The organism is Bacillus sp. 1735sda2, from assembly GCF_024159245.1.
In the GTDB taxonomy this organism is placed as follows: Bacteria; Bacillota; Bacilli; order Bacillales; family Bacillaceae; genus Bacillus; species Bacillus pumilus_O.
The window spans coordinates 2,867,993-2,925,395 of the sequence record NZ_JAMYWZ010000001.1 but is presented as its reverse complement, the minus strand read 5'-3'; the positions used below and the strand labels follow the sequence as shown (position 1 = coordinate 2,925,395).

The window sequence follows — 57,403 nt, the reverse complement described above, 5'->3', positions numbered from 1 at the left end:
CAAGACTTGTCGAGCTGCTTCCACGTGCAATGAACATGAAAAATGGAGATATCAAGATCGTCAAAAGTGCTGGTGCTCTTGTGTCTCATCCATTTGGAAGTATTATGCGAAGCATTTTAGTGGCTGTTTACGAATTAAATGCTGACGAGGTTTATGTCATTGGACATCATGATTGCGGTATGAGCAAAATAGATAGCCAAACACTTTTAAACAAAGCCATTGAGCGGGGTATCCCAGAAAAACGGATTGAAGTACTGGAATACTCAGGAATTGATTTTAAACAGTGGCTCAAAAGCTTTAGTTCGGTCGAAGAGAGTGTGAAGGACAGTGTGTCCGTTGTGAAAAACCACCCGCTCCTCCCATCAAATGTGCCTGTGCACGGTCTTGTCATTGATCCTGGAACTGGCAAGCTTGACGTAGTCGTTAACGGATATGAAAAGTAAGTTATTTTTCCTTTTTCGGCGGGACAGGATCGATGCCGCCAGGATGGAGCGGATGACATTTTAAAATCCGTTTGATGGTGAGCCAGCCGCCTTTTAAAGCGCCATGCGTTTTGATCGCTTCTAGCCCGTAGTTTGAGCATGTTGGATAAAACCGGCAGCTAGGCGGTGTAAGAGGGGAAATACATTTTTGATAAAAGCGTATGATGCCGATAAAAATTTGTTTCATAAAGGTTCCTCCTTGTCTGTCTTTCACAGTATAAGAAAAAAGGACAAGGAAGGAAAGTTTTATAAACTAAACTGGTCGGAGAAATATGTTATAATATAGGAAATTGCAATTATAGGAGTGGTGATTATGCCTTCAGTTGAAAGCTTTGAACTTGATCATAATGCTGTAAAAGCGCCATACGTTCGTCATTGTGGCGTTCATAAAGTGGGATCAGATGGAGAAGTCAATAAATTTGATATTCGTTTTTGTCAGCCAAACAAACAAGCAATGAAACCTGATACGATTCATACATTAGAGCATTTACTTGCGTTTAACATTAGAACACACTCAGAGAAATATGATCATTTTGATATCATTGATATTTCTCCAATGGGCTGTCAGACAGGCTACTATTTAGTGGTCAGTGGTGCACCAACTCCAGAAGAAATCGTTGAACTTCTTGATGCAACATTCAAGGATGCAGTTGAGGTAACAGAGATTCCTGCTGCAAACGAAGAGCAATGCGGTCAAGCGAAACTTCATGACCTTGAAGGGGCAAAACGTTTGATGCGTTTCTGGCTTTCTCAAGATCAAGAAGAGCTTCTCAAAGTATTTGGTTAATCAATCATAAACCGGACATCATGATGTCCGGTTTTTTTGTATTCGATCATGAGATGTCAAAATAGGGGATATTTGTTAAAATGGACATGTCAGTAATAGAAGGGGGAACTCTGGATGCGAAAAATGTTGGGAATGATAGTGTTGCTTTTGTTACTAAGTGCATGTGGGAACTCTGCAGCAAATAGTGGCAAAGGGGAGGTGCCTGAACTATTAGAAGTGAAGCTTACAGGACCTGAACAAGTGGAGAAAAATGAAAGCGTTATAGTAAAAGCAGCTGTCACATATGGTGATACGCCTGTTGATGACGCAGACGATGTTCAATTTGAAGTGTGGAAAGATGGCGATAAGGATAACAGCAAGATGATTCAGCCAAAGAAAGAGAACAAAGGTGTATATGAATTACATACAGCCTTTAAAAAAGATGGCCTTTATATCATACAAGTCCATGTGACAGCTAAACAGCAGCATAATATGCCAAAGACGAACATCCATGTAGGTGATGTGAAAAAAGAGAATTCATCTACTGAAGAAGAAACCTCACATCATTAAGTGTCATTTTATTTCGGGTTAGGACGTTGGTTTGGTTCAGCATCCTGTGGTGTGTCGATTTTATGCTTATATTCATAAGCCTTCGATGTTGTCCACAGCGATAAAAAGACAACGATTGAGATAATGATAAAGCTGATAATCCCAAGTAGCAGCATCTAACTCCCTCCTTATTTCCATATTAACATATATTTCATGCAGTCAAAATAGAAGAAATTCATGGCAGGTTTCAGTATAATAGGAAAAGGGTATTCTCATACTAAACGCAATTACATAAGGAGGAATAAACATGTCTGAAAAATTATTACACGTCGTCAATAAACAAGTAGCAGATTGGACTGTGCTTTACGTAAAATTACATAACTATCACTGGTACGTAAAGGGAAAAGACTTCTTTACACTCCATGAGAAATTTGAGGAACTTTATACAGAAACAGCGACATACATTGATGATTTGGCTGAGCGTATGCTTGCGTTAAATGGACAACCTGTTGCGACAATGAAAGAATGCTTAGAAATTTCTAGCATTCAAGAAGCTGAAGGAAATGAATCAGCGGAGCAAATGGTGAAAAATCTATATGATGATTTCTCCAATATTGCTGAAGAATTAAAGCAAGGAATGGAGCTGGCTGGAGAAGTTGGCGATGAAACAACCGGTGATATGCTGCTTGCAATTCATCAATCTATTGAGAAACACAACTGGATGCTTAAAGCATATTTAGGTTAATACGTATGTGGAAGGAATGTCGATCGTCAAGAGATCGACATTCCTTTTTTGTTGGAATCGGGACAGACAGCCCATTGAAATCATAGGGCTTTCAGCCGAAGAGAAAAGAGAAGGGAGGGGAGAAAATGTCTTCTATTGCAGGAATGATGAGTCAGCAAGTCGCGAGCATTCAAAAAACACTTAATATTAGTTTGTTGAATTCACAGCTTGCTACGAATACAGCACAAGCCATGGTCATGCTGGATCAAGTCCAGCAGCAGCCTCAAGCTGTTCAGCCAAAGGATTCAGACGCTCGCTTTATCGATGTGAGAGTCTAAAGATGGAAGCCGCCGCACAAGGCGGCTTTTTTTCTTTAAAAGACGACGCCTTTATTTTTTGTCGTCCAAGCTATTGCGAGGAACTGACATATACTATTGAGGTAAGGAGTTCCACTCTGAAAGGATGTTGATGCCAAGTGAGCAAGGATTTAGGCATCTTTTCGTTGTTTACAGTCAGTTTGTCAGCGATGGGCTTTCTGTTTGGTGGAGCAGGATATTTACTGATGATATTAGTAACACTCATGGCGATTGAATTAATTTGTTCAAGCCTAAGAGAATCTTTGACAGGACAGCTCACAATGAAACGTTTTTCTACGCGGCTTGTTCGAAAGATTGTGACGGTCTTTTTAATATCGATGGCTCATTTCTTTGATGTCATGCTGAAGACAAACGGGATGATTAAGGATTTAGCGATCATCTTTTATATTATTTATGAATCTTACCAAATCGTCTCGACAGCCAATGCCCTCGGAATTCCTATTCCACAGTTGTTTATTGATGTGTTGGACATGTTAAAAAATAAATTGCGCAAAAAGCCGTAATTTCTTCGTAACTGGTCATACTAAAGGAAAAAGGATGAATCAGATGACGAGACACACATATTATGTATCCGTACAAGATGGATCGATATCGCAGCATAGAGATGCGGCGGCTTGGCAATTTCAAATAGAAGCAGATGATGATCAAATTTTGCAGTTGAGGGAATATTTCGATGAACAGTATATGACCGATTGGAAAGGCTTCTTTCGAGCGCATGTTCCGTATCTTGAATATCATTATGACAGTCCGAATGATGAAATGGATCGAAAAAGAAAAGAGATATACTCTATGATTTTTAAGCTCGGAAATGAAGAGACAAAGAATTTTATTGAAACAAATGGATTAATGAATTGAAAAAGCATGTAGAGATTTTCTACATGCTTTTATTTTCGCGGTTGTAAGATGCCTCCGATGAGATCACTAAGCCCGCCTCTATTCTCTTGCTGAGATGACTGTGAATTCGTAAATTCATGAGATGAGCCCTGGCTCTGAGGCTTGTAACGGTTATCGTCTAAACCGACCCGTAAGCCGGATGTACGCTCAGATGGCTGAATAATAACAATTTGGTCTTGTTCTTGGAACTCAAATAAGTAGGATTCACCAGATGTTTGTCCGATGAGGGTCTTCCAGTTCACATCTAATTTGACCTTCGGTGCTTTACCTGTCCAAGCGACAATGGCGTCAGGATCTACACGGCAAGGAGCTTTTAAAATGAGCGGGTTTCCATTTGTTTTAATGGCGACCTGCGCCCCGTGGCCTTGGTAGGAGAGCTTTGATGTAAATAGTCCTTTTTGTGATAATATCCCAACGCCTACTGGTGTCACGCCGTAATGACATTCCTCGGTAAAAGCAAGTAAATCCTCACTTTCTACACTTACATGCTGCCAAGGACCGCTTGGCTCAAGATTAATCACTGTCACGTGCTCGCTGGAATCAGCCAAATAACAAGTGCCTTGTCCACTCACTTCCATCACTTCAAGGTTTTCACCTGTCAATTTCCTGCTGATATGGTTAAATACTTGGCTAACCATATTTCCTTTGTTCGTTCCGAGTAGTCGTTTGCGATATTGAAACGTACCTTGATCGGCAATCATTGCGCCTTTTTTCGCAAAAAAGATTCCGCTTCCTTCTGCTTGTAAAGTGAGTTCTTCTATTGTGTTGAAATGAAATCCCATTGGTGCCTGCTCCTTCCATGCGTCAAGATGTGAATCCGTAGATGCGGCATAAATCATGTAAATCTAACGTAGTTCCTTGCCCGGTTGCGATGATTTTCCATTCTTCCTTATCTCTGATGAGTTGAGCGCAAATGATGGAGGTACAATACGAATAATCTTCTGTTAATTGAAAGGTACAAATCTCTTGTTGTGAGATTTGATCAGTCAGATGCACATAGGCGTTCGTCACTTGTCCAAAATGATGCTTGCGCTCGTGGGCATCATGTATTGTGGCTGTTACAACGATTTTATGAATATCAGGAGAGACTCTGCTTAATTGCATAATGATCATTTCATTGTCTCGATACCCGCCGCCTACTTGATGATCACCAAGGTGACGAACAGCTCCGTCTAAGCTTTGCTGCTGGTGATAATAGATCAGATGGTTTGGAGACAACAGTTTGTCCTCTTCATTTAAGAGAAACACTTGCGTATCTAAATCAATTGGTTGGCCAGCCAAATCCCAGCCAAGCCCGATTTGAATTTGGTCGATATTCGGATTGTCTTTTGTTAACTCTAGCTTTTGCCCTTTGATGAGATGTTTCTTGATCATCTCATGAGAGGCGTCTACTTTTTCAATTTTACTGAACGTATGCGCTTGGTCTTTCTCTTGTTTTGACCCATTTGTTATCCTCATGCTGTTTTCCTCCTCGGCGTCATAGGACAAACACTCATTGATTTACGTCATCAAGGGATAAAAGGTTTCATGATTAAAATGTGGTGAAGTTGGGGATGATAAAAAGGTTTTAGCAACAATACCTCATTTTAAATACAGACGGAATGAAACCACTCGTTTGTTTCACTTTTGATAAAAATTCTTCAGAGAAATGTGATCTGTGGTATGATGTTTTACAAGAAGCAAGGACAGGATATGAGGGATTTTACATGCATGTATTTAAAGATTATTATCATAATACGGTCAAGCTCTCCTTTGAAGAGAAGCCTTTTTCAAGTCATCCAAAGCATGTTTGGGCCATCTGCCGTTATCAGGGGAAATGGCTGCTCACAGAACATGAGGATCGGGGCTATGAGTTTCCAGGAGGGAAAGTTGAGCCAAATGAAGAAGCAGACCAAGCCGCTATACGTGAGATTCAAGAAGAGACGGGTGCTGTTGTTCGTGAATTAACGTATATTGGCCAATATCAGGTGCTAGGTAGAGAAAAGGTCATCGTAAAAAATATTTATTTCGCTGATATTGAAAGGCTCGAGAAGCAAGACACGTATTTTGAAACGAAAGGACCTGTTCTTTTCGCAGACTTGCCAAGGTCCATCGCAAAAAATAAGAATTTCAGTTTTATTATGAAAGATGATGTGTTAAGACAAAGTCTAGCTTATTTAGAAAAGAACGGTTTGATTCGTTAAAAAAAGCGCAGGGAGATCTCCCTGTGCTTTCTTTATTTTTGGAGAAAACGGCGTTCGAGCCATTCCACAAGCTGGTACATGATGGTCGCAAACACGGCAATAATGAAAAGACTTAAGAACACGAGTGTAAAGTTGAAGACTTGAAAGCCGTAAATGATCATGTAGCCGAGCCCTTTTGAGGATACAAGAAATTCTCCTACAATGACCCCAACCCAAGAAAGACCTACATTCACTTTAATGGCAGAAATCATCGTTGGAATACTAGCTGGCAAAATGACCTCTCGAAAGACAACGCTTTTTCTCGCACCAAAGGTTTTCATCACCTTTAAATAATTCTCATCGACCTCTTGAAAAGCAGTGTAAATGACGATCGTCGTTATGATCACACTAATGATCGCACCCATGGCGACGATGCTGATCATACCAGGTCCAAGGGCAACAATTAAAATGGGGGCGAGGGCCACTTTTGGCATGGCATTTAAAATGACTAAATAAGGGTCAAGAACGTTTGCTAATCGGGTGGACCACCATAAGGCGGCGGCGAGCAAAATGCCGCAAAAGGTACCAAGTAGAAAACCGAGCACTGTTTCAAATAATGTAATACTCATATGATTCATTAAAGAACCATCTTGAATTTTTTGCACAAACAATTGGCAGACCGCTGATGGTGCACTGAAAATAAGCGGATCAATGAACCTGAAATGACTAGCAAGCTCCCAAAGTGAAAAGAAGCTGGCGAATATGATGAGCTGATAGATACGTGTGATCCGTTTTTCCATTCTGTATTTTTTGCGATAGGCTTCATGTAATAGATCACTGTGTTTCAACTGTTTTCAGCTCCTTCCAAATCGTTTGAAAGAGCTCTTGGAAATGCGGGGTCTGTCTCGCTTCAAAAGGAGAGAGAGCCCTTATGTCGTCTGGAACGGGAAAGATTCGCTGGATAGAGCCTGGGTGTTTTGAGAATAAGAAAATGCGGTCACTCATCGCAATGGCTTCGCCAATGTCATGTGTCACAAGGACTGCTGTTTTTTGATAGTTTTTTAATGTGTCAAAGACGAGATCTTCTAATGTGAGTTTGGTTTGATAGTCTAGCGCTGAAAATGGCTCATCAAGTAAAAGCAGACCGGGATCAACTGCAAGCGTTCGGGCGAGAGCCGCACGCTGCCTCATTCCGCCAGACAGCTCCTTCGGATATTTTTCCTCTACTGCATGTAGTCCAAGCTTAGGTAGTAAATCAAGGGCAGCTGAGACGGACTCATGTGAATCTTGTTTCGCAATTTTTAACCCGAGGATCACATTTTCCTTAATGGTCTTCCAAGGAAACAAATAATCTTGCTGGAGCATATAGCCGATTTGATGCTCCTGTTGATTGGGTTCTTTTCCTTCGATTAAAATTCGACCTTCAGAGGGCGGTGTGATTCCTGCGATGATAGACAGCAAGGTGGTTTTTCCGCAGCCGCTGGGACCAATAAATGAGATGAATTCACCTTGGTCTATCTCCAAATTGATGTGCTGTATAGCCGTTGTTTTTTCTTTTAAAGAGAAGTACGTATGGGTCACATGGTCAATTTGAAGGAAAGACATGTGCTACCTCCTATTCTATTTGTGATCTGTGACCTTCTTTGCAATGGAGGAATCGACAAGTTGTTTGTACGGGATAAATTCCGGCAATTCACCGCTTTTCTTCATGATTTCCTGCAATTTGTTCCATTCCTCTTCATTCAAAAGGGGATCTGTTGCAAAGGAATCTTGCTGTTTGTAGCGTTTGATCGCAGTTGATAAGACATCAAGATCTGTATCAGGAAAATGAGATTGAATGGCCTTTGCGATCTCCTCAGGCTGTTTGGCTTCTACCCATTTCTGCGCTTTGTAAATGGCGCGGGTGAAGGCTTCAGCGGTCTCTTTGTTTTCCTCTAAGTAACTCTTCTTTGCCATGAAGGTGGTATATGGCACCTTGCCAGAAGCTTCTCCAAAGGAGGCGGTAATGTACCCTTTACCTTCTTTTTCGAGTAAGGAAGCGGTCGGTTCGAATAACTGCACAAAATCGCCAGTTCCAGAGGAGAACGCACCTGAAATGTTGGCAAAATCAATATTTTGAATCATACGAAGATCCTTTTTGACATCAATGCCTTCTTTTTTCAAGACATATTCACCGACCATTTGCGGCATGCCGCCTTTCCGCTGTCCTAAGAAGTCTTTTCCTTTTAATTGATCCCAAGAGAATTGGTTTACTTTCTCCCTTGAAACAAGAAATGTGCCGTCTGTTTGGGTCAGCTGTGCAAAGTTCATGACAGAATCCTTTGTGTCTTGAGCCTCTACATAGATAGAGGATTCAGAGCCGGTCAGGGCGATATCAGCACCGCCTGATAAGAGAGCTGTCATCGTTTTATCGCCGCCCCAAGTGGTTTTCAGTTCAACCTCCAGGCCTTCTTCTTTGAAGAAACCCTCAGATAGTGCGACATAAAGCGGAGCATAAAAGACCGAATGGGTCACCTCGGCTACTTGTACGGTCTGCTCCTGTTCTTTTTTACAGGCGACAAATGGAATAAAGAGCAGGACGACGACGATGAATGCCAGTCTGACTTTGATGGAACGATTCAAGAGTAATTCGCCTCCTTTGTTCTAGATCACTATTAAAGTATGTAAAAAGGGATTTTTGGTGAGTGCCTAGATAAAAATAAGAAGCGCATTGTTTATTTATAGAACGCATCTTTTTTTCTATACTAGAGGCATGAAGGCTTTCTTGAATTTGGCAGAAATAAAGGAGCGGTTTCGTGTATAGATTGAGTTGGGTTTTTGTTGGATGGTATTTAGTAGGTCTGATCTTAATGGTCTTTTTTGAAGTGCCAGCATGGCTTCAGTTTGCAAACGGAATCTTTCTTGTGCTGTATGCTTGCTGCGTCATCGAGATCGGGCGACAGATTTATGGCTCATGGGGATTTGTCATCAAAAGGGCAGCCATTGTCGGGGTGCTTACATTTACAGTTGAGTGGATAGGGATCACAACGGGGTTCCCATTTGGGGCCTATGACTATTATCCGACGTTAGGTTTTCTAGTGGCGGGGGTGCCATTAACCATTGCGTTTGCATGGGTTGGCGTGTTTTTAAATAGCCTTTTTTTATCCAGTCAGCAGTCAAAGTGGAGACGAGCCATCGAAACGGGGATATGGATTGTGTTGCTTGACCTTATTTTAGATCCAGTAGCAGCAGAGCGGAAGTTTTGGGTGTGGTATGACGGCGGCGGGTTTTATGGTATTCCTTTTGAGAATTTTGTGAGCTGGGGTATGATTGGAGCAGGACTTTCATTTCTTTTCCCGCTTGTCTCAATTGATCAAAAGGCACTCAGCTGGACGAGTCGTATTTATCAGGCGATGGTGTTCTTTTTTGGTCTTCTGGCATTAAAGGGTGGACTCGATGTCATTTTTTATTTAGCACTCATCATTGTCATTTTGTGTGAAGGAAGGGTTCGATTTGAAAGAAAGCGACAAAAGTCGATCGTTTAGACGTCTATTTTCACTTTATCTAGAGCGATATTTACTTCATAAGCATTTCCGCTGTGTCATGATGAAAGGCTCGGTCGATCCGAAGGAAAACCTGCCTGTTCTTTATCTCGCCAATCATAGCTCATGGTGGGATGGTCTGATCATTTTTCTTTTAACAGAAAAAGCGTCTGAATTTGATCACTACATGATGATGGAAGAGAAACAGCTGAAGCAATATGCTTTTTTTCGTAAACTTGGGGCGTTTCCGGTTCATAAAGAGAACTTAAAAAGTGTGAAACACGCTTTAATGACAGCAAAAGAGAACATGGAGGACGGCGGAGCGGTCTGGCTTTTTCCACAGGGGAAAATTATGCATCAGGACGTGCGGCCGCTTGAACTGGAAGGCGGGGCTTCTTTTTTAGTGAGGCAATTTGAACAAGTTGTGGTGAAGCCTGTCACCTTGCAGTATACATTTAATCAATTTCAAAAGCCGACAGTTTCTGTTATGTTCGGCGATGATGCCATCGTATCTGGAAGCTCCCTGCGAAGCAAGGATATGACGTGTATGCTTGGCGATCTGCTTGAAACGCAGTTAAACAGACATCAAGCACAGATCATTGCAGATCCTGATTTTTCAACAAACGAAGAATTTAAACAGATCACAAGGACAAGTCAGTCAACAAGTGATGCGTTTGATTCTTTTAAAAAGTGGGTGAAAACATGGCGCTCTTCTTAACTGTGATCAGCGTGCTCCTGCTTTGCCAGTTTCTATTCACGATATGGAATATGAAGCAGTTTCCCGTGTTAAAGCCCGCTTCTTTTTCATCAGACGAACCCATTTCGTTATCGATCCTGATTCCGGCTAGAAATGAGGAGAAACGGATAGAAGCCTGTCTTCAGTCGATCGTTGATCAGCGTCTTTTTCCGAAAGAGGTGATTGTACTTGATGATCATTCGACCGATCAGACAAGAGCGGTTGTGGAGCGATTCTCACAAACATATCCATGGATTCATGTGCAGTCAGGTCAGGCATTAAAGCAAGGGTGGCTAGGAAAATCATATGCTTGTTCTCAGCTTGCTGAAGCAGCGGCTTCTGATTGGCTATTCTTTTTAGATGCGGATGTCCGGTTGAAACGGGGAGCAATAGAAGCTGTGTACGAGCAGTTATGCGCGCAAAAAACCGGCATGCTGTCAGGCTTCCCAGAGCAAAAAACCGGCACTTTCTTTGAGCATCTTGTCGTTCCCATGATGATGTTTACCATTGGTTGTCATCTGCCTGTGAAGTGGGTCAGAAAATCAAAGAATCCGGCTTTTGCCGCCGCGCATGGAGGATTTATTGCCATTGAAAAGAATTGCTATCACGACATCGGCGGACATGAAGCGATTAAGGATTCGCTAGTGGATGATATGGCATTGGCTAGACGGGTGAAGGAACAAGGGTTTCCGTTCACTCTTGCAAGCATTCATCCGTTTGTGTATATGAGAATGTATGAGAGTGGCCAAGAGGTATGGGAAGGTTACAGGAAAAACTTGTTTCCAGGTGTCAATCGAAGCATTGCTTTGTTAAGCAGTGTCTTTTGTTTATACACCCTGCTTTATTTGGCACCAATCATTTGCTTGATGGTGGCTTTGTTAAAGCTGGATGTGCTTAGTATATGCTTAGCCATTCTTTGCTACGGACTAGGTGTGTCGATCAAAGCGGCAATTGATATTGAGAACGGAAGAACTTCTGCAATGGCCTTTTTATTACCGGTCAGCATTTTGAGTCTGATCGCCATTGGCTTTGCTTCTATGAAAATCGGTCTGAAAAAAGAAGGGTATGAATGGAAAGGGAGAAGGTACGAATGAAAAAAGTGATCATCATCGGTGGCGGGCTGGGCGGATTATCAGCAGCGATCCGTTTACAATCACGCGGGGTTCAGGTCACCATATTAGAAAAAGAAGCGGCTTTAGGCGGGAAATTGCAGCGCCATCAGGAGGCTGGCTACTCTTTTGATTTAGGACCGAGTACCATTACAATGAAGTCGTACTTTGAGGAAGTATTTGCTTCCTGTCATAGACGGATGGAGGATTACGTGACATTTTATCCGATTTCTCCTCTGACCAAAAATGTTTTTTCAGATGGACATACGGTTGAATTTACGCCCAATATCGAGCAGATGGAATCACAAATTGCAGCATTCAGTCCTGAAGATGCAAAGCAATACCGTCCATTTTTACAGGAATCAAAGATGCTTTTTGAACAGGCTGAGGATCAGTTTTTAAATCGTTTGTTACTGACGTGGAAGGATAAGGCGAATGTAAAACTCGTGAAAGCCCTTCTCTCTGTCAAACCGTTTACAACCGTTCAACGCTTGCTCCGAAAATATTTCCGTCATCCTCATACACTGGCGATGTTCGGACGGTATGCGACATACATCGGCTCTTCTCCCTATGAGGCACCGGCTATTTTTAATATGATGGCGTATTTAGAAGGAGAGAAAGGGATTTATGGCATAAAGGGCGGTACATATCGTTTAGTTGAAGCATTTGAGACTTTGGCAAAGGAATTAGGTGTACAGATTCATCTGAATGAACAAGTCAACAAGATTCATGTGAAGGACCGGCGAATTACAGGAGTAGAAACGGCTCACCAGATGTATGAAGCTGATCAAGTTATTGCAGGAGCGGACGCGCTGACTGTCTACCGCCATCTGATTGATGAAAAAGACCGCCCAAGCTTTTTAAATCAAAAGCTTGCTACTATTGAACCGTCATTATCTGGCTTTGTTCTCTTATTAGGTGTACCTAAGGTCTATGAACAGCTGTCCCATCACAATGTGTTTTTCCCAGAGAATTATGAGCAAGAATTCAAGGATATTTTTCAACAAAAACAACTGCCTCAAGATCCGGCGCTCTACATATGTTATTCAGGTCATTCAGAACCAGCTTTAAGCGGAGGACCGGGAAGAAGCAACTTGTTTGTACTGGCGAATGCGCCTTATGTGACAAAAGAGCAAGATTGGGACATGCTAAAGGAGACATATCAGCAGCATATGAAAACAAAATTAAAGGAAAAGGGTCTCTTTGATATAGATCAGGTGACCGAATATGAAGCGGTTCAAACTCCGCTTGATCTGCAGCAGAAAACGGGCGCATTTCATGGAGCCATTTATGGGATGTCTTCCAACTCATTCAAGCAGGCGTTCTTCCGTATCAATAATCAGTCAAAGGACATTGAAGGACTTTGGTTTGTTGGAGGAACAAGTCATCCGGGCGGAGGCACGCCGATGGTGACAAAATCAGGTCAGCTCGTTGCAGAAGCGATCATCAAGCAATTAACGTAAGAACAGATGAAAAGGAGAGAAATCAAGTGATTGTGGAAAAAAGAAGGTTTCCGTCCCCCCATCCGCAGATTCACTTATTTACAGTGACCTATGAGGTAGATGGACTTCGGATCAAAGGGCTGCTTGCTGAACCTGCCGGAGAAGGTCATTATGACGGCTTTTTGTATTTAAGAGGCGGCATAAAAAATGTGGGAATGGTGAGACCAGGCCGAATTGTGCAATTTGCCGCGCAGGGATTTGTCGTATTTGCCCCTTTTTACCGAGGAAATCAAGGAGGCGAAGGGAACGAAGACTTTGCTGGAGAGGACCGGAAAGATGCTTTTGCTGCCTTTCAATTGTTAAAGCATCACAAAAAGGTGAAGCAGGATCGTATTCATATCTTTGGTTTTTCGCGCGGAGGCATTATGGGCATTTGGACTGCTGTCGAAATGAAACAAGAGGCGGCCTCCTTTGTGACATGGGGAGGCGTTAGTGATATGAAGCTTACCTATGAAGAGCGTGTGGATATGAGAAGGATGATGAAACGTGTGATTGGCGGTCCCCCGCATAAGGTGCCAGAGGCCTATGAGGACAGAACGCCTTTAAATGATGTGGACAAAATTGAAGCGCCTGTTCTGATCATCCACGGAGAAGAGGATCAAAATGTATCCATTGAGCATGCGTATTTATTAGAAGATGCGCTGCGCCAGCACGGGAAGTCAGTGGAGACTTGGTATTTCCATGGGCGCAACCATTATTTTCCACCCCAGCATAATCGCGAAATTGTCAGAAGGCTGACGACGTGGATGCTCAGCCGGAAAAGCGAAAATGTGGTAAAATAAGCAGTATAACGAAATTTAGAAAGTAGGGGGATTTTCAATATGGGAATGCCTGTTGAATTTAATACAATGATTGTCACGAAGGGAAAAGAGACAAGAATTGAAGAGAATGTATTTGAACTCATGAAGGAAGGATACCGCATTTATCCATTAAATATTCCGCTTGAGGTGCGTAAAACGAAAGACGGAGAAAAAACAGGGACAGCACATGTTGAAAAGCTGGAGCTTACAGACAATGTGACTAAGGTCACTTATCGTCTCGTATCATTACATTCAACAAACTAACAAAAAAGCTGAGGGAGTGATTCCTCAGCTTTTTTTATTTGATTATACGAGTGGTCCGCCTTTAGCTTCAATGTCACTTGCTGCGTGGCTGAATTTTTGGAAGTTCTTTTTAAATTCATTGGCAAGGAAGTGTGCTTTTTCTTGATAAGCCTCTTGGTCATCCCATGTTTTAGAAGGTTGAAGCACTTCATCTGGTACGCCAGGAATATGAAGCGGGATGTGTAATCCAAAGATGTCATCAGTGATCATTTCGGCGTTGTCGAGGTCACCTTCGATCGCTGCTTGCACCATTGCTCTTGTATGCGCTAGGTTCATACGTTTGCCTGTACCATAGCCTCCGCCAGTCCAGCCTGTGTTCACAAGGAATACTTTTGCGCCGTGCTCATCAATTTTCTTGCCAAGCATTTCAGCATAGACGTGAGCTGGAAGCGGCAAGAATGGAGAACCGAAGCAAGTAGAGAACGTCGTTTCTGGTGATGTAACACCGCGCTCAGTTCCTGCTAATTTACTTGTGTAACCGCTCAAGAAATGGTACATCGCCTGTTCTTTTGTTAAACGGCTGATTGGAGGTAAAACGCCAAATGCATCAGCTGTTAAGAAGACAATGGCAGATGGGTGTCCTGCGATACTTGGCTTCACGATGTTATCAATCATTTCAATTGGGTAAGCAGCACGTGTGTTTTCAGTGAAGAATGTGTCGTCATAATCCGCTTCACGTGTTTCTTCATCAAGCACGACATTTTCAAGAACTGATCCGAAGCTGATGGCTTTGTAGATTTGCGGTTCTTTTTCTTCGCTTAAGTTCACACATTTCGCATAGCATCCGCCCTCAATATTGAAGACTCCTGAGCCAGACCAGCCATGTTCATCGTCACCGATCAGCTTGCGGCTTGCGCTAGCTGAAAGCGTCGTTTTTCCAGTACCTGAAAGGCCAAAGAATAGTGCGACATCGCCTTCTTGACCGACGTTTGCTGAGCAGTGCATCGATAAAATATCTTGCTCAGGAAGCAGGTAGTTCATGACAGAGAAAATGGACTTTTTCATCTCTCCTGCATATTCTGTTCCACCAATCAGAATGGTGCGTTTTTCAAAAGAAACGATAATAAACGTTTCAGAGTTTGTGCCATCTGTTTCAGGATCTGCTTTAAAATGCGGTGCAGATAAGATGGTGAAAGGTTTTTCGTTTGAAGAAGGTGTTGATCCGTCAGGTCTGATGAATAGTTGCTTTGCAAAGAGATTGTGCCATGCGAATTCGTTCACCACTGTAATTGGCATACGGTATCTTTCATCTGCGCCGGCAAATCCTTCAAAGACGAATAATTCATCACGTTCTTTTAAGTATGACACAACCTTTGTATATAAACGGTCAAATGCTTCTTTAGAAATCGGCTGGTTGACTTGACCCCAATCAATTTTATGTTCAGAGCTTTCTTCTTTTACGATAAATTTATCTTTAGGCGAACGTCCTGTGTAGGCACCCGTTGTAGCACGGACAGCTCCTGTTGATGTTAAAACGCCTTCATCACGTGCCAAAATCTTTTCAACAAGTTTCGGAACAGATAAATTTTGGTGCGTATTTTCTAATGAGAGCAATGACTGCAAATCTTCTTTTAAATCCACTGAGTTCATAAAAAAACCCTTCCTTTACCGTTGAATTTGTTTTGTTTCGATTAGTATAACACATTCATAAGAATAGTCTATACTATTTAAATATTTTTGTGTGTGTTTTTTCATTTCTGCTCTGAAAATATGCTTTTTGGTGATGCTAATATTGAGGTGAAAAAAAGGGAAGATAATTCTGATGAAGCATTGACATGACGCAAGTGTTTAAGATAAGATAACTTATTGAACGGATACTCTTATCCCGAGTTGGTGGAGGGACAGGCCCGATGAAGCCCAGCAACCGGTTTCTTATGAAAAGGCATGAATATGCTGAGAAACCAAGGTGCTAACCTGATGCAAGGTACAAGAACACCTTGAGCGATAAGAGTGAAAGGCATGCGATCTCAGACCCTTTCCTCGCAATGAAGGAAATGGTTTTTTTATTTTTGGGATATCATATGAACAAATTGCCAATAACATCTCTAATAGAAACGTTTTCAAATATAAGAGGGAACGAGTTCCGTATCATATTGGAGACCTCATCTCGGGATGATGTGGTCTTGTACAGGAGGAAATAGCCATTATGAGTCAAAATCGTCGTTTATTTACTTCAGAATCAGTGACAGAAGGACATCCGGATAAAATCTGTGACCAAATTTCAGACAGCATTTTGGATGAAATTCTAAAGAAAGATCCAAATGCACGTGTTGCCTGTGAAACTTCTGTTACAACGGGTCTCGTATTAGTAAGCGGAGAAATTACAACGTCTACTTATGTCGATATTCCAAAGACGGTGCGTGACACGATTAAGGAAATTGGCTACACACGTGCGAAATATGGTTTTGATGCGGAAACATGTGCAGTGCTCACATCCATTGATGAACAGTCTGCTGATATTGCGCAAGGTGTAGACAAAGCGCTTGAAGCACGTGAAGGCACAATGACTGAAGAAGAACTTGATGCGATCGGTGCAGGTGACCAAGGATTAATGTTTGGTTTTGCCAACAACGAAACTGAAGAACTTATGCCGCTACCAATTTCACTAGCACATAAATTATCTCTCCGTTTAACTGAAGTACGTAAGGATCAAACACTTGCCTATCTTCGTCCAGATGGAAAAACACAAGTAACAGTAGAATATGATGATCAAAATAAACCTGTTCGTATTGATACAGTGGTTATTTCTACCCAGCATGCACCAGAAGTGACGCTTGAACAAATTCAAAGCGACTTAAAAGAGCATGTCATCAGCCCTGTCGTTCCAAGTGAACTAATTGATGAACAGACAAAATACTTTATTAACCCAACTGGTCGTTTCGTGATCGGCGGACCTCAAGGGGATGCTGGTTTAACTGGACGTAAAATCATCGTTGATACGTATGGCGGATACGCTCGTCATGGCGGTGGTGCTTTCTCTGGGAAGGACGCAACAAAGGTTGACCGTTCAGCGGCATATGCTGCTCGTTACGTAGCGAAAAACATCGTAGCTGCCGGCCTTGCTGATTCTTGTGAAGTACAACTTGCTTATGCAATTGGTGTTGCACAGCCTGTATCGATTTCAATTGATACTTTCGGAACAGGAAAAGCTTCTGAAGAAAAATTAATTGAAGTGGTTCGTGCGAACTTCGATCTTCGTCCAGCTGGCATTATTAAAATGCTTGACCTGCGTCGTCCGATCTACAAACAAACAGCTGCATACGGACATTTCGGCCGTCATGATTTAGATCTTCCGTGGGAAAAAACAGATAAAGCCGATACACTTCGTCAAGAAGCATTAGGACAATAACAACATAGAAAACCGCTTATTTTAAGCGGTTTTCCTTTTGATTAAAAAAAATTATACAAAAAGCGAAAAAATGTGAAACAAAAACGGACAAATAACTGTCTAATTATAGGTCTACTTTTAAGAAATAACATAACGTGGAGGCAATAATATGTGTGGGTTTGTTGGTGTGTTTAATCACCGTCCATTGTCCGAAACTACTGAGCAGGAAGAGTTAATTAAACAAATGAACCGTCTCATCGTTCACCGTGGTCCGGATGATGAGGGTTACTTTCATGATGAGCATGTAGGATTTGGATTTAGACGTTTAAGTATTATAGATGTTGAGCACGGAAAGCAGCCGCTTTCGTATGAAGATGAAAAGTATTGGATTATTTTTAACGGGGAAATTTATAACTATGTGGAGCTGAAGGAAGAGCTTGTGAAAAAGGGCTATACGTTCAGCACAGATTCTGATACGGAAGTACTGCTTGCCACATACCGTCATTATAAAGAAGAAGCGGCTTCTAAGCTTCGCGGCATGTTTGCCTTTTTAATTTGGGATAAAGAAGCGCAGCAATTATATGGCGCAAGAGATCCGTTTGGCATCAAACCGCTTTATTTTACACAAGTGGAAGAGCAAGTGTACTTTGCGTCTGAGCGCAAAAGCTTGATGGCTGTAAACGAGAACATCCTATTTGATGAGACTTCATTGCAGCAGTATATGTCATTCCAATTCGTTCCTGAGCCAAATACGCTTGATCAAAAGGTGCATAAAGTTGAGCCTGGTCATCAGTTTATTTTACGCCCAGGGCAAGAGATCGAATTTAAGACATACTGGAAAGTTCAATTCAAACCTGAGCAAACACAAGAACAGAAGTTAATCGAAGAAGTACGCGATGCAATCTATGATTCTGTGAATGTTCACATGAGAAGTGATGTACCTGTTGGTTCATTCCTATCAGGTGGTATTGATTCTTCCTTCATCGTGTCTGTCGCAAAGGAATTACACCCTGAGCTAAAGACATTCTCTGTTGGCTTCCAGCAGGATGGCTTTAGTGAAGTTGATGTTGCGAAAGAAACAGCTGATAAGCTAGGCTTACAAAACTTCAGCGCCGTCATTTCTCCAGAGGAATATATGAACGAGCTTCCGAAGATTGTCTGGCATTTAGACGATCCTTTAGCTGATCCGGCGGCGATTCCATTGTACTTCGTGGCAAAAGAAGCGAAAAAACAAGTGACGGTTGTTCTTTCAGGTGAAGGAGCGGACGAGCTGTTCGGTGGATATAATATTTACCGTGAGCCTCTTTCTCTTAAACCATTTGAATCTGTACCAACTATGCTGAAAAAGCTTCTTCTTCGTCTGGCTCGTTTAATGCCAGAAGGAATGAAAGGGAAGAGCTTTATCGTTCGCGGTTGTACGCCATTAGAGGAACGTTATATCGGTAATGCGAAAATTTTTGAAGAGCCAGTGAAGAAAAACCTTTTAAAGCATTATGATCCAAGCATCACGTATCGTGATGTAACGAAGACATACTTTGAGGAAAGCGCTGGCTACAGTGATATTAACAAAATGCAATATGTTGATATCCATACGTGGATGCGCGGGGACATCTTATTGAAAGCAGATAAGATGACGATGGCGAATTCTCTTGAGCTTCGTGTTCCATTCCTTGATAAGGTCGTTTTCGAAGCGGCTTCTAAAATTCCAGAAGAGCTGAAAACAAAAGATGGCACAACGAAATATTTATTGCGTAAAGCAGCAGAAGGCATTGTGCCTGACCATGTGTTAAACCGTAAAAAGCTTGGTTTCCCTGTGCCAATTCGTCATTGGCTGAAAAATGAGATGAATGCTTGGGCGAAAGACATCATCAAAAACAGTCAAACAGATGAATACATTAATAAAGAGTATGTGCTTGATTTATTAAATGAGCATTGTGCTGGTAAAGCAGATCATAGCCGCAAGATTTGGACCGTCCTTATCTTTATGATTTGGCATAGCATTTATGTGGAGCGCAGCATTGATCCAGAGCAGTTGAATCATCAACCGAAAGAAGTCATCTTTAGTTAATGAAAAAAGGTTTTCAGCGCAAAGCTGAAAACCTTTTTTGTCATGATAGAAAGCGGCGGAAAAGGGTAAAATAACAAGCGGTTCATAGTTATTGCTTAATATCCTGAAAAAAACATGATAAAGTGAAGATACGTGTATGATGTTAACGGGATATAAGGGAACGATAGTATTGTCCTTTTTCTACATATTCTCTACGGATTCTGTCCATGTCTTGGATATCTTCATCTGTTAATTGACGGACGACCTTGGCTGGACGCCCGAAAGCGAGTGATCCTTTTGGGATAACCTTTCCTTGAGGGACTAGACTACCTGCACCGATAAAGGCACCTTCGCCAATTTCTGCACCATCGAGAATGATGGACCCCATACCAATGAGGGCATTTTTTCGAATGATTGAACTATGTAATGTGACTTGGTGTCCAATGGTAGCACCATCTTCTATAAGAAGTGTTTTTCCAGGACTTTGATGCAGACAGGATAAATCTTGAATATTGACGTTTTTTCCAATTCTCACAGGAGCGACATCGCCTCTGATGACGGTTTGGAACCACACGCTTGAATATTCTCCAATCGTGACATCTCCAGTAATGGTGGCGTTATCTGCGACAAAGACCGATTCATGAATCTCAGGTGTAAACTGATGATATGGATAAATCACTTTTTCTACTTCCTTTCTTAATACAACATTTGTGAGGTGTTTACTTTGTGGAATTGGCATGCTGAAAGACCAGTTGGTACAATTGTGATAGTACATGGTGCAAGTGAATATCACGGCCGATATAAATGGCTGATCGAAATGTGGCGAAATGCCGGCTATCACGTCGTCATGGGTGACCTGCCTGGGCAAGGGACATCGACACGTGCGCGCGGCCACATTCGTTCGTTTCAAGAATACATTGATACAGTAGATGAATGGATCGAACATGCGAAATCATTCAGGCTTCCTACTTTTTTACTTGGACACAGTATGGGCGGACTCATTTCAATTGAGTGGGTCAAGCAGTATACCCATACGAAGATTGATGGCCTTATTTTATCATCACCTTGTTTAGGTCTGCAATTTAAACCGAAGAAGCTAATGGATTTTGCATCAAAAGGTTTAAATGTGCTCGCACCGTCCTTTAAAGTCGAGTCAGGGCTGTCGATTGAACTAGCCACACGAAATCAGGCTGTGATTGAAGCAGACTCCAATGACTCCCTTTACGTAACAAAGGTGTCGGTTCGCTGGTACCGAGAGCTGATCAAAAATATTGATGCGGCCATGCAGCCAACGAATGTTTTTAAAACAATTCCGCTCCTTTTAATGCAGGCAGGCGATGATAAGATTGTCGACAAGACGAGGGTGATTAAATGGTTCAATGGCATTGAATCAACCAATAAGTCATATCGTGAATGGGAAGACCTGTATCACGAAATTTTTAATGAACCGGAAAGAGAAGATGTGTTTAAGGCAGCAAGAGCCTTTACAGATCAATATATTTGATGGTGAGCTTTAAGTTAGGGGTGGATTGATTTGTCAGTACCAGAGCGTCCTTTTGCACTGATGACCAAGGTGTATAAAGATATTTTTCCGCTTGTACATCAGGAGCTGAAAAAGTGGCGGGCTCATGCAGAAATGATTGAAAATGAAGAACTGCGTACGCAGGCATTAGCGAGCATATCAAGTAAAACCTTTCACTGCGAAGGCGGAGGCATTTTATCTCTTCTAGCAGGTGAGGCGAAAGAAACGTGTATTGAATTCATTGTGGCGTATCAAACCATCAGTGATTACTTAGATAACCTATGTGACCGCAGTACGTCGCTTGATCCAAAAGATTTTCATATGCTGCATCAAGCAATGAGAGATGCGCTTGATATACATGCTGAGCTCAAGCCTTACTACCAATTCCGTGATGATCAAGAGGATCATGGGTATTTACACGCGCTTGTCCGCACATGCCAAGACGTGCTGTCGCGCCTTAATCATTATCCGATCATTCAGCCATATTTACACACGCTGTGCGATTACTACAGTGATTTGCAAGTACATAAACACGTCGTTCCTCATGAGCGTGTTCCGCGGCTAGAATCGTGGTTCCGCCAATATGAAAAGGATTTGCCTAAGATGGAATGGTATGAATTTTCAGCTTGTGCAGGATCAACGTTAGGGATTTTCTGTCTTGTGGCGTATGCGCTGCAGCCAGACTTTACAGAAAAGCAGGCGAAGCAAATTTACGAAAGTTATTTCCCTTATATTCAAGGTCTGCACATTTTACTTGATTATTTAATTGACCAAGAAGAAGATCGGCTTGGAGGAGATCTAAACTTTTGCTCCTACTATGCTTCTCATCATGAGATGATGGATAGACTTCAGCATTTTATTGAAAAAGCGGATGAGCAGCTGAAAGGCATTCCGCATGAAAACTTTCATAAATTAATTAACAGAGGATTATTGGCCGTCTATTTGTCCGATGAAAAAGTGACAGCCCAAAAAGAGATGAATAAGCTGGCAAAACGGCTGATCAGATCAAGCGGGAAAACATCGTTCTTTTTCTATATCAACGGTAGAGCTTACCGGACCTATCAGAAAATGCCGTGGATGAAATCCTCATAAAAAAGCTCAAATCCATTAGGATTTGAGCTTTTTTTCAATGGCGACCACAAAAGGCGGGTCGTTTTGAATATTCATGTATTGATATGATAAAACTTGTACCTCTTCATGAGGAAGTGATTTGCAATAGTCGAGAAGCACTTCTTTTTCTCTTTTCCCTTCGGGGTGTCCATGATAGATCACAAGGACGATCAGACCTCCGGGTTTAAGCCAGTCGAGAAGCTGCTCAATGGCTTCAATGGTTGTATGAGCTTGAGTAGTGACAGCTTTATCGCCTCCGGGCAAGTACCCAAGGTTAAACACTGCACCAGAAATATGCCCATAAACATCTTTTGGCAGGTATTGAGCTAGTTTTTCATGACCAGCGTGAATCAGATGAACATAAGGATATCCCTCGCCAAGCCTTTTGCGTGTCTGCTCTACGGCTTCTTCTTGTACGTCGAATGCGAAAACTTGTCCATCAGGACCGACAAGATCAGCTAAATAGAGTGTATCATGGCCATTTCCCATCGTTGCATCAATAACGATATCACCTTTTTGACAAGCACGTTCTAACAGCTCTTTACTAAAAGGGAGCATGCGTTTCAAGATCATTTTGCTGCTTCTTCCAATCTGACGAAACGTTTGCCTTGGTAGCTGTTACGTCTTTCAAGCTCAGCATTAATGGAATTTAATACTTCCCACTTGTTTACACTCCACATTGGACCAACCATTAATTCAATGGGGCCATCGCCTGTAATACGATGAATAATCATTTCAGGCGGCAGGATCTCCAGCTGATCACAAACAAGCTGTACATATTCTTCTTGGCTTAGAAACTCCAGTTTACCTTTTTCGTATTGCTTGACCATTGGAGTTCCTTTTAAAAGGTGAAGCAAATGAATTTTAATTCCTTGCACATCTAAATCAGCAACAGCTTTTGCTGTCTCCATCATCATGTCCCGGTTTTCAAGAGGCAAGCCGTTGATGATATGCGAGCAGACACGAATGCCGTGTTTTCGCAGTTTTTCTACACCTTCTACGTAGCATTCATAATCATGGGCACGGTTAATGAGCATCGCTGTCCGTTCATGAACTGTTTGAAGACCTAGCTCTACCCAAAGATAAGTCCGCTCATTTAATTCAGCTAAATACTCCACCACGTCATCTGGCAGGCAGTCAGGTCTTGTCGCAATGGATAAACCAACCACACCATCCAAATTCATCACGGTTTCAAATTTTTCCTTTAAAACAGGAAGCGGGGCGTGTGTGTTTGTATACGCCTGAAAATACGCCATATATTTTCCGTCTTTCCATTTTGTATGCATCCGGTCCTTGATTTCGTTAAATTGAGTGACGAGATCATCCGCCCTGTTTCCTGCAAAGTCACCAGATCCTGCGGCACTGCAAAATGTACAGCCTCCATGGGCTACAGTACCATCACGGTTTGGGCAGTCAAAGCCGCCATCTAAGGCCACTTTAAATACTTTATGACCAAAGTGCTCTCGCAAATGATAGTTCCATGTGTGATAGCGTTTTTCGCTGTTTGAATATAAAAAAGGGTTATGCTGATCCAAGTCAGTAACCTCCTTGCGTAATAATAGGCATCCTTAAAGTTTAACAAAAATCATGAAGGAGGACAATTGAATCTGTCCAACATTTTCTTTAGTGAAAAAGCTTTACGTGGGCAAAATAGGCGGGAGCAATGATGAAATGGAGGGAATGCAGGATGGCAACAAGGCAGTCAATCGATGAATTTATCCAAAAAAGTACTGAAACCCTTGAGTTTGCAAATGAGCAATTTGATTTGAACTTACGCCAAGAGCACTATAATGAGGACGAATTTTCTAAGGCACAGCTTATGCTGGAAGATGCGGTGAACGAATTAGAAAAATTAAAGGATGTCGCCAATGACCAGCAAAGAGAGCGGTTAGACAGAGCGCGTGTTCAAATTCAAAGCTTGCAAAATCAAATGATTTTAGGTATTTCTTACGACAACGAATGATGAACAGATCCTTTTTAAGGGTCTGTTTTTTATTTTTTGAAAGGTTATTGACTTTTCGATTGAGTGTCTATATTGTATTAAGTGTACTATATCAACTAATACACTAAAGACACTTAAAAAAGTGAAGAAAGGTGTTCAACCATGAAAAAAGAAAAAAAACCAATTAATTTAAAGTGGATGGTGCTGGCTGTTGTGTTAGCATGTACATTTTTTTTCGTTCTCGTTTTCATTGGTTTTGAAGTTCAAAAAGATTTGATCCTTAATTCAATCCCTTTAATGCAAGGGCATGAACAAGCAATAGGACTGCAAAAGCATGAATGAGGAAAGAGGGAGCCATCATGATTCAAATAGATCCACGAAGCGCTGCGCCAATATATGAACAAATCATTGAGCAGTTAAAAATTTTATGTCTAAAAGGTGTAATGAAACCTGGAGACAAACTGCCCTCTGTCAGAGAGCTCGCCACTATTATCATCGCCAATCCTAACACCGTCAGTAAAGCATATAAGGAGCTTGAGCGGGAAGGGATTATTGAAACACTAAGAGGCCGCGGAACGTATGTAACAGAAGAGGCTCATTTAAAGCTGAATGAAGGGAAGGTATTGGAGATGAAAGAGCAATTAAGACAACTCATTATAGAAGCTCATTATGCCGGTATTGATATTCAACAACTGAAGGAATGGATAGAAGAGATCGGCTCAAGTCTTGAGGGAGGAAAAAAAGTTGATTGAGGTTAGAAATGTATCGAAGACATTAAACGGACGTGAAGTACTCAGTAACGTTTCCTTCAAATTAGGCGAAGGTGAGATCTTTGGTTTGCTTGGTAGGAATGGCTCTGGTAAAACAACTCTTCTCCGCTTGATTCAGCAAATTCTTCTTCCAGATGAAGGAGAGATTTATTTTAAAGATGTGCTTGTAAAAGACCACCCGTTAGTGAAGCAAAATATTGTGTATATGCCAGTCGTCAATCCTTACTTTGACAGATACAATTACGGGCAGCTTGTCCAGCTGTTAAAGCATATTTACCCGAAGTTTGACGTGACATATGCCAATGAACTTGTAAATCGCTATGAAATTCCGGAAAAAGTAAAATACCGCGAACTATCGACAGGGTTAAAAAAGCAGCTCTCTTTAATTTTAAGCTTTGCGATCAAGCCAGCCGTGATTCTATTAGATGAACCGACAGATGGTATTGATGCCGTCACAAGAAATGATGTTCTTCAGCTCATGATCGACGAGGTAGCAGAACGTGAAACGTCGATTCTCATCACATCGCACCGATTAGAGGATATTGAGCGTATGTGTAACCGAATTGGGTTTTTAGAGGGAAATCAACTCACAAGTGTCATGGATCTTGATGAATTAAAGAATGATTATGTCAAAATCCAGATGGCATTTGAAGAAGATATGAACTTGAGTATAAGAAAAAATGGCGTTGCGATATTAGATCAAGCGGGCATTTTTTATACAGCGCTTGTTCTTAAAACCGATGTAGAGGCTAAAGAGTATTTGAAGTCGCTACAGCCAAAAGTATGGCATGAACTGCCTGTGAATTTAGAAGAAGTATTCATTGCAAAGTTTGGAGGGAAACGGAGATGGTAAAGCGGCAATTATTATATAAGGAATGGAAGCAATCAGAGCTGACATTTATTTTAGTGATGCTGGTTGCAGTCTTTACGACGCCATTATCCTTTTTGCTTGGATACTCATCCTTTCAAACTTGTTTAAATGATCCGACATGTATAACAGTAGATAATGGATTTTATTATAATTTCAGTTCTGATATTTTTATCGCCCTCTCATGGACTATGGGTTTGTTTTTTGCGATTATCCAGCTGGGATATGAAAGAAATAAAGGACAAATTGATTTTACTTTATCCTTGCCGTTTAGCAGAAGTACCATTTTTCATACAAAGTTTTTCTTAGGTGCCGGAATTATCACACTCGTTCATGTATTGTCATATGCCTTCACTTACTTACTCATATTAGGCATCCAACCAAAAGAGACGTTTGACTTTAATAGTAGTTACCTCATTGCACTTGTGTCTACCCTAATGATTTATAGTTTGTGTCTTGCAGCAGGTGCTTTAACAGGAAGCGCAATTAGTCAAGCCATTGTCACATTCAGTACATCGATATTGCCATATTTATTAATTTGGCTTCCGATGTTCCATTTGGATTTTATTTTCAAAACGGATAGATCATGGGTCGATGCAAGTTTTGACCATTTTATTATGCCGATATCTCCTATCACTTATATTACAGATTTTAAATATCGAGATGCAAGTGACTATCCAACATGGTTCACTGGTGAAGAATTCATCATACCCATTGTGATGATGATTGTATTTTATCTCATTGGTTTGTTTAGCTTTATGAAGCATCCTATTGAACGAAATGGCCGTTTCTTCCTTTATGCAAAAATGGATAGACCGATTCAGATTTTGGTCATTGCCTTCGGTGTTCTAGGGTTTGGATGGGTTGGATTTTCTTCTGACACCTCCATATTGGGTTATATTGTCGGCATGATCATCGGCGGTGTTGTAGGCGCACTAACAAGTTATTTCTTAATATATCGAAAAAGATAAACAGAGAGTAGGGAGTAGAGATGATTCAGATTCAATCGTTAGATCATGTATTTAAAATCGGTAAAAAGGGCAGAGAGAATGAGATTCCTGTGCTAAAAGGGATTGACCTATCTATTAAAAGAGGCGACATTGCTTGTATAGTGGGACGAAGTGGCTCGGGGAAATCTACCCTATTGAACTTAATTTCAGGATATATTACGCCGACGGGCGGACAAATTGTCATTGATGGTACCGATGTGACAGGATTTAATGAAAAAGAATGGGCGGACTTCCGCTTAGATCACTTTGGTTTTATCTTTCAAAGCTTTCAATTGATCGGGAGCTTAACAACGTATGAAAATGTTGAACTTCCGCTCACTTTAAAAGGTGTGAAGCCGTCTGAACGAAAGGCGAAAGTAAATGAAATGCTGAAACGAGTAGGTCTAGAACATCATGCAGGGCATTATCCGAATGAGTTGTCAGGCGGGCAGCAGCAGCGTGTGAGTATTGCAAGAGCCTTGATTTTAAATCCCTCTATTATTTTAGCGGATGAACCAACAGGCAGTCTAGATTCAGAAACCGAAGGAGAAATTTTAGCTTTTATCCAGCAGCTCAATCGTGAAAAAGGAATCACTTTTGTCATCATTACACATGACGATGAAGTCGCTTCAATCGCAGATACCACGTTTCAGCTCCATGATGGTGTATTAAAGAAAGGGGAACAATCCATTGAAATTTAGAGATCAGGTCAAATTCATTAGAAGAAACATGAAGAAAAATAGACTGCGTGTGTTTATGACCATTCTTGCGACGACAATGGCATGCTCTTTCTTAATCGTTTTAGCATCTGTCGGCTTTGGACTGCAAAAATCAGCGCAAGATGAAATTATGAAACAGCAAATCATTACTGAAGTGAAAGTGTTAGGCAAGGAAAAAGGTGACGTCAAAGTAGATGATTTAAAGAAATATGATCATGTGAAATCTGTCGTCTCAAGAACAGCGATCAATCCATCGGTTAACGTCGAGCTTGGTGACCGCTCAAGTGAAACGCAGGCAGCTCTAACCGATATGAAAGAAGAAAAAGAAGCAGGGCTTGAGCTAGACCGAGGAAAAGTTCCGACATCAGCGAACGAAATTGTGGTCGGGTATCATATGGCTGAACAACTGTGGACAAAAAAAGAACGCCAAGCCTATGAAAAAAAATTAAATCAGACATCAAATGGCGAAGAAATGCCAGAGGAGCCTAAGGGCTACACAAAAGATATTTTAAATAAAGTGATTCAAGTCAAAGTACCGAAACTCAACGAAGAAAATGAAGTCGTCAAAGAAAAAACATTTGATTTCCGTGTAGTAGGTGTGTTGAAAAAGCCAAACCTGGAGTGGCAAGAAGATCATAAAATTCTTATTCCAAATGCGTATGAAAAGGAATTTGGTCAAGTGCTCGATCTATCTCCTGAGGCAGGAAATGTCGAGAAAATGACCTCTGTCTATGCAGATAAATTCGACAATGTCGGTGCACTCACGAATAAGCTCACAGATGAGGGCTACCAAGTCATTTCTGTGACGAATCAGCTCGAAGGAATGGATATGTTCTTTACAGTCTTCAAAATTGGACTTATTTTTGTTGGATGTATTGCGGTCATTATTTCTGCGATCGGGATTTTCAATACGATGACAATGGCAGTAACAGAGCGGACACAAGAAATTGGGATTATGAAAGCCATTGGCGCGAATCCATCCATTATCAAGCGAATGTTCCTTATGGAAAGTGCTTATATTGGGGTGATTGGGTCGATCATTGGTATTATCATCTCATATATCATTAGTTTCGCCGTTAACTTAATCATTCCAGCCATTTTATCGTCTATGTCAGAGGGAGGGTCAAGTGAACAATTTTCGATTACCTTCTCCTACATTCCACTTAGCCTTGTGATTACAGCAACAGTGATTAGTGCAGGGGTAGCCATCCTTTCAGGGCTCAACCCAGCACGTAAAGCAACAAAAACGAATGTATTAGCAGCATTAAGAAGAGAAATCTAAAAAAAGAACCTCCTAAGACACCCGGTGGGTCTGATAGGAGGTTCTTTTTTTCATGACATATGGCTATTGCTTAGGTGCCCGGTACCCTGCACGCTCTGCTTCTTCTACGGAGCAAAACATTTTAGTTACATTTTTGGTTCTAGAGTAGTATCTGCTGCTCGGTGTGTGATAAATACCGTTGACACTTCCTTTGATGTTACAGGCTGCAGATTCTTTTTTTGTTTCCTTCTGTGATTCATGACCGCCTGTGCTTTTTCCTTCATCTTTAGGAGCGGAGCGTTGAGTTGTAGAAGACTCCGTATCGTTGCCGCTTTTCTTGTTCTCTTTTTTTAGGGTTTCGTTGCTTGAGGTAAGCTTGTCTATTTTCTCTTCAAGCGCTTGAATGGTCTTTTCTTGCTTTTTGACTGTTTCTTTTTCTGCGGTGATGGTTTCTAGCTTTTTCGTTAGTTTTTCTTTATCCTTTGTTGCGTCCTCTAAAGAAGCGGTCAGTTCTTCTTTATCAGCTTTTAAGCGCGTTATGTCAGAAGTGAGCTGTTTTTGATCCTTTAAGAGCTGTTCTGAAGATGGATCTGCTTGTGCCTTCGGTGCATCTGTGGAATAAAATGGTAATGACATAATGGAAAAGATGAGACCCAAGATCAAGAAAGGATAAAATAATTTCTTTGAAAAGATTTGCGCATTCTGGTGTTTGAGTAATAAGAAATTGACGGCATATCCAATGGCAAAACAAACACATAAAAGACCTATGATGAGTAACATCATTATCTAGTAGCCCCCCTACATCTTTTGTTACATCTATCATACCTCGTTTTTCCATTTTTAGGAGGCGTTTTAACTAAAAAAACCCTGTTTTACACAGGGTTTTCAGCTAATGGTAATCCTTTGATTGCTTCCTTAACTGTCAAATAAGTGATTGTATCATGGAAATCTGTATCTAAGTCTTTCATCTTCATGGCAAGCTGCGGTTTGATCCCTGTGATGATCAGTTCCGTTCCAGTTAAATTGAGAAGATGATGCAACTTGAAAATGCGTGCTGCAACGGAATCATCGACATCGATTAAACCAGAAAGGTCGACAATTAAGTAATCATCCTTTGAATCATCTAATATACAAGTTAACTTCGCGACAATGGCATCAAATCGTTCTTCAGATAGTTTTCCAATGAGTGGTAGAGCAGATACACCATTTTTGATTGGGACGATTGGCGTCGAAAGAGAGGTGACTTCCTGTAAGGAATCTTCTAGGAGCTGTTCATATTCTTTCTGTTTCGTAATATCCTTTTGAAAGCCAATAAAAAATGTTTTATCGTCTTGTTCAATGTATAGAGGATCTATATTGAGTTCATTCCAAAAAAAAGTACCGTCTTTTTTATAATTTTTTAGCTGTGTGGTAATAGGTGTTTTATTCTGAATTCCTTGACGTATTAAATCGAGCTGCTTTTGATCTGTGTCTTTCCCTTGAAGGAATCGACAATTACGCCCAAGAATCTCATCTGGTTTGTATCCAGTCATGTGTGTAAAGCCATGATTCACATAAATGATAGGGTTATCCTCTAAAGAAGGGTCTGTAATGACAACACCGATCCGCGCATGATCTAGCGCTTTTTTTATGAGTTCAAGCTGTTTTTGTAAGCCGAAGATGTTCGAGCTGACCATATTACCCTCCTTTGTTGCTGCTATCAGACATATCAAATGGTTGTCTTTTCAACCAAAGGTATTCCTTACTAACGTAACATAACATATGTTCTGTTTCAACGATTGCAATGGCTTTGTTAAATTTGTCATCATAGTTTGTCCTCCATTAGAATATAGTAAGTAAGGAGACTTTTCTTTAGAAAAAGAAGGAATCAATTGCTCATAATTCATAAAATGACAAAAATAGTTAATATGGATTAGGTAAAAATGATTCCAATGCATCAAGATTGTTTTGGGTCATTCACATATAATGGAAGAAACAAGCTTTTTTTCTTCGTTAGAGAGAATAGACCTTTTACATGGATTATGACGGAACAGCAGAATGGCATTACAGGGGGCTGGACAGCCTGAAGTCGCTTTACTATTCTAAGGGCTTTAGGAAGGTGATGAAAATGCTGCAACAAGTCATTATTGCTTGCGCCATTGGAGGGGTCATGGGCATTCTCGGTCACGTAAAGAAAAAAGGCAGGCTAGAGAAGCCCAGAATGACAAAAAAGTTTATTTATTTAGGGTTTATTGAAGATTGGCTCGTTGGGATGATTGCCGCTACACTGCTTGTCTTATCCTCAAATCCCGAATCTAGTCTGCACTTGGTCATCTTATCAATTATTTCAGGTTACGGAGGAGAAGCAGTTCTGCGAAGCTTTGACTTTGTAAGAGAACAGCATTCACAGAATGCAGACTCCAACCGTCATAACCGCTCTCCACACGAATAATATCCTCTATTTTACCCTGATCTAGGGTACATTCCCATTGTATACAAACCTGCTTGCACTTATGATCATAATTCTATAAAATACTACTTAGATGACGGTTACGATAAGAACAGTGAAGAGGAGTAGTAGGAAAGCAGTATTTGTCTTTAGAGAATTGACGGCTGGTGAAAGTCAATCAAATCTGCTTCTGAACTCGCCTCAGAGTTGCAGTTGCGTTAAAGCTTCTGTCGCATGTCTGCGTTAAAGATATTAAGTGAGCGTACAAACAGAAAGTTACGCTAACAAGGGTGGTACCGCGGGAACCAAAAAATCTCTCGTCCCTTTCCAGGGATGAGGGTTTTTTGTTGATTTTAGAAAAATCTGAATTCTTGCAGTGGTCATCTGAGCAGATACAGCCGTACATATTAAAGGAGGTTTTCACATTGAGTTTTCAGCATCGGGAAATTGAAAAGAAGTGGCAGGATTATTGGCTGACACATAAAACATTCGCCACATCTGACTCGGAAGATAAACCAAAGTTCTATGCACTTGATATGTTTCCATACCCATCAGGAGCAGGGCTTCATGTCGGGCACCCTGAGGGCTACACAGCAACGGATATTTTATCACGTATGAAACGTATGCAGGGATATGATGTTCTTCATCCAATGGGATGGGACGCATTTGGTCTTCCAGCAGAACAGTATGCATTAGATACAGGGAATGATCCGGCGGTCTTTACAGAAGAGAACATCAATAACTTCCGCCGCCAAATTCAATCACTCGGGTTCTCGTATGATTGGGATCGAGAAATCAACACGACTGATCCGAATTATTATAAATGGACACAATGGATTTTCTTGAAATTGTACGAAAAGGGATTGGCGTATATTGATGAAGTACCAGTAAACTGGTGCCCAGCGCTTGGCACAGTCCTTGCAAATGAAGAAGTCATTGATGGAAAAAGTGAGCGCGGAGGGCATCCAGTTGAAAGACGTCCAATGAAGCAATGGATGCTAAAAATTACGGCTTATGCGGACAGGCTGTTAGAAGATTTAGAAGACATTGATTGGCCTGAAAGCATTAAAGATATGCAGCGTAACTGGATTGGACGTTCAGAAGGTGCACACGTTCATTTCGAAATAGAAGGACATGACGAACAGTTTACTGTATTTACAACACGTCCTGATACATTGTTTGGTGCAACCTATGCGGTACTTGCACCAGAACATGCACTGGTTGAAAAAATTACAACAGCTACTCAAAAAGAGGCAGTCGAAGCATATATAAAAGAAATTCAATCTAAGAGCGACTTAGAGCGTACAGATCTTGCAAAAACAAAGACGGGTATTTTCACTGGCGCTTATGCCGTCAATCCATTAAATGGTGAAAAGATGCCGATCTGGATTGCAGATTACGTGCTGGCTACTTATGGAACAGGGGCGATTATGGCGGTACCTGCCCATGATGAGCGTGACTATGAATTTGCCAAAACATTTGATCTTCCAATCAAGGCAGTTGTCGAAGGCGGAGACATTGAAGAAGAAGCTTACACAGGTGATGGAAAACACATCAACTCTGATTTCCTTGATGGATTAGGAAAAGAAGAAGCGATTGAAAAAGTCATTGCATGGCTGGAAGAACATCAAAAAGGCGAAAAGAAAGTCACTTATCGTTTAAGAGATTGGCTATTTAGCCGTCAGCGTTATTGGGGTGAGCCAATTCCAATTATTCATTGGGAGGATGGAACGTCTTCAGCTGTTTCTGAGGAAGACCTTCCACTGATTTTGCCTAAGACGACTGAGATTAAGCCAAGTGGTACAGGTGAATCACCTTTAGCGAATATCAAAGATTGGGTTGAGGTTGTCGATCCTGTTACAGGTAAAAAAGGACGCCGTGAAACCAATACAATGCCGCAATGGGCAGGCAGCTGCTGGTATTTCTTACGTTATATTGACCCGCATAACTCAGAAGAACTTGCATCTCCTGAGAAGTTAAAGAAATGGCTTCCGGTTGATGTATATATCGGCGGAGCAGAACATGCTGTACTTCATCTTCTATATGCACGCTTCTGGCATAAGTTTTTGTATGATATTGGTGTTGTTCCAACAAAAGAACCTTTCATGAAATTGTTCAACCAAGGAATGATTCTTGGGGAAAATAATGAAAAAATGAGTAAATCAAAAGGAAATGTTGTCAATCCAGATGATATCGTAGAATCTCATGGTGCGGATACTTTACGACTTTATGAAATGTTCATGGGACCTTTAGATGCATCAATCGCTTGGTCTGAAACAGGACTTGATGGTGCTCGCCGTTTCCTTGATCGAGTATGGCGTCTCTTCACAAATGAAGATGGCACAATCAGTGATAAAGTAACGGAGCAAACTGGAGGCGCCTTAGAACGCAGCTATCATGAAACTGTGATGAAGGTAACAGACCATTATGAGGGACTGCGCTTCAATACAGGGATTTCACAATTAATGGTGTTTATCAACGATGCCTACAAGGCTGATACATTGCCGAAAGAATATGCAGAAGGCTTTGTGAAACTTCTTTCTCCAATTGCACCGCATCTAGCGGAAGAGCTTTGGAATAAACTTGGTCATGAAGGGTCTATTTCTTATGAAGCATGGCCACAATATGACGAGTCAAAGCTTGTCGACGATGAAGTAGAAATTGTCGTACAGTTGAATGGGAAAGTGAAAGCAAAATTAACTGTTCCTGCTGATGCCACTAAAGAACAATTAGAAGATCTTGCGAAAAGTGATGCACGTGTAAAAGAACAGCTTGAAGGGAAAACCATTCGCAAAGTGATTGCGGTTCCTGGGAAGCTTGTCAATATTGTTGCGAATTAATGATGACACCCATCGGTATAAACCGGTGGGTGTTCTTTATTTCCCGGGACATAATTTTGTCGAAAACAAGGTGATTGCACGATCGATCTCGTATGTTAACAGGTGATAACAAAAGGAGGAGTGACGTCAATGGAAAAGGAAAGCAAACGTGAACAACTGCTCAGTCTGTTAGGAGAAATGCCAGAACGCCATCGCGTGGAGGCATATACGTTAAAGATCGAGGATCGTGAATCTTATGTAGTCGAAACACTCATTCTTTCAATCAATGGTGTAGAGGAAGTGCCCGCTTATTTTGTGAAGCCGAAGGATACGGTGAAAAAAAGACCCGTTGTGCTCTTTCAGCACTCTCATGGCGGGAACTACGTCGATGGGAAGGAAGAACTCATCAAGGGTGCTCATTATTTGCAAGAAACTTCATATGCGAAAGAGTTCACTTCAAAAGGCTATAGTGTCCTAGCTATCGATCATTCAGGATTTGGTGAGAGAAGAGGAAGAACCGAAAGTGAAATTTTTAAGGAAATGCTTTTAACAGGGAAAGTGATGTGGGGCATGATGCTGTATGAAAGCATGTGCGCAATCGATTATGTGTTATCTCGATCTGACGTGCTGCCGGACCGGTTAGCTGTTTTTGGAATGTCAATGGGCGGGCTTCTTTCCTGGTGGACAGCTGCGCTTGATGAGAGAGTCGGTGTGTGTATTGATCTTTGCGCACAGGTCGATCACCACACATTAATTGAAACAAACAATCTAGACAGGCATAGCTTTTATTACTATGTACCAAGCTTAGCAAATCACTTTACGGCAGCTGATATTCAGGAAATGATTTTTCCAAGGCCGCATTTAAGCTTAGTTGGAAAACTTGATCCACTCACGCCTGCTGAAGGCGTCGCACGCATTCAAAAGAGATTGAGCCAAACTTATCAAGCGGCTTCACTCAAAGAACGGTATCAGCTTGTTGGTCTTCATGCAGGTCATTTTGAAACAGCTGCAATGCGCCACGAGGCTACTCGATTCTTAAAAAAATGGCTGTAATCAATTAAGGCTTGGACATACTACGTCATGAGAAAGGAGGAGACAGAGGATGAAGATCACGATCATTGGCGGATGTGGTGTGATCGGCCGTATTTTAACAAAAGCGCTCTCTTCTGAATACGAGATCACTATCATTGATCAAATGAGCTGTCTAAAAGGAGCCATTTTGGCAGATGCAACGAATGAACAGGAATTATGTGAGGCGATTCCGCAAGATACAGATGTCATCATACACCTTTTAAACATGGAGATGACACATGACGTGATGAATCGTGAGGAGTTTGAAAAAATGAGTGATATTTTTTGGAGAAGCTCTTATTCTATGTTTCGATCAGCTGCAAGGCTTGGCATTCGAAAAGTCATTTTTGCAAGCAGCAATCACGTGACCGATCGTTATGAAAAAGATGGCCGTTCCTTACTAGGGCGACATATGACAACAGACGATGTACCTGCGACTAAAAATGTGTATGGTATTTTAAAATTTGCTTCTGAACAGCTAGGCCGGTTGTTCCACGATCAAACTGGAATGTCTGTTATCAATTTACGGATTGGAACGGTTGTGACAGATGAGATGGAGGCATTACACGAGAAAGAACGGACGAAACGAACACTTCTTTCACATGAAGATCTAGTAGGGGTAATAAAGGCGGCAATTGAAACGGCCGTGCCCTTTGGAACATATTACGCTGTATCAGAAAACGAAGAAAAGCCTTGGTCTACGGAAAACACGAAGCAGGAATTGGGCTACAATCCTCATATGAATACGACGGAAATCCTTGAAGAAAATGATCAGGCATAGGGCATAATCATATCATTAGCTGATGATCTTATTCTTTTGTTTCATGAGCATAAAAGCACGACTGACAGGATGGATTCAGTTGGACTGTCAAGATGATTATAGACGCTTTCTTCCCCCTTTTGTTACATTTTAATCACGATATCGTCACAGGCTGCAGCTAATTTTCGGATAAAATGATAACGCTTTCAAAGAAGGGGTGTGATGAACATCGATCGTTCTATGAAAGGCCGATTGTTCAACTTATTTAATTACTCTTTTCTACTCATGTTCGCATTAATATGTGTGCTTCCGTTCATCCATGTCATTGCTGCCTCTTTTGCTACAGTAGAAGAGGTCATCACGAAGAAGTTTATCTTATTCCCGACCACGTTTTCTTTAGAGGCCTATCGGTATATTTTCTCGACGGATATTGTGTACCGCAGCCTTATTGTGTCCATTCTTGTCACACTCGTTGGAACAGCTGTCAGCATGTTTTTGTCCTCACTCATGGCATATGGGCTGTCTCGTCAGGAGCTAAAAGGCCGGAGAACATTGATGTTTCTCGTTGTCTTCACGATGCTGTTTAGCGGTGGGATGATTCCGACGTTTATTGTGGTGAAAACGCTTGGTCTGCTTGATACTTATTGGTCACTGATTCTACCGGTTGCGATCAATGCGTTCAATTTGATCATTTTGAAAAACTTTTTTCAAAACATTCCGGCAAGCCTTGAGGAATCAGCGAAGATGGATGGGTGTAACGATTTAGGGATTTTCTTTAAAATTGTGCTGCCGCTTTCTTTGCCTGCTATTGCGACCATTTCACTTTTTTATGCCGTGACGTATTGGAATACGTATATGACCGCCATCCTGTATTTAAATGATTCAGTGAAGTGGCCGATTCAGGTGCTGCTAAGGCAGATTGTCATTGTTTCGAGCGGAATGCAAGGGGATATGTCGGATATGGGATCATCCACACCACCGCCAGACCAAACGATTAAAATGGCTGTCATTGTGGTAGCAACGATTCCCGTTCTGCTTGTCTATCCATTTATTCAAAAGCATTTCAATAAAGGGGCATTATTAGGTTCTGTAAAAGGTTAAAAAGAAGGAACAACGGAGGGATCTTATGGGGAGAAAGAAATTATGGTTGATTGCGTTTGTCCTGTTATTTGCAGCAAGCGGTATTTTATCTGCATGTTCAAGCAAAGGAGCAAGTTCATCAGATGAAAAGGTTGATTTAGACAAAAAAGTAAAGCTGACATGGATGGCGATTCTCTATCATCAGCAGCCGCCGAAAGATTCGGTTTTAAAAGAGATTGAGAAGCTCACAAACACAGAACTTGATATTACGTGGGTGCCTGATGCTGTGAAGGAAGACCGGTTGAATTCTGCACTTGCCGCAGGAAATTTGCCGCAGATCGTGACGATTCAAGACATTAAGAATTCGTCTGCTATTAATGCGTTCAGATCAGGTATGTTCTGGGAAGTCGGTCCGTATTTAAAGGATTATCCAAATTTAAGTAAGATGAACAAACTGATTAATAAAAACGCCTCTATAGATGGTAAGCTTTATGGCATTTATAGAGAGAGACCACTTTCAAGACAAGGAATTGTCATTCGAAAGGATTGGCTTGAAAATTTAAATTTGGATACACCAAAAACGTTGGATGATCTTTATGAGGTAGCGAAAGCTTTTACTGAAAAAGATCCGAATCAAAACGGAAAAGCGGATACAATTGGCTTTACGGATCGGAATGATTTGATTTATGGGGCATTTAAAACACTTGGTTCATATGAGGGAATGCCAACAGACTGGAAAGAAGATAACGGCAAATTCACGCCAGATTTTATGACAGATGAGTATATGAATACGATGAAGTATATGAAGAAACTGCGTGATAATGGCTATATCAACAAAGACTTCCCTGTCACAAGCAAAACGCAGCAGCAGGAATTATTCTCACAAGGAAAAGCAGGGATCTATGTTGGAAATATGGTAGACGCAGTGAACTTGAGAGATGACGCGACAGATAAAAACATGAAAGTCGATATACTGAACCGAATCAAAGGCCCAGATGGCAAAGAACGGGTGTGGGCATCAGGTGGTCATAATGGCATCTTCGCATTTCCTAAAACGAGCGTGAAATCAGAGGCAGAATTAAAGCGAATTTTGGCCTTCTTTGATCGCATTGCAGAAGAAGATGTCTATGGTCTGATGACGTACGGTATAGATGGTGAGCATTATAAGAAAGAAGAAGGGAATACATTTGTCAGGGAAGAAAGCCAAGTGAAAAGCTGGCAGACAGATGTACAGCCGCTTGTCAGTCTAGTAGGCATTGATAAACGGTACTTGAAAAATAAAGGGGATGCGGTTCGTACAAAATATGAAGAACTAGAAGAAGACAACCAAAAGATTATCGTCGCCAACCCTGCTGAAAGCCTGTATTCAGAAACAGCCTCAGAACGAGGAAATGAATTGAAAAAAATCATTGATGATGCGACCTATAAGTTCATTCTGGGAGACATCAGTGAAGATCAATTTAAGAAAGATGTAGAGAAGTGGAAATCAAATGGCGGTAATAAAATCATTGAAGAATATGAAGCTTCTTTTAAGAAATCAAAATAATCAATAAAAACACCCCCGCACAGTTAAAAAGCGGGGGTGTTTTCATTAAAAGTCAAAGTTGTCTGGGTCTGGACCGATACGTTTGTTTTCATTTAAATCAGAAAGACGATTCATATCCTCATTAGATAATGCAAAATCAAATATGTCTGCATTTTCTTTTAAACGATGCGCTTTCGTTGATTTTGGAATGGTGATGATGCCTTTTTGAACATCCCAGCGCAAAATAATTTGAGCGGGTGTTTTGCCGTATGTGTCTGCCAGTTCTTTGATCACTGGATGATGAAGCAGTTCCCCCTGCATGAGCGGTGACCATGCTTCCATTTGAATGCCATGTGTGTTCAAATACGTATAAAGTGCTTCCTGCGTCAGTTTTGGGTGAAACTCCACTTGATTGATGGCTGGTATGATGTCTGCATCTTTTAATAGTTCGTCTAGATGATGCGGCTGGAAGTTGCTCACACCAATGGATCTGACCTTTCCTTCACGATACAAGGTTTCAAGCGCACGCCAAGCGTCTTTATATTTTCCCTCAACCGGCCAATGGATTAAATATAGATCAAGGTAGTCAAGCTGAAGTTTTTTCAAGCTTTCCTCATATGCTTTTAGCGTGGATTCATATCCTAAATCGGCATTCCACACTTTTGATGTCACAAAAAGATCTTCGCGACGAAGTCCTGTTTCTGCAAGACCAAGCTGTATGCCTCGTCCGACCCCTTCCTCATTGCCATAAATAGCCGCTGTATCAATACTCCGATAGCCTAATTGAATGGCTGTTTTGACGGCGTCTATTAATTCTGCGCCATCTTCCACCTTGAATACACCAAGACCAAATCCTGGCATGTGGACTCCATTGTTTAATGTTTTTGTACTTTGTAAATGATTCATATTGAACGCTCCTTTAGATGGTTTGATTTTTGTTCTTGTTGTTCGATTCGAAAACTAATCATCGTGAGAATCGCAGCAATCAGGACCATGATGCCGCCGACCCAGCCTGTATGCACAAGCCCAAGAGTATCTGTCACGATGCCGCCTAAAAATGAGCCGATGGCGATACCAGCATTAAAGGCAGCGATATTCATAGCGGAAGCGACGTCGACTGCTCCTGGGGTGTATCTTTCTGCAAAGTCAACGACAGCGACTTGCAGCCCAGGTACATTCATGAAAGCAAACAGTCCCATCAGCATGACGGTTGCAATGCCTAGCACCGTCAATCCAGCAGTCAAGCTAAGGATAAACAAAATGATGCTTTGGATGATAAACATGTAAATCAGTGCTTTCATTGGCTTCTCATTAGCAACCTTTCCGCCAATGACATTTCCGGCTGCGATCGTGATTCCGTATAAAAGCAGAATCAATGCCACCGCCCCTGGCGCAAGACCTGTCACATGCTGTAAGAGAGGGGATAAGTACGTAAAGACGACAAATGTTCCTCCGTATCCTGTTGCTGTAATGACAAATAGAAGCAGGATTCTTTTTGTTTTTAATAAAACAGCTTGATCCTTAAATGATGTTTTTACGCCTTGCTTTAATTGAGATGGAACAAGGAAATAGTTAGATATTAATGCGATTAGACCAATGATGACAATCACACCGAATGATGTTCGCCATCCGAGCTCATGACCAAGAAATGTCCCGAATGGTACGCCCGTCACAGTCGCAACTGTTAATCCGGTGAACATAAAGGCAATCGCGCTTGCCCGTTTTTCTTTCACTACAAGGCTTGCAGCGATTGTAGAGCCAATGGACATAAAGATTCCATGGGATAAGGCTGAAATGACCCGGCCGATTAATAGTATTGAAAAGGTCGGAGCCATCGTGGCAAGTGTATTTCCAATCAAAAAGACGAGCATAATGAGCAAAAGCAATGTCTTTCTTTTCATCGTTGAAGTCAGAGAAGTCAACATAGGCGCGCCGAATGTCACACCAAGAGCATATAAAGAGACGGTCCAGCCCGCCTGACTGACGCTCACTCCAAAGTCCTCTGAAATCATTGGCAAAAGACCGACACTAATAAATTCAGTGGTTCCTATAGCAAAAGCACTAATAGCTAGTGCGAGAAGGGCAAAGTGGTTTTGTTTTTTCTTCATGAATCAGTTCACATCCTTTTGTGATGACATTTTGATAGACGAAGCCGATCGGCAAGAGTTATTATCTAACATAGATGACGAAAAAAAAGTACGTACTTTTTTGTAATATAGGTACTAAAAAGTGCCTGTTTGTATAAAGAGGAGTGAGGATTTAATGGAAAAGAAAAAATATAATATCTCCGTGGAAGCGACCCTTGAGGTCATTGGCGGAAAGTGGAAGTGCGTGATTTTATGTCATTTAACACATGGGAAAAAACGCACAAGTGAATTGAAGCGGCTCATGCCAAACATCACACAAAAAATGCTTACACAGCAGCTGAGAGAGCTTGAAAGTGATGGAGTGATTAACCGGATTGTGTATGAGCAAGTACCGCCTAAAGTGGAATATGAATTAAGTGAATACGGTCAGTCGCTCGAAAGAATTCTGAATGCGCTATGTGATTGGGGAGCAGCTCATATTGAACGTGTGTACGGAGAGCCGCTTTCAGTGCTAGAAGACAGCATTTTAAATGAACAGTTTAAATAAAAAAGTCCCGCTTTCTGAGAGCGGGACTTTTTGTCTTATATGCCTTTTTTCTGGTCACGGTATTTGCCTGGGGTCGTGCCTTCAAGTTTTTTGAAGGAACGGATGAAGTTTTGCGGGTTTTTATATTTCAGTTTTTCCGAAATTTCTTTGACGGACATATCGGTCTCCACGAGCCAGTTTTTGGCGACATGGTGTCTGTAGGATGAGAGATATTCACTAAAAGAGATATCCATTTCCTTTCTAAAGATACTGCTTAAATAATTTGGATTGTAATGTAGGCGTGTGGCGATTTCATCCAATGTGAGATCAGAATCGAATTCTTGATGGATGATATGAATGATCTTTTCTGAGATGTTTTTGTATTGTGATTCCTCGCGTGCACCTAGCTGGTCAATAATCGGCCGAATGATCTCATGTTTCAGCCATGTTTCGGTATCTTCAAACGTTTTAAATTCAAAAATTGTATCATACAGCATTTTATTGTCTTCAACCTCAAACAATTCAATGCCAAGCAAATGCATCAGCTCAATCAAATTGTTTAAAAAACGGGCGAGGGCGATATGATACTCATGCGGTCCCGCATTTTTAGAGAAAATGGATTGAAGGAGCACATGTAAATAGTGATCTGCCTTGCCTTGATCACCTGCTTTTATTGCATCAAATAAATCATGCTGCAACTGCTTTGGAAAATGGGTTTTAAACGTTTTTCCTTGCTGGATATGTTCATATAAGATAATGGATTTTTTCTCTGCTTTGAGCCTGTATTTTAAGGCCTCTTTTCCTTCAATGTAAGCCTGTTTTGCCATAGTGAGCTCCTGAAACTGGCGGCTGATTCCGATGCTGATCGATAAACCAAGCTCTTCCTCGATACGCAGCTGAATGGTTTCTGCTAATTGGTTTAAATATTCAGTAAATTCTTCATCTGAATTTGAGTGATTTAGGATAATCGTCGTTTGATGCTGATTGACAACTGTTGGCTGAAGATGCTCTCCTTGTGGAATAATCTGCTCAACCAGTCCATTGATCGCAAATAAAAGTAAGTCAGCATCCTTTTTTTCATAAGGTGTTCCTTTTAGTGTATCGATTTGGATCACAAGCATGGATAAGTGAGACCAGCCCTGAGGGAATCCTAAACTTTGGAACCGATTGTTAATCTCTTCTTCTGTCAGCTTTCCGAGCAATAGCCGTACCATAAAGTATTGCTGGAGGTGCGTGACTTGCTGCTCAATCCGTTCCTCTAAATCATTGTTTTGATCCTTCATTTGTTTAATACTCGACTCAATCAACTCAAATTCATTTTGAAAAGGCTGCTTTTGCAAAAAGGATTCATTACGTGCAAAGGACTCGTATAACAAGCGGATGGGTTTATAAAAATGTCTGGAGCCAAACCATGAAAATAGTAATGAAAGCGCCAACAAAACAAAACAGATAATAAAGGTGATCCATCCTATTGATTTCGTTTGTGCCTTTAGTTCTGGTATGGAAACAAAGGAGAGGTACGTCCATTCGTTATAGTCTGATTTTTGAAACGTAATTTGATAGTTTAGTTCCTCGATCTTCATGTTAAATTGACCTGATCGTTTTTCACTTGATAGGACATGCTTGACGAACTCTTGATTTTTCAAGGATTCACCAATTTGTTTTTTGCGGTTATGTAACAGCACTTTTCCATTCGTATCAATGACAAACATACTGTCAGATTGAGAGAAGTCAGGCATATTGTTAGCAAGCGTACAGCTCGGAATGCTGGCGACAGCGATTCCTTTTTTCTGGACACTGTTCATCGGAAGTTGCTTGATTAAGTTCACATTGTATTTGCAAAAGGAAGCCTTTCCTTCTTTTGTCGCAACAAGTGGATTATTCTCTTCAAGTGCCCAGCTAGAATGACTTGGAATATTGAGGTAAGAGGTGAGCGCTTTTTCTTGGTCTCCGCTTGTGACATGATAAAGCCCTGAATTGTTCATGTACCAGTCTTCCATTTTACTGACGAGTGTAATATTGGAAAGATCGGTGTCAAAGGTTTGTAAGTAGTTTAGTTCCTGCTGTACTTGATTATAAAGCTGGAATTGGTCTGGATTTAAAGGTTCTGCCAGTGTTTGAAGGAGAGGCGGCGAACTGACATAGTGAGTGAGAGAATGATCAACAGTCTTTAAAATATGCTCAATATTAGATTGCGTTTGTTTCACGCTGTCCAGCTTTTCATTTGAGATATTTTCGAGTGCTGTTTTTTGTGAATGCTGATAAGAAAAAATACCGACAATGATGACAGGAATCGTACTAAGCATGAAAAAAAACGTGACGAGCTTGTAATAAAACTTATATTGCCTTCTTTTCATAAAACCCCCCATTTCAAACGGAACAATCTTTTCCTCTTTATTTATTAATCCAAAAATTTGGTAGGTTTGTCAATAATCATTTTCTGAGATTAGGATCATTTTCTCATGTTTTATATAACGTTTTGAGTAGCCTCCCCTAAGTAAATATGATCTGATGATATGATTGTAGACGAATTTTTCATCCTTAAGATACAGTTAACACATGCATCAGCATGAGGGGAGGCTTTATCTATGAAAACAGAGGATGGCACTGCCAAGGGTGTGCCTGCGGCAGCTTTGAAAAAAGAAAAGAGAAAGCGCTTACTTAATCAAATGCTTAGTCAAAAGTTTTTGTATCTCATGATTTTACCAGGGCTCATTTATTTTCTTGTCTTTAAATATGTGCCGATGTGGGGGCTGATCATTGCCTTTCAAGATTACCAGCCGTTTCTCGGTATTCTTGGCAGTGAGTGGGTTGGCTTCAAACACTTTATTCGCTTGTTTACAGAACCAACATTTTTCATCTTATTAAAAAATACACTGATTTTATTTGCCATGAATGTCGTGATTTTCTTTCCAATTCCAATCTTATTGGCCCTGCTTTTAAATGAGGTCAGATTGGCATTGTTTAAGAAATTTGTTCAGACGATGATATACATTCCTCACTTCATGTCATGGGTGATTGTCGTGTCCTTATCCTTTGTTTTGTTAACAGTAGATGGCGGATTAATCAATGAATTGATTGCTTTCTTTGGAGGGGAAAAGATTAACTTCCTTCTTAGTCAGGAATGGTTCAGGCCGATGTACATTTTACAAGTGATCTGGCGAGAAGCAGGCTGGTCGACGATCATTTACCTTGCGGCGATTACAGCGGTAGATCCGCAGCTCTATGAAGCAGCGAAAATGGATGGAGCCGGCAGACTGAGACAAATGTGGCATATCACGCTTCCTGCCATTAAAAGTGTGATTGTCGTTCTACTAATTTTGAAAATTGGTGACACATTAGAGCTTGGCTTTGAGCATGTCTACTTATTACTCAATGCAACGAACCGAGAAGTAGCAGAAATCTTTGATACGTACGTTTATACAGCTGGTCTTAAGCAAGGGCAATTTAGCTATAGTACCGCTGTTGGTCTATTTAAAGCAGCTGTTGGACTCATTTTGGTTATGCTGGCGAACCGTTTAGCGAAGAAATTTGGGGAAGAAGGTATTTACTAAAAAGGGAGATGAAGAGGAATGACATTATCGACTGAAAAAGGATCACCACTTGAGCATGCAGAGAAATTAGCACAAACAATTATGAAAGCGCATACACCAATGGGGCTGCCTCCAGCTGGAAGATGGCATTATCATCAAGGCGTTTTTCTTTGCGGTGTGATGAAGCTATATGAGTTAACGGGGAACGAGACGTATTTCAATTATGTGAAAAGCTACGCAGATTCGCTCATTGATGAGTATGGAAACCTGTTATTCCGGAGAGATGAGCTTGATGCGATCCAAGCAGGGCTCATTTTATTCCCTCTTTATGAACGAACAGGAGAGAAGCGGTATGTGCTGGCAGCAGAGAAGCTCCGCGGGCTTTATCGCACATTGAATCGCACGTCTGAAGGTGGATTTTGGCATAAAGACAATTATGCTTATCAAATGTGGCTGGATGGTCTCTACATGGGAGGACCCTTTGCGTTAAAGTATGCAAAGCTGAAAGGTGAAGAGGAATTGGTGGATATGGTGATCCACCAAGAGTATCTCATGAGAAAGCATACAAAAGATGAAAAAACCGGTCTGTATTATCACGCTTGGGACGAACGAAAAGTGATGCCATGGGCGGATCAAAAGACAGGCTGTTCGCCCGAGTTTTGGGCAAGGTCATTTGGCTGGTATGTCCTTGCATTAGCAGACATGATCGAGGATCTGCCAGAGCAGCATGAAGGGAGAAAAATGTGGAAGGAAACGCTGATAGACATGCTGGAAAGTGTAGCTAGGTACCAGGATCAAGACACAGGTTTATGGCATCAAATCATTGATAAAGGGACGCATAGCGACAATTGGCTTGAAAGCTCTGGATCGTGTTTATTCATGTACGCCATGGCAAAAGCCATGAACGAAGGATATGTCAGCCTCCGCTACACAGATCATGTGGTGAAAGCATATCAAGGCTTAATTCAGCATAAGACGGCTGAGACAGAAACCGGTGATTTTGCCATCAATGATATATGTATCGGTACATCTGCTGGGTTTTACGATTACTACGTCGGTAGAGAGAGAAGCACAAATGATTTGCACGGGGCAGGCGCTTTTATTATGGCATTAACTGAGCTAGAGAAGCTGTCTGTTTTTCAAAAGGCATGAAGAGGAAAAAAAAGGCTGCGGCATGGCTCTTCAGCTTCATCGCCGCCTTTTGTTTGTCAGCCTGTCATGGGAAAACAAACGGTATCGATGTTCTGATTTTTTCTGACATGTCCAAGGGGATGAAGGATCAATTAGTCGAGAATGCTTTTCAAACGGAACAAGAAACGTATAGCGTCCACATCTTTCCAGCGATTCCTGAAAAACTTCTTGTTGAAATTACTTCAAAAGAGGGGGACATCATGCTTGTCCCGGAAGAGATGTTTCGAACGTATGATGATCCTGAAAGCTTTCAATTGCTTGAAGAGATGGGCATAGATGATCAAGCGGCAGGGCCATATACGACCGAGGATCAAAAGACAGGGAAGACGGTGGATTATGCGGTTCAAGTTAACAAAGGCACGAAAAAGCTAAACGGCTATACCTTTCGATTACACCGAGATATGGTCGCTTTTATTCCCGTGTATGCAGACAAATCCAAAGAGGCGCTGTCTCTCATGAAACAGCTTCGTGAAAATCGATAGAAAAAGGGGTGGGGACTGTGAAACGGGTCGTAGTTTGCGGACTCAGTCATCGTGCGTTCAATATGTTTATTAAACCGCTCACAGAGGATTTCAATGAGCATTACAGGATTACAGGACTATTAGATATAGATCATCATCGGTATACACTTTGTCAGAAGCGTTTTCCATCACTGCGGGGCGTCTCGTTTTTTCATGAAGAGGCATTTGATCAAATGGTGAAGGAAGCAAAGCCAGATATCGTCATCGTGGCAGGAAGGGATGACACCCATGTCACGTATATTTTGCAAGCACTTGACCATGACCTCGATGTCATCACTGAAAAGCCGATGGTTACAACAGCTAAAGACGCCAAAAAAGTAATGGAAAAAGAAAAGGAAAGTAAAGGGAAGGTCACAGTCACTTTCAATTATCGCTACAACCCATTTCATCGAAAAATCAAAGAACTCATTTTAGAAGGAAAGATTGGAAGGGTTACATCTGTTGAACTGAGCTGGCTCATTGATACGTATCATGGCGCTAGTTATTTCAAAAGGTGGAACCGCACGCGGCAATTCTCTGGCGGACTATCCGTTCATAAATCAACGCATCATTTTGATTTGGTCAATTGGTGGATCAATCAAAAACCAAAGCAAGTATTTGCCTATGGGGCGCTGAATTATTACGGAGATCAAAGTCCTTGGAATCCTTTGCAGGGGGAAGAAAGCAGGTATTGCGGAACATGTCATGTGAAGGATACATGTCATTATGAAGCAAGGTGGAATCCGAGAGTAGAACGCACAAGGGTCGAGGACGATCATATCGAATCCGGTCAGGAGCAAACGCAGCAATACGCCAATTATCGCCCAGACGCCTGTATTTTTGATGAGGAAATTGACATTGAGGATACATATGTGGCATCAGTGGCATATGACCAAGGGGCTCTTTTCAGCTATTCGATTCAATTCTCAGCACCCTACGAAGGATACCGGCTTGCTATCAATGGGACGAAGGGGCGTATTGAAACAAATGAGTTTCATGTGCCATCAAGAATTCCTTTTCAATTCCCAGAACAGACGATTTCTTATTATCCGATGTTTGGGGCAAAAGAGACGATTGAAGTCGTGAAGCAGCCTGGGGGACATGGCGGCGGAGATCCTCTGCTTTTGGCGGATTTATTTATCGGGAAAGATCCTTTAATTCACTATGACATATCAGCAGGAGCAGAGGCTGGTGCTTATTCGATTGCACTTGGAGAAGGCATGTGGCGGTCTGTTGCAGAGAAACGCCCAATCGACATAGAAGAGCTTCTTCAAAAAGAGACGGTGTCATAAGAAGGAGAGGAGGGAAAAGAGATGGATCATGATGGTTCAATGAGCAGAATGCTGCGAATGTGTGAGTGGGTGATGAGACTCGCCTATACGAATTTGCTATGGCTGCTGTTCACCTTGATGGGGTTTGGGATCTTTGGATTGATGCCTGCGACCACTGCGTTATTTTCGGTGATGAGAAAGTGGATACAAGGGCATGAGCAAGTGAGCGTTTTCAGGACTTTTTGGAAGGTGTACCGTGTGGAGTTTGTACGCTCTAATTTAATAGGAGTGGCGCTACTGATCATAGGGACGATTATATATGTAGACCTTGCGTTTATTTATCCAACGAGCTGGTTTTTGCATGTGCTTCGTTTTGCCATTTATATCTTTGGTTTTCTCTTTGTTGTGAGCTTGTTTTATATTTTTCCGCTGCTGGCTCATTATGATTGGAAAAAACGTCTCTATTTGAAATTCTCTCTTTTGCTCGGTATCTCCTATTTGCAATATACACTTTGTATGCTCGTTTTCTCGGCTCTGCTATTTGTTCTCTTTGCTTATTTGCCGGGAATCGTACCGTTCTTTAGTGTGAGTATACTCGCCTATGTCCATATGTGGCTGGCCTATCAAGTATTCAAAAAAGTAGAGTTTGACAGTGAGCAACGGGCAGCCGAAGTGAAGAAACGCCTGCCATCTTTCCTACAATCGAAGCGGGTGAATACACAGTGATACAGTTCATTTGCTATAATGGTGTCACCGTGATGAAAAGGAGAGATAAGCGCCGTGTCAGTTAAAGAAATCTCAATAGAAGAATTAAAACAAAAGCTAGAGCAAGAAGAAGCGATTCAGCTTGTTGACGTGCGTGAGAACGAGGAAGTAGCAGAAGGAATGATTCCTCAAGCGATCCACATTCGAATGGGAGATATCCCTGAGAAACTGGATGCATTCGATCAAACGCAAGAATATTATATTATTTGCCGGTCTGGTAAACGTAGTGAAAATGTCTGTTATTTCCTAGAAGACCAAGGCTATCAAGCGACCAATGTCGTTGGCGGAATGCTTGCTTGGACTGGAGAAACAAAACCGAAGCTGTAAACAGAAGTCCTTTCATCTCATAGATGAAAGGCTTTTTTTGTTCATATGCCCGCCCTAATGTGCATAAAGATAGAGTAACGAGAGAAGGGAGAGTGGCATATGTGCTAAAGGTAGCTGTATTTGATGAAGAGCACGAAAAAGATTTGCAGAGCGAAATCAATCTTTTTTTAAAAGGAATGGATGACGACCAAATCATTGACATCAAGTACAATGTAGCGGTGATCTGTGAGCAAGGTGGAGAACAGCTCTACTGTTTTTCTGCACTCATTTTATATAAAAAATAGATGGTATCAAAAAAGGACCTGTTTGAAGGGTCCTTATTTTGTTTAACTAGCGTCAATATATAAACGATGCTTGTTGCAGTAGACACATTGAAAGAGGTAGCCTTGCAGATATCCGCCGTTGACGAGCCATTGTTTTAGGTTCTCTTTCGTTAATCCTCCGCCGCTGCAAATGTCTTCGATATCTTCTGTGAGCTCTTCCTCTAAATGTTCTATCTCTTTCCAACCGACATACTGGACGATCGCGCAAAAATCTCCGCAATGACTTAACCAATATTCCTGCTGCCAGCCGCGATAACCTGGTGTTCTATAGATCAGTTCATCTATATATTTCTCTTCATCAACGTCATCACAGCTTGCATCGTCTTGAAACACACCATTGTATTTTTTAGCGGCTGAACCATCTTTGATGCACCAAGGGCAAATTCCTTCCACATCTTCAACAGTATAAAATGGACCATGATACACATATTCTCTTTCTTTCTCGCAAACAGGACATGTCGTCTGTTCTTTTTTGATCACATGTAACGAAATTGGATCTGGGTTGTACTTGAATGTAGGTAACGTCATATAAACCTCCATGTTGTGAATCATTTCATCCTATTATTTTAAAGGAATGTGAAAGAGCATGACCATCTTAAATTGTTTGTATAGAAAAAAGCCGTTCACATGAGGAACGGCTTTTTTCATACACGTTTATGCTTTTTTTACTCTTGGACTTCTTGGTTTATTGACTTTGTTAGCTTGTTTGATGGCTTTTCGTTCAGCATTTAATGATTTATACAGTGACACAACCATCAAGATAATGACAATGGAGAACGGCAAGGCGGCGAGTTTTGCTGTATTTTGCAAGGCTTGAAGTCCGCCTGAAAATAATAGCACTGCCGCAACAGCTGATTGGATAATGCCCCAGCTGATCTTTACACTATTCGCAGGATTTAATGAGCCATAGGTTGTCTGCATTCCTAGAACAAAGGTGGCTGAATCTGCTGATGTGATAAAGAATACAGCAATTAAAATAAGTGCCAAAATGGATGTAATCATGGCAAGCGGGTATTGATTTAAAACACCAAACAGCATCGTTTCAGTCGGCATACCAGCTACATCTATAATATTTTTTTGTTGTAAATCCATAGCTGATACTCCGAAGATAGAGAACCATAGGAACACGAGGATTGAAGGAGCCACTAAGACACCAATTAAAAATTCTCGAATGGTTCTTCCGCGTGAGACTCTCGCAATAAAAATGCCGACGAATGGAGACCAAGAGATCCACCATGCCCAATAAAAGATCGTCCAACCATTAATCCATTCTCTCTTTTCTGGATCATTTGGTGATAATCTAAAGCTCATTTGTACAATATTCGATAAGTATTGTCCGATCGAATCTGTAAATGAATTTAAAATAAAAACAGTTGGTCCAGCAAAGAGTAAAAAGATCATGAGTATAGCAGCAAATATCATATTCGAATTACTTAAATATTTAATACCTTTACCAATTCCGCTCCAAGCAGAGATCAAGAACAGAACAGTTACGATCGCAATAATTATGAGCTGAGTCAAAAAGTTATTTGGAATGCCGAATAAATAGGTTAATCCACCATTAATTTGTGCGGCACCTAGCCCTAAACTTGTGGCTACGCCAACTACTGTTGCAAACACTGCGATACAATCGATCGTTTTTCCAATCCATCCATGAATTCTGTTTCCGAATACTGGGTATAAGGTGGAACTAATTAATCCAGGCGCATCTTTTCTAAATTTAAAGTATGCGATGCATAATGCGACAATCGCATAAATGGCCCATGCATGAAGTCCCCAGTGGAAAAATGTATAACGAAGGGAATCGCGGAAGGCTTGTGCAGTTTCAGTCTCTCCTGTTGGTGATTGAATTGCATAGTGACTGATTGGTTCAGCGGCCCCATAAAAGACAAGACCAATTCCCATACCGGCACTAAATAGCATCGCAAACCAAGAAAAAAGGCCAAATTCAGGCTCTTCACCTGGTTTTCCTAACGTAATTTTTCCGATTGGACTAAAAATAAAGAATAGACAAAAGCCGACAAGTAGTGAAATCACTATCAAATAATACCAGCCAAAGTCGTTTGTAATGTAAGTTTGAATCTGATCTGTGACATTTTGTAATGTTTCTGGAGAAAAAGCTCCCCACATAACGGCAACAAATGTGATCGCAATCACAATCCAAAATACACTTGATACGTTTTTCACACCATCTCACTCTCCTGTTGTTCTACACGTTTAAGCAGAGGATTTTGTTTAATATCCCCTATCTCAACTATTTTCAAACAAAAAGAGTCGAGTTTCTCACTCGACCTCTACTTTACCGTAACATGTTTTGCTTCCATTAATCAACTATCGATATGTGAAGATGATTTTTCTTCAATTCGTTTGCGAAGTCGGTAGACATATTCTTTTAAGCAAACAGCGAAAATAGTAAAGGCTAACACAACTGCGACTTTTAACGGGGTAATAGACAATTTTAAGAAGACAGCGGCTGTCAAACTAATCACCACTGCTAGGATAATCGGAAGTGCACGTCTAATCATGAAAATCTCTCCTTTGCTTCAAGTGCAGCATTCATACCGGCAAGTCTGCCAGTCACAAGTGCTGACGTGATATTGTATCCGCCTGTATAACCATGAATGTCTAAGATTTCTCCGCAGAAATATAGACCGGGCATTTTTTTAGACGCCATTTTTTTCGGTTCAATTTCTTTCACAGAAACGCCGCCCCCTGTGACAAACGCTTTGTCTAAAGAGAGCGTACCGTTCGCATGAACGATAAAATGTTTGCAATCATGGACGAATGCGCGCAGTTTATCCTTAGCAAGACCCGAAAATGTATCTTGAGGATCTATCCCGTTTCGCTCTAACAAAAACAATAAGTAGCGTTCTTGCATCCAAGACTTCAGAACATTTTTAATGGCTTTTTTCGGTTCTTCTTTTAAGTCTTGATGTAGTTTTTGGAAAAGCTCCTCGTCATTAAGCTTTGGATATAAGTCTATTTGCAGACGGACGGTCGGCTGTTTCTTTAATTCTTTCACCACAAATCCGCTGCATCTAAGAACAGCTGGGCCGGATAAACCAAAGTGTGTAAAGATCATATCCATGACATGTGTGACGACGGGTTTCCCTTTTTTATTTAAAACACTGACAGCCACACTTCTTAAAGAAAGCCCTTGGAGCACTTTTTCTTTAATAAAACGCTCATCTGATGTGACTGGTACTTCTGTTGGGAAGAGCTCTGTAATCGTATGACCAGCGGCTTCTGCCCATGCGTAGCCGTCACCAGTAGAGCCAGTATGCGGCACACTTTTTCCGCCAACAGCAATCACAACGGCATTACTTGAAATTTTTTCATCATTATTTGTAACAATTCCAGCTGCTTGTCCGTCTTGATACAGAACTGTTTTAATCTTCTCATTCGTTCGAATGGTCACATTGAGGTTGCGAAGCCTGTCTAAAAGGGCATCCACAACAGATTGTGCTTTGTTTGAGACAGGGAACATACGTCCATGATCTTCTTCTTTCAGTTCAATGCCAAGGTTTTCAAAAAAAGAAATAATATCCTCGTTATTGAACTCAGAAAATGCACTATATAAAAAGCGGCCGTTTCCGGGAATATGCTTGATGATTTCTTCTACTGGAAGGCGGTTGGTGACGTTACAGCGTCCACCGCCAGAAATGGCGAGCTTTCTGCCAAGTTTGGTTCCTTTGTCAATTAACAGAACAGTTGCACCGTGCTCTGCTGATGCAATCGCGGCCATCAGTCCAGAAGGTCCACCGCCAATGACAATGACATCATAATGTTTCATGTTACATTCCTCTTTCTACTTTCAGTCATTTATCTATTATAACGAAAATTGGGTAAGGCTGAAATATGAATTGATTGGTTTTGTGCCTTCTGTATTGGATTTGTTACCTGTGCGTCGAAATGATGTGGTAAAATAGTTGAGTTGAATATTCATTAGAAAAATGGTGGTTAAGCGCATGTCTAATAAACTGCTTCGTGGTACGTTGGTTTTAACGATAGGGACTTATCTCTCTCGTATTCTTGGTATGATTTATTTAATTCCATTTAGCGCAATGGTTGGAGCTACTGGTGGAGCGCTATTTCAATATGGATACAATCAGTATACGATCTTTTTAAGTATTGCTACGCTTGGTTTCCCAACAGCGGTATCAAAATTTGTTTCTAAATATAATGCAATTGGCGATTATGAGACAACAAGAAAAATGTTCAGGGCAGGTATGTCGGTCATGCTTGTCACCGGGATTATCGCCTTTTCTATTTTATATTTAACCGCACCGATTTTTGCGAAGATTCAGCTTGGCGGATCGAATGAAACAGGCGGTTTGACTGTCGATCAAGTAGTATATGTGATTCGGATGGTCAGTTTAGGTCTTTTGGTTGTACCTATTATGAGTCTTGTGCGAGGGTACTTCCAAGGGCACTCTATGATGGGACCGACAGCTGTTTCCCAAGTTATTGAGCAGCTTGTCAGAATCATCTTCCTATTAACAGCAACGTTTATTATTTTAAAAGTGCTTGACGGCGGTCTTGTCATTGCTGTCGGTTATGCTACATTTGCAGCACTGATCGGCGCATTTGGCGGGTTATTCACGCTTTATTTATATTGGCTGAAGCGCAAGGATCGGCTCTTATCGATGCAGCCGAATACAGGTGCTTCCTCTGACTTATCATATAAGCAAATGTTTACAGAGCTATTTAGCTATGCGGCACCGTATGTGTTTGTTGGACTGGCGATTCCAATTTACTCTTATATTGATACAAATACGATTAACAGAGCCATGATTGCATCAGGACATCAGGATATTAGTACAGCGGTCTTGTCTATCGTGACGTTATATTTACCGAAGCTCGTGATGATTCCTGTGTCGCTTGCAACAGCGTTTGGTTTAACCTTGATTCCAACGATTACGGAATCATTTACAGCTCGTAACTACAAGCTACTCAATAGACAAATTGATCAGACGATGCAGGTTATTTTATTTTTCGTGCTGCCTGCTTCATTTGGTATCTCGGCATTGGCTGGACCGGTTTATTGGTTTTTCTATCCCTCTGTTCATCCTGAGATTGGGATGTCTATTTTGTTCTGGTATGCACCTGTTGCGTTATTGTTTTCTCTATTCACCATTAACGCAGCGATTTTGCAGGGAATTAACAAGCAAAAGTTTGCCATCGTCAGTCTGTTGTTAGGGATCATCATTAAAACGGTTCTGAACATTCCACTCATCAGCTGGCTACAAGGAAATGGCTCTGTGCTTGCGACTGCCTTAGGTTATAGTGCATCCATCTTGTATATGTTTATCATGATTAAGCGCCATGCTGGCTATTCATTCCGCAGGATTTTCAAACGATTTATTCTCATTGGTATTTTAACTGCGATTATGGCTGTCGTGGCGTATGTGACATGTCAGCTTGTGAGCCAAGTGATATCGTATGAAGGTGGAATTGTTAATGCGGGTATCGTCATTCTGATTTCAATGATCACTGGTGGCGGTGTGTATCTGTTCTTATCTTATAAGGTTGGATTACTTGAGCGTGTACTCGGCAGCCGTATGCCGAAATTTTTAAGAAAAAAGAGTTAAGAAGAGGTGGAGTTTTCATGAGGCTTGATAAATTGCTTGCTAGCAGCGGCTTTGGTTCAAGAAAAGATGTAAAGAAGCTGGTCAAGGCACGGGCAGTCACCGTGAATGGAGAACTGGCGAAGCAGGTGAAAGATCATGTTGATCCATCGAATGATGAAGTGCTCGTGCACGGAGAGCGTGTAGAGTATAAAGAATTCATTTACTTAATGATGAACAAACCAGATGGGGTCATCTCAGCAACAGAAGATGTGCGGGATGAAACGGTCGTCGATTTACTTGAACCGGAGGATATCGCAAGGGAGCCATTTCCTGTAGGCAGACTGGATAAGGATACAGTCGGTCTTCTCCTCCTCACAAATGATGGACAGCTTGCACATCAATTACTTTCTCCAAAAAAGCATGTGCCAAAAACGTACGAAGTTCATTTGAAATATCCATTAGGAGATCAAGACATCAATCGCCTTGAAGAGGGTGTTATCATTTTAGATGATTACCGTACGAAGCCGGCGAAGGTTGAAGTAGATGCGAATGAAAGTGAAGATACACGCATCCGTTTAACAATTACTGAAGGAAAGTACCATCAAGTGAAGCTCATGGCGCAAGCAGTGGGAAATGAAGTCATCTTTTTAAAAAGACGTTCGATGGGGTCTCTCTCTTTAGATGAAGATCTAGCACCCGGGGAGTACCGTGAATTGACGGATGAAGAATTAGACAGCTTAATCAATCGACCATAAATATAGAACAAAAGAAAAGAACCGGTATATCGCCGGTTCTTTTAGCGTGTAGACAAACCTTCGCATTCGTTGTCAGTCCTGTGCTTCGGTGCTCGTCCTTCTTAGACTTCAAAGGTTTTCTATCACGCTGAAAAAAAGACAAAAGAACCGGCATATTTGCCGGTTCTTTTTGTTATATGGACAGTTCATTATGCGCTTAAGATGATATTTTTACTTTTTTTCTCGTTGTTTCCCATTTGCCTCTGCTTGGACTATGAACAAGATCGTTATAGGCAAGCACGTTTAAGTCTCTTTGAATGGTTCTAGGTGTGATCCCGAATTCATCAACCAGCTCTTGTGTCGTCACAAGACCTTTCTCTTGAATGAACATATAGACTGATTTTATTCGAGTCATCATACGGTTTGTTGAAGGTTTCAAAAAACCACTCCCTATCAATAAGATCGGATGGACTTGACTAACCACAACTTACTACACTAAAACTGCGAAATAAGGACATGCAACAATGGTAAATGTTCGTGTTTCTTAATGTTTTATTCTATTATACACGTTATTATGCATCTAGTTCCACCAAAAAGTCAACTTTACGTGTTTTTTAACTTGTCTTCATGAATGGAGTTATGGTATATACCATGTTTTGAATCCGGTTACAACCCAATAGGCGTAAGGGGTATGAAGATTATTGTAACGTTTAAACCTTCAAAAAATAAACACAGAAAATTTACAAAATAAAAAATTCACTGATCTCAAAAAGACACATCCCTTGTTAGAATGTGCCTGTTTTGTTTCTGTTATCCTTCTAAGAAAAAGAGCTGTATGAAAAATAAAATGGCAAAGATGAGAACAAGAACATGTACTTCTCTCCATTTTCCTTTTGCCAGTTTCACAAGTGGATATGAAATAAATCCAAGTGAAATTCCGGTTGAAATACTAGATGTCAGCGGCATGGAAAGAATCACAAGAAAAGCAGGAAATGCTTCGTCTAGCTCATTCCAGCGAATTCGTGACACGGAGTTCATCATCAAGCACCCGACAATGATGAGAACAGGTGATGTGATGGACGGTAAAGAAGAAATAGCCTGAACAAGCGGGCCGAAAAACAATGCCACAATAAACAATGCAGCGACTGTTAAAGACGTTAGCCCGGTTCTTCCACCAGCAGCAACCCCAGAGGATGATTCAATATAAGCTGTTGTTGGGCTTGTTCCAAACATAGAACCAATCGTCGTTGCAGCAGAGTCAGCAAGCAGGGCTCTGCGTACCTTTGGCAGCTGCCCGTTTTTCATGAGTCCGGCTTGTTCAGCCACTCCGATCATTGTGCCCGTTGTATCAAAAATCGTCACTAGTAAGAAGGAGAAGACGACCGCATACAAATGATGAGAGAATACATCACCAAAGGCAGCGAATGGATTTGTAATCAGCATACCTTCTGGCAGGGCAGGAATGTCCATCAGCATTTTAGGGAAATGAAGCTGTCCTGTTATGAGGGCAATTAGCGTCGTGGCTAACATGCCGATAAACAGAGCACCATTGATTTGAAGTACCATTAAAATAACAGAGATCATTAAGCCGACAAGCGTTAAAATGACAACAGGCGAGCTCAAGTTGCCAAGCTTCACTAGATTTTCCGGATCAGCTGTGATAATCCCAGACTGACGGAGCCCGATAAATGCAATAAAAAGCCCGATTCCGGCTGTAATGCCGTATTTTAAATTATCTGGAATGGCTTGAATCAGTTGTTTTCTAAGGGATGTTAACGATAAAATAACAAAGAGTATACCAGCAACAAATACCGCACTGAACGCTGTTTGATAGCTGATGCCGCCACCACCGACAACTGTAAAGGTGAAATAGACATTCAGCCCCATACCTGGTGCAATCGCAATTGGATAATTTGCAAATAGTGCCATCCAGAGCGTACCGACGACAGCAGCGATAATTGTTGCAGTAAAGACTTGGTCAAAAGGAATGCCTGCTTTTGAAAGAATTCCTGGGTTAACGGCAACAATATAGACCATAGTAAAGAATGTCGTCATACCAGCGATTAATTCTCTCTTTATGTTGGTTTGGTTTTCTTTTAACTGAAACATAAAATCCTCCATTTACGAACATTATTACAAAACAATTAATATAATATTCGTTTTATGGGTGGAATGCAACCTTTTTTCAAGGAGGAATGGAAAAAATGAATTGGGAAGCTGAAGTCATACGAAAAAAAGACGATTTGATTAAGGACACACAATCTTTTTTACAAATTGAGAGTGTGCTGGATGAAGAAGGTGGAAAAGAAGGAAAGCCATTTGGTGAAAAAGTCGATCAAGCCCTTCAGTATATGCTGAAAAAAGGGGAGGACGAAGGCTTCACAGTCAAGAATGTGGATGGCTATGCAGGTC

The 57,403-nt window shown here is 41.2% G+C and carries 64 protein-coding genes, 1 riboswitch and 1 other annotated feature (2 of these 66 cut by a window edge); of the genes, 42 read left to right on the top strand and 22 right to left on the bottom strand.

The features are described from left to right. Positions 1-443, top strand: the 3' portion of a protein-coding gene (locus NKR21_RS15215; RefSeq protein WP_012010995.1) for a beta-class carbonic anhydrase. It extends 121 nt beyond the left edge of the window; 443 of the gene's 564 nt are visible here — the last part of the coding sequence; its start codon lies off the left edge, out of view; it ends in the stop codon at positions 441-443. 1 nt (position 444) lies between these two features. Here the strand turns inward: NKR21_RS15215 and yidD are convergent, their stop codons facing one another. After that, positions 445-669 carry a membrane protein insertion efficiency factor YidD gene (yidD, locus tag NKR21_RS15210; protein WP_003217666.1) on the bottom strand — a complete coding sequence of 75 codons (225 nt, stop codon included), beginning with the start codon at positions 667-669 and terminating at the stop codon, positions 445-447. 126 nt (positions 670-795) lie between these two features. Here yidD and NKR21_RS15205 point away from each other — a divergent pair, with 126 nt between their 5' ends. After that, positions 796-1,269 (top strand): S-ribosylhomocysteine lyase, encoded by a 474-nt coding sequence (locus NKR21_RS15205; protein WP_012010994.1) that lies wholly within the window; start codon positions 796-798, stop codon positions 1,267-1,269. A 114-nt stretch (positions 1,270-1,383) separates the two neighbouring features. Beyond that, complete coding sequence (locus NKR21_RS15200; RefSeq protein WP_012010993.1) at positions 1,384-1,818, top strand: FixH family protein; 435 nt, start codon at positions 1,384-1,386, stop codon at positions 1,816-1,818. A gap of 8 nt (positions 1,819-1,826) precedes the next feature. On the opposite strand, the gene ytzI is transcribed toward NKR21_RS15200, so the two are convergent. Next, positions 1,827-1,973, bottom strand: coding sequence for a YtzI protein (gene ytzI, locus NKR21_RS15195; protein ID WP_041815877.1), 147 nt, complete (start codon positions 1,971-1,973; stop codon positions 1,827-1,829). A gap of 131 nt (positions 1,974-2,104) precedes the next feature. Between ytzI and NKR21_RS15190 the strand changes: the two genes are divergently transcribed. The 4 genes from NKR21_RS15190 to NKR21_RS15175 all read left to right on the top strand — a co-directional run bounded on the left by NKR21_RS15190 (position 2,105) and on the right by NKR21_RS15175 (position 3,753). Continuing rightward, complete coding sequence (locus NKR21_RS15190) at positions 2,105-2,542, top strand: Dps family protein (protein ID WP_012010992.1); 438 nt, start codon at positions 2,105-2,107, stop codon at positions 2,540-2,542. 125 nt (positions 2,543-2,667) lie between these two features. Next, positions 2,668-2,859, top strand: a complete 192-nt coding sequence (locus NKR21_RS15185) for a hypothetical protein (RefSeq protein WP_003217712.1) — start codon at positions 2,668-2,670, stop codon at positions 2,857-2,859. 137 nt (positions 2,860-2,996) lie between these two features. Next, complete coding sequence (locus NKR21_RS15180; protein WP_012010991.1) at positions 2,997-3,401, top strand: phage holin family protein; 405 nt, start codon at positions 2,997-2,999, stop codon at positions 3,399-3,401. A 43-nt stretch (positions 3,402-3,444) separates the two neighbouring features. Then, positions 3,445-3,753, top strand: a complete 309-nt coding sequence (locus NKR21_RS15175; RefSeq protein ID WP_012010990.1) for a hypothetical protein — start codon at positions 3,445-3,447, stop codon at positions 3,751-3,753. Between the two features lie 29 nt (positions 3,754-3,782). Here the strand turns inward: NKR21_RS15175 and NKR21_RS15170 are convergent, their stop codons facing one another. Together NKR21_RS15170 and NKR21_RS15165 are read right to left on the bottom strand one after the other, a co-directional pair. Further along, positions 3,783-4,574 carry an AIM24 family protein gene (locus NKR21_RS15170; protein ID WP_012010989.1) on the bottom strand — a complete coding sequence of 264 codons (792 nt, stop codon included), beginning with the start codon at positions 4,572-4,574 and terminating at the stop codon, positions 3,783-3,785. A gap of 22 nt (positions 4,575-4,596) precedes the next feature. Continuing rightward, positions 4,597-5,250 (bottom strand): TerD family protein, encoded by a 654-nt coding sequence (locus tag NKR21_RS15165; protein ID WP_012010988.1) that lies wholly within the window; start codon positions 5,248-5,250, stop codon positions 4,597-4,599. 248 nt (positions 5,251-5,498) lie between these two features. On the opposite strand from NKR21_RS15165, the gene ytkD reads away from it, so the two are divergent. Continuing rightward, positions 5,499-5,975, top strand: a complete 477-nt coding sequence (ytkD, locus tag NKR21_RS15160; RefSeq protein ID WP_012010987.1) for an RNA deprotection pyrophosphohydrolase — start codon at positions 5,499-5,501, stop codon at positions 5,973-5,975. 32 nt (positions 5,976-6,007) lie between these two features. Here the strand turns inward: ytkD and NKR21_RS15155 are convergent, their stop codons facing one another. Genes NKR21_RS15155 through NKR21_RS15145 form a run of 3 tightly spaced genes read right to left on the bottom strand, consistent with a single transcriptional unit; the run spans position 6,008 to position 8,576 of the window. Then, positions 6,008-6,754, bottom strand: coding sequence for an ABC transporter permease (locus NKR21_RS15155; protein WP_390624540.1), 747 nt, complete (start codon positions 6,752-6,754; stop codon positions 6,008-6,010). Positions 6,755-6,788: 34 nt separating this feature from the next. Continuing rightward, positions 6,789-7,559, bottom strand: a complete 771-nt coding sequence (locus tag NKR21_RS15150; protein WP_012010985.1) for an ABC transporter ATP-binding protein — start codon at positions 7,557-7,559, stop codon at positions 6,789-6,791. A gap of 15 nt (positions 7,560-7,574) precedes the next feature. Continuing rightward, on the bottom strand, positions 7,575-8,576 hold the full coding sequence (locus NKR21_RS15145) for an ABC transporter substrate-binding protein (protein ID WP_012010984.1): 1,002 nt from the start codon (positions 8,574-8,576) through the stop codon (positions 7,575-7,577). Between the two features lie 173 nt (positions 8,577-8,749). Here NKR21_RS15145 and NKR21_RS15140 point away from each other — a divergent pair, with 173 nt between their 5' ends. The 6 genes from NKR21_RS15140 to NKR21_RS15115 are packed head-to-tail and all read left to right on the top strand — an operon-like array spanning position 8,750 to position 13,886. Then, the gene (locus NKR21_RS15140) at positions 8,750-9,478 is read left to right on the top strand and encodes a carotenoid biosynthesis protein (protein WP_012010983.1); all 729 of its coding nucleotides are present in this window, start codon (positions 8,750-8,752) and stop codon (positions 9,476-9,478) included. Next, positions 9,447-10,193: a lysophospholipid acyltransferase family protein gene (locus NKR21_RS15135; protein WP_041815872.1), complete on the top strand. Its 747-nt coding sequence runs from the start codon at positions 9,447-9,449 to the stop codon at positions 10,191-10,193. The genes NKR21_RS15140 and NKR21_RS15135 overlap by 32 nt, the downstream gene beginning before the upstream one ends. Then, a complete protein-coding gene (locus NKR21_RS15130; protein WP_012010981.1) occupies positions 10,178-11,305 on the top strand; it encodes a glycosyltransferase family 2 protein in 1,128 nt (375 codons plus the stop codon). Before NKR21_RS15135 ends, NKR21_RS15130 begins: the two co-directional genes overlap by 16 nt. Further along, positions 11,302-12,783, top strand: coding sequence for a phytoene desaturase family protein (locus NKR21_RS15125; protein ID WP_012010980.1), 1,482 nt, complete (start codon positions 11,302-11,304; stop codon positions 12,781-12,783). The genes NKR21_RS15130 and NKR21_RS15125 overlap by 4 nt, the downstream gene beginning before the upstream one ends. Before the next feature lie 26 nt (positions 12,784-12,809). Further along, a complete protein-coding gene (locus NKR21_RS15120) occupies positions 12,810-13,604 on the top strand; it encodes an alpha/beta hydrolase family protein (RefSeq protein ID WP_119125270.1) in 795 nt (264 codons plus the stop codon). 39 nt (positions 13,605-13,643) lie between these two features. Then, positions 13,644-13,886, top strand: a complete 243-nt coding sequence (locus NKR21_RS15115; RefSeq protein ID WP_003217584.1) for a DUF2584 domain-containing protein — start codon at positions 13,644-13,646, stop codon at positions 13,884-13,886. 42 nt (positions 13,887-13,928) lie between these two features. Here the strand turns inward: NKR21_RS15115 and pckA are convergent, their stop codons facing one another. Continuing rightward, positions 13,929-15,515, bottom strand: coding sequence for a phosphoenolpyruvate carboxykinase (ATP) (pckA, locus tag NKR21_RS15110; protein WP_012010978.1), 1,587 nt, complete (start codon positions 15,513-15,515; stop codon positions 13,929-13,931). Positions 15,516-15,742: 227 nt separating this feature from the next. Beyond that, positions 15,743-15,876: riboswitch (SAM riboswitch) on the top strand. A gap of 195 nt (positions 15,877-16,071) precedes the next feature. On the opposite strand from pckA, the gene metK reads away from it, so the two are divergent. Together metK and asnB are read left to right on the top strand one after the other, a co-directional pair. After that, a complete protein-coding gene (gene metK, locus NKR21_RS15105; protein ID WP_012010977.1) occupies positions 16,072-17,274 on the top strand; it encodes a methionine adenosyltransferase in 1,203 nt (400 codons plus the stop codon). A 148-nt stretch (positions 17,275-17,422) separates the two neighbouring features. Next, positions 17,423-19,321, top strand: coding sequence for an asparagine synthase (glutamine-hydrolyzing) (gene asnB, locus NKR21_RS15100; RefSeq protein WP_012010976.1), 1,899 nt, complete (start codon positions 17,423-17,425; stop codon positions 19,319-19,321). A gap of 142 nt (positions 19,322-19,463) precedes the next feature. On the opposite strand, the gene NKR21_RS15095 is transcribed toward asnB, so the two are convergent. Beyond that, entirely contained in the window at positions 19,464-19,979 is a 516-nt protein-coding gene (locus NKR21_RS15095) for a gamma carbonic anhydrase (protein ID WP_012010975.1), read from the bottom strand. A gap of 45 nt (positions 19,980-20,024) precedes the next feature. Between NKR21_RS15095 and NKR21_RS15090 the strand changes: the two genes are divergently transcribed. Continuing rightward, positions 20,025-20,804: an alpha/beta hydrolase gene (locus tag NKR21_RS15090; RefSeq protein WP_144457598.1), complete on the top strand. Its 780-nt coding sequence runs from the start codon at positions 20,025-20,027 to the stop codon at positions 20,802-20,804. Positions 20,805-20,834: 30 nt separating this feature from the next. Beyond that, positions 20,835-21,914: a tetraprenyl-beta-curcumene synthase family protein gene (locus tag NKR21_RS15085; RefSeq protein WP_144457600.1), complete on the top strand. Its 1,080-nt coding sequence runs from the start codon at positions 20,835-20,837 to the stop codon at positions 21,912-21,914. Between the two features lie 15 nt (positions 21,915-21,929). On the opposite strand, the gene mnmM is transcribed toward NKR21_RS15085, so the two are convergent. Then, the gene (gene mnmM / locus NKR21_RS15080; RefSeq protein ID WP_144457602.1) at positions 21,930-22,505 is read right to left on the bottom strand and encodes a tRNA 5-(aminomethyl)-2-thiouridylate-methyltransferase MnmM; all 576 of its coding nucleotides are present in this window, start codon (positions 22,503-22,505) and stop codon (positions 21,930-21,932) included. Then, the gene (mnmL, locus tag NKR21_RS15075; RefSeq protein ID WP_144457604.1) at positions 22,502-23,467 is read right to left on the bottom strand and encodes a tRNA modification radical SAM protein MnmL/YtqA; all 966 of its coding nucleotides are present in this window, start codon (positions 23,465-23,467) and stop codon (positions 22,502-22,504) included. Before mnmL ends, mnmM begins: the two co-directional genes overlap by 4 nt. Positions 23,468-23,619: 152 nt before the next feature. Here mnmL and NKR21_RS15070 point away from each other — a divergent pair, with 152 nt between their 5' ends. The 7 genes from NKR21_RS15070 to NKR21_RS15040 all read left to right on the top strand — a co-directional run bounded on the left by NKR21_RS15070 (position 23,620) and on the right by NKR21_RS15040 (position 28,502). Further along, positions 23,620-23,895, top strand: a complete 276-nt coding sequence (locus NKR21_RS15070) for a YtzC family protein (protein ID WP_034665376.1) — start codon at positions 23,620-23,622, stop codon at positions 23,893-23,895. A 141-nt stretch (positions 23,896-24,036) separates the two neighbouring features. After that, positions 24,037-24,216, top strand: a complete 180-nt coding sequence (locus NKR21_RS15065; RefSeq protein WP_003217546.1) for a hypothetical protein — start codon at positions 24,037-24,039, stop codon at positions 24,214-24,216. A 17-nt stretch (positions 24,217-24,233) separates the two neighbouring features. Then, positions 24,234-24,626 carry a GntR family transcriptional regulator gene (locus NKR21_RS15060; protein ID WP_144457606.1) on the top strand — a complete coding sequence of 131 codons (393 nt, stop codon included), beginning with the start codon at positions 24,234-24,236 and terminating at the stop codon, positions 24,624-24,626. Beyond that, positions 24,619-25,497, top strand: coding sequence for an ATP-binding cassette domain-containing protein (locus NKR21_RS15055; RefSeq protein WP_041815864.1), 879 nt, complete (start codon positions 24,619-24,621; stop codon positions 25,495-25,497). The genes NKR21_RS15060 and NKR21_RS15055 overlap by 8 nt, the downstream gene beginning before the upstream one ends. Continuing rightward, positions 25,491-26,483, top strand: coding sequence for an ABC-2 transporter permease (locus NKR21_RS15050; RefSeq protein WP_144457608.1), 993 nt, complete (start codon positions 25,491-25,493; stop codon positions 26,481-26,483). Before NKR21_RS15055 ends, NKR21_RS15050 begins: the two co-directional genes overlap by 7 nt. Before the next feature lie 20 nt (positions 26,484-26,503). Next, a complete protein-coding gene (locus NKR21_RS15045) occupies positions 26,504-27,202 on the top strand; it encodes an ABC transporter ATP-binding protein (protein WP_144457610.1) in 699 nt (232 codons plus the stop codon). Continuing rightward, on the top strand, positions 27,192-28,502 hold the full coding sequence (locus NKR21_RS15040; protein ID WP_012010964.1) for an ABC transporter permease: 1,311 nt from the start codon (positions 27,192-27,194) through the stop codon (positions 28,500-28,502). Before NKR21_RS15045 ends, NKR21_RS15040 begins: the two co-directional genes overlap by 11 nt. A gap of 63 nt (positions 28,503-28,565) precedes the next feature. Here the strand turns inward: NKR21_RS15040 and NKR21_RS15035 are convergent, their stop codons facing one another. Together NKR21_RS15035 and ytvA are read right to left on the bottom strand one after the other, a co-directional pair. After that, entirely contained in the window at positions 28,566-29,264 is a 699-nt protein-coding gene (locus NKR21_RS15035) for a coiled-coil domain-containing protein (RefSeq protein WP_186299660.1), read from the bottom strand. Positions 29,265-29,353: 89 nt separating this feature from the next. Beyond that, on the bottom strand, positions 29,354-30,157 hold the full coding sequence (gene ytvA, locus NKR21_RS15030) for a YtvA family blue-light photoreceptor (protein ID WP_012010962.1): 804 nt from the start codon (positions 30,155-30,157) through the stop codon (positions 29,354-29,356). Positions 30,158-30,582: 425 nt separating this feature from the next. Between ytvA and NKR21_RS15025 the strand changes: the two genes are divergently transcribed. From NKR21_RS15025 to NKR21_RS15000, 6 genes are all read left to right on the top strand, one after another. Beyond that, positions 30,583-30,912, top strand: a complete 330-nt coding sequence (locus tag NKR21_RS15025; RefSeq protein ID WP_003217692.1) for a DUF4257 domain-containing protein — start codon at positions 30,583-30,585, stop codon at positions 30,910-30,912. Between the two features lie 103 nt (positions 30,913-31,015). After that, positions 31,016-31,237: a binding site (T-box leader), on the top strand. Between the two features lie 97 nt (positions 31,238-31,334). Further along, positions 31,335-33,749 (top strand): leucine--tRNA ligase, encoded by a 2,415-nt coding sequence (leuS, locus tag NKR21_RS15020; RefSeq protein WP_041815857.1) that lies wholly within the window; start codon positions 31,335-31,337, stop codon positions 33,747-33,749. Positions 33,750-33,878: 129 nt separating this feature from the next. After that, positions 33,879-34,781, top strand: a complete 903-nt coding sequence (locus NKR21_RS15015) for a dienelactone hydrolase family protein (protein ID WP_144457614.1) — start codon at positions 33,879-33,881, stop codon at positions 34,779-34,781. A gap of 49 nt (positions 34,782-34,830) precedes the next feature. Further along, complete coding sequence (locus tag NKR21_RS15010; protein ID WP_144457616.1) at positions 34,831-35,580, top strand: NAD-dependent epimerase/dehydratase family protein; 750 nt, start codon at positions 34,831-34,833, stop codon at positions 35,578-35,580. A 219-nt stretch (positions 35,581-35,799) separates the two neighbouring features. Beyond that, positions 35,800-36,660: a carbohydrate ABC transporter permease gene (locus NKR21_RS15005; RefSeq protein ID WP_087976618.1), complete on the top strand. Its 861-nt coding sequence runs from the start codon at positions 35,800-35,802 to the stop codon at positions 36,658-36,660. Between the two features lie 25 nt (positions 36,661-36,685). After that, a complete protein-coding gene (locus tag NKR21_RS15000) occupies positions 36,686-38,185 on the top strand; it encodes an extracellular solute-binding protein (RefSeq protein WP_144457618.1) in 1,500 nt (499 codons plus the stop codon). Between the two features lie 45 nt (positions 38,186-38,230). On the opposite strand, the gene NKR21_RS14995 is transcribed toward NKR21_RS15000, so the two are convergent. Further along, entirely contained in the window at positions 38,231-39,070 is an 840-nt protein-coding gene (locus NKR21_RS14995) for an aldo/keto reductase (RefSeq protein ID WP_144457620.1), read from the bottom strand. Next, on the bottom strand, positions 39,067-40,272 hold the full coding sequence (locus NKR21_RS14990; RefSeq protein ID WP_144457622.1) for an MFS transporter: 1,206 nt from the start codon (positions 40,270-40,272) through the stop codon (positions 39,067-39,069). Before NKR21_RS14990 ends, NKR21_RS14995 begins: the two co-directional genes overlap by 4 nt. Before the next feature lie 154 nt (positions 40,273-40,426). Between NKR21_RS14990 and NKR21_RS14985 the strand changes: the two genes are divergently transcribed. Then, positions 40,427-40,798, top strand: a complete 372-nt coding sequence (locus tag NKR21_RS14985) for a winged helix-turn-helix transcriptional regulator (RefSeq protein WP_003217763.1) — start codon at positions 40,427-40,429, stop codon at positions 40,796-40,798. Between the two features lie 35 nt (positions 40,799-40,833). Here NKR21_RS14985 and NKR21_RS14980 read toward each other — a convergent pair whose 3' ends face one another. Further along, entirely contained in the window at positions 40,834-43,134 is a 2,301-nt protein-coding gene (locus NKR21_RS14980) for a helix-turn-helix domain-containing protein (protein WP_144457624.1), read from the bottom strand. A 231-nt stretch (positions 43,135-43,365) separates the two neighbouring features. Between NKR21_RS14980 and NKR21_RS14975 the strand changes: the two genes are divergently transcribed. From NKR21_RS14975 to NKR21_RS14945, 7 genes are all read left to right on the top strand, one after another. Further along, positions 43,366-44,331, top strand: coding sequence for an ABC transporter permease (locus NKR21_RS14975; RefSeq protein WP_144457626.1), 966 nt, complete (start codon positions 43,366-43,368; stop codon positions 44,329-44,331). An 18-nt stretch (positions 44,332-44,349) separates the two neighbouring features. Further along, positions 44,350-45,462, top strand: coding sequence for a glycoside hydrolase family 88/105 protein (locus NKR21_RS14970; RefSeq protein WP_144457628.1), 1,113 nt, complete (start codon positions 44,350-44,352; stop codon positions 45,460-45,462). Beyond that, complete coding sequence (locus NKR21_RS14965) at positions 45,459-45,983, top strand: lipoprotein YteS (RefSeq protein ID WP_144457630.1); 525 nt, start codon at positions 45,459-45,461, stop codon at positions 45,981-45,983. Before NKR21_RS14970 ends, NKR21_RS14965 begins: the two co-directional genes overlap by 4 nt. A 17-nt stretch (positions 45,984-46,000) precedes the next feature. After that, a complete protein-coding gene (locus NKR21_RS14960; protein ID WP_088004065.1) occupies positions 46,001-47,293 on the top strand; it encodes a Gfo/Idh/MocA family protein in 1,293 nt (430 codons plus the stop codon). Positions 47,294-47,314: 21 nt separating this feature from the next. Beyond that, entirely contained in the window at positions 47,315-47,998 is a 684-nt protein-coding gene (locus NKR21_RS14955; protein ID WP_012010947.1) for a YesL family protein, read from the top strand. A 54-nt stretch (positions 47,999-48,052) separates the two neighbouring features. Beyond that, positions 48,053-48,364 carry a rhodanese-like domain-containing protein gene (locus tag NKR21_RS14950; protein WP_012010946.1) on the top strand — a complete coding sequence of 104 codons (312 nt, stop codon included), beginning with the start codon at positions 48,053-48,055 and terminating at the stop codon, positions 48,362-48,364. 101 nt (positions 48,365-48,465) lie between these two features. Next, the gene (locus NKR21_RS14945; RefSeq protein ID WP_003217582.1) at positions 48,466-48,648 is read left to right on the top strand and encodes a sporulation protein Cse60; all 183 of its coding nucleotides are present in this window, start codon (positions 48,466-48,468) and stop codon (positions 48,646-48,648) included. A gap of 42 nt (positions 48,649-48,690) precedes the next feature. Here NKR21_RS14945 and NKR21_RS14940 read toward each other — a convergent pair whose 3' ends face one another. The 4 genes from NKR21_RS14940 to NKR21_RS14925 form a co-directional block, all read right to left on the bottom strand. Then, positions 48,691-49,215, bottom strand: a complete 525-nt coding sequence (locus NKR21_RS14940; protein ID WP_041815848.1) for a CbrC family protein — start codon at positions 49,213-49,215, stop codon at positions 48,691-48,693. Between the two features lie 126 nt (positions 49,216-49,341). Then, positions 49,342-50,874: a glycine betaine transporter OpuD gene (gene opuD / locus NKR21_RS14935; RefSeq protein WP_012010943.1), complete on the bottom strand. Its 1,533-nt coding sequence runs from the start codon at positions 50,872-50,874 to the stop codon at positions 49,342-49,344. A gap of 140 nt (positions 50,875-51,014) precedes the next feature. Further along, positions 51,015-51,212 (bottom strand): hypothetical protein, encoded by a 198-nt coding sequence (locus NKR21_RS14930; RefSeq protein ID WP_119125254.1) that lies wholly within the window; start codon positions 51,210-51,212, stop codon positions 51,015-51,017. Continuing rightward, positions 51,209-52,480, bottom strand: a complete 1,272-nt coding sequence (locus tag NKR21_RS14925; protein WP_012010941.1) for a BaiN/RdsA family NAD(P)/FAD-dependent oxidoreductase — start codon at positions 52,478-52,480, stop codon at positions 51,209-51,211. Before NKR21_RS14925 ends, NKR21_RS14930 begins: the two co-directional genes overlap by 4 nt. A gap of 175 nt (positions 52,481-52,655) precedes the next feature. On the opposite strand from NKR21_RS14925, the gene NKR21_RS14920 reads away from it, so the two are divergent. Together NKR21_RS14920 and NKR21_RS14915 are read left to right on the top strand one after the other, a co-directional pair. After that, complete coding sequence (locus tag NKR21_RS14920; RefSeq protein WP_041815845.1) at positions 52,656-54,278, top strand: putative polysaccharide biosynthesis protein; 1,623 nt, start codon at positions 52,656-52,658, stop codon at positions 54,276-54,278. A gap of 17 nt (positions 54,279-54,295) precedes the next feature. Further along, entirely contained in the window at positions 54,296-55,012 is a 717-nt protein-coding gene (locus NKR21_RS14915) for a pseudouridine synthase (protein ID WP_012010939.1), read from the top strand. 196 nt (positions 55,013-55,208) lie between these two features. Here the strand turns inward: NKR21_RS14915 and NKR21_RS14910 are convergent, their stop codons facing one another. Both NKR21_RS14910 and NKR21_RS14905 read right to left on the bottom strand, forming a co-directional pair. After that, positions 55,209-55,430: a DeoR family transcriptional regulator gene (locus NKR21_RS14910; protein ID WP_008356419.1), complete on the bottom strand. Its 222-nt coding sequence runs from the start codon at positions 55,428-55,430 to the stop codon at positions 55,209-55,211. Between the two features lie 371 nt (positions 55,431-55,801). Beyond that, positions 55,802-57,100 carry an NCS2 family permease gene (locus NKR21_RS14905; RefSeq protein ID WP_144457632.1) on the bottom strand — a complete coding sequence of 433 codons (1,299 nt, stop codon included), beginning with the start codon at positions 57,098-57,100 and terminating at the stop codon, positions 55,802-55,804. Positions 57,101-57,195: 95 nt separating this feature from the next. Here NKR21_RS14905 and pepV point away from each other — a divergent pair, with 95 nt between their 5' ends. Continuing rightward, positions 57,196-57,403, top strand: partial view of a dipeptidase PepV gene (gene pepV / locus NKR21_RS14900; RefSeq protein ID WP_144457634.1) — the 5' portion only. Its footprint extends 1,193 nt past the window's final position; only the first 208 of its 1,401 coding nucleotides appear in the window; it begins with the start codon at positions 57,196-57,198; its stop codon lies beyond the right edge, outside the window.

Coding starts and splice junctions, on each gene's coding strand:
- yidD (WP_003217666.1), bottom strand. CDS start 669: ATGAAACAAATTTTTATCGGCATCATACGCTTTTATCAAAAATGTATT.
- NKR21_RS15205 (WP_012010994.1), top strand. CDS start 796: ATGCCTTCAGTTGAAAGCTTTGAACTTGATCATAATGCTGTAAAAGCG.
- NKR21_RS15200 (WP_012010993.1), top strand. CDS start 1,384: ATGCGAAAAATGTTGGGAATGATAGTGTTGCTTTTGTTACTAAGTGCA.
- ytzI (WP_041815877.1), bottom strand. CDS start 1,973: ATGCTGCTACTTGGGATTATCAGCTTTATCATTATCTCAATCGTTGTC.
- NKR21_RS15190 (WP_012010992.1), top strand. CDS start 2,105: ATGTCTGAAAAATTATTACACGTCGTCAATAAACAAGTAGCAGATTGG.
- NKR21_RS15185 (WP_003217712.1), top strand. CDS start 2,668: ATGTCTTCTATTGCAGGAATGATGAGTCAGCAAGTCGCGAGCATTCAA.
- NKR21_RS15175 (WP_012010990.1), top strand. CDS start 3,445: ATGACGAGACACACATATTATGTATCCGTACAAGATGGATCGATATCG.
- NKR21_RS15170 (WP_012010989.1), bottom strand. CDS start 4,574: ATGGGATTTCATTTCAACACAATAGAAGAACTCACTTTACAAGCAGAA.
- NKR21_RS15165 (WP_012010988.1), bottom strand. CDS start 5,250: ATGAGGATAACAAATGGGTCAAAACAAGAGAAAGACCAAGCGCATACG.
- ytkD (WP_012010987.1), top strand. CDS start 5,499: ATGCATGTATTTAAAGATTATTATCATAATACGGTCAAGCTCTCCTTT.
- NKR21_RS15155 (WP_390624540.1), bottom strand. CDS start 6,754: ATGGAAAAACGGATCACACGTATCTATCAGCTCATCATATTCGCCAGC.
- NKR21_RS15150 (WP_012010985.1), bottom strand. CDS start 7,559: ATGTCTTTCCTTCAAATTGACCATGTGACCCATACGTACTTCTCTTTA.
- NKR21_RS15130 (WP_012010981.1), top strand. CDS start 10,178: ATGGCGCTCTTCTTAACTGTGATCAGCGTGCTCCTGCTTTGCCAGTTT.
- NKR21_RS15125 (WP_012010980.1), top strand. CDS start 11,302: ATGAAAAAAGTGATCATCATCGGTGGCGGGCTGGGCGGATTATCAGCA.
- NKR21_RS15115 (WP_003217584.1), top strand. CDS start 13,644: ATGGGAATGCCTGTTGAATTTAATACAATGATTGTCACGAAGGGAAAA.
- pckA (WP_012010978.1), bottom strand. CDS start 15,515: ATGAACTCAGTGGATTTAAAAGAAGATTTGCAGTCATTGCTCTCATTA.
- metK (WP_012010977.1), top strand. CDS start 16,072: ATGAGTCAAAATCGTCGTTTATTTACTTCAGAATCAGTGACAGAAGGA.
- asnB (WP_012010976.1), top strand. CDS start 17,423: ATGTGTGGGTTTGTTGGTGTGTTTAATCACCGTCCATTGTCCGAAACT.
- mnmM (WP_144457602.1), bottom strand. CDS start 22,505: ATGATCTTGAAACGCATGCTCCCTTTTAGTAAAGAGCTGTTAGAACGT.
- NKR21_RS15070 (WP_034665376.1), top strand. CDS start 23,620: ATGGCAACAAGGCAGTCAATCGATGAATTTATCCAAAAAAGTACTGAA.
- NKR21_RS15065 (WP_003217546.1), top strand. CDS start 24,037: ATGAAAAAAGAAAAAAAACCAATTAATTTAAAGTGGATGGTGCTGGCT.
- NKR21_RS15060 (WP_144457606.1), top strand. CDS start 24,234: ATGATTCAAATAGATCCACGAAGCGCTGCGCCAATATATGAACAAATC.
- NKR21_RS15050 (WP_144457608.1), top strand. CDS start 25,491: ATGGTAAAGCGGCAATTATTATATAAGGAATGGAAGCAATCAGAGCTG.
- NKR21_RS15045 (WP_144457610.1), top strand. CDS start 26,504: ATGATTCAGATTCAATCGTTAGATCATGTATTTAAAATCGGTAAAAAG.
- NKR21_RS15035 (WP_186299660.1), bottom strand. CDS start 29,264: ATGATGTTACTCATCATAGGTCTTTTATGTGTTTGTTTTGCCATTGGA.
- ytvA (WP_012010962.1), bottom strand. CDS start 30,157: ATGGTCAGCTCGAACATCTTCGGCTTACAAAAACAGCTTGAACTCATA.
- NKR21_RS15025 (WP_003217692.1), top strand. CDS start 30,583: ATGAAAATGCTGCAACAAGTCATTATTGCTTGCGCCATTGGAGGGGTC.
- NKR21_RS15015 (WP_144457614.1), top strand. CDS start 33,879: ATGGAAAAGGAAAGCAAACGTGAACAACTGCTCAGTCTGTTAGGAGAA.
- NKR21_RS15010 (WP_144457616.1), top strand. CDS start 34,831: ATGAAGATCACGATCATTGGCGGATGTGGTGTGATCGGCCGTATTTTA.
- NKR21_RS15005 (WP_087976618.1), top strand. CDS start 35,800: ATGAAAGGCCGATTGTTCAACTTATTTAATTACTCTTTTCTACTCATG.
- NKR21_RS15000 (WP_144457618.1), top strand. CDS start 36,686: ATGGGGAGAAAGAAATTATGGTTGATTGCGTTTGTCCTGTTATTTGCA.
- NKR21_RS14995 (WP_144457620.1), bottom strand. CDS start 39,070: ATGAATCATTTACAAAGTACAAAAACATTAAACAATGGAGTCCACATG.
- NKR21_RS14990 (WP_144457622.1), bottom strand. CDS start 40,272: ATGAAGAAAAAACAAAACCACTTTGCCCTTCTCGCACTAGCTATTAGT.
- NKR21_RS14985 (WP_003217763.1), top strand. CDS start 40,427: ATGGAAAAGAAAAAATATAATATCTCCGTGGAAGCGACCCTTGAGGTC.
- NKR21_RS14980 (WP_144457624.1), bottom strand. CDS start 43,134: ATGAAAAGAAGGCAATATAAGTTTTATTACAAGCTCGTCACGTTTTTT.
- NKR21_RS14975 (WP_144457626.1), top strand. CDS start 43,366: ATGAAAACAGAGGATGGCACTGCCAAGGGTGTGCCTGCGGCAGCTTTG.
- NKR21_RS14970 (WP_144457628.1), top strand. CDS start 44,350: ATGACATTATCGACTGAAAAAGGATCACCACTTGAGCATGCAGAGAAA.
- NKR21_RS14965 (WP_144457630.1), top strand. CDS start 45,459: ATGAAGAGGAAAAAAAAGGCTGCGGCATGGCTCTTCAGCTTCATCGCC.
- NKR21_RS14955 (WP_012010947.1), top strand. CDS start 47,315: ATGGATCATGATGGTTCAATGAGCAGAATGCTGCGAATGTGTGAGTGG.
- NKR21_RS14940 (WP_041815848.1), bottom strand. CDS start 49,215: ATGACGTTACCTACATTCAAGTACAACCCAGATCCAATTTCGTTACAT.
- NKR21_RS14930 (WP_119125254.1), bottom strand. CDS start 51,212: ATGATTAGACGTGCACTTCCGATTATCCTAGCAGTGGTGATTAGTTTG.
- NKR21_RS14925 (WP_012010941.1), bottom strand. CDS start 52,480: ATGAAACATTATGATGTCATTGTCATTGGCGGTGGACCTTCTGGACTG.
- NKR21_RS14920 (WP_041815845.1), top strand. CDS start 52,656: ATGTCTAATAAACTGCTTCGTGGTACGTTGGTTTTAACGATAGGGACT.
- NKR21_RS14915 (WP_012010939.1), top strand. CDS start 54,296: ATGAGGCTTGATAAATTGCTTGCTAGCAGCGGCTTTGGTTCAAGAAAA.
- NKR21_RS14905 (WP_144457632.1), bottom strand. CDS start 57,100: ATGTTTCAGTTAAAAGAAAACCAAACCAACATAAAGAGAGAATTAATC.